The following is a 56379-nucleotide window of genomic DNA, read 5'->3' as shown; positions in this document are numbered from 1 at the left end:
TAGTATTTCCAGCGGCCGATGTTGTCGACGCCAGCGGTCAACGTCCACTCTGGCGCGAGCTTGTAGTTCATCTTGGCGTCGAAGACGAGATATTCGCTGTCGGCGCTGCCGTAATTATTGTGGTTGAAATCCACGTTGTTGAGCGTCACGAAGGCGGCCGACGCATAGCGCGCGCCAAAGGAGATCGACCAATCCGTCGTCGGGCTATAGCTCAGGACCGAGCGAATGCGGATGCGCGGCACGCGCGGATATTGCATGCCGTTCAGCAAGATGCCGCCCGCCGTGGGGAAAGGCGAGCCGACGGGCGAGCCGGTCAAGGCGAGAGCGCTCCCGTTCGAGAGGATCTTCGAATCGACGAAGGTCACGCTGCCGGAATAATCGAGGCCAGGAGTCAGAATATCCTTCATCACGATCGCGCCCTCGATTCCCCGGAAGCGCGCTTTGTCGAGATTGGCGTTTTGGGTGACGATCTGCCCCGTCGGCCCAATCGCCGATTGGCTGACGATGGCGTTCCAGCGGTCGTCCAGGAACAGGCTGATCCGCGGATTGAACAGGCCAATGACGCCGTTGAAGGCGTCGACCTTTCGGTATTCGCCGGTCAAATCCCACGAGGTCGAGACTTCCGGCTGCAGATTGGGGTTGTTCCTGACCACGCTGCTCGACGTCGCGAGCGACTGGAACAGCTCGTTGACGGTCGGGAAGCGATAGGCGCGCCCCATGGAGCCCCGCAAAGCAAATTCCGGCGTGACCTGATATTCGAGCGCCGCCTTCGGCGAGAAAGAATTTTTATAGGCGTCGGGGAATTGCCCGACTCTCGCCTGCGCCGGCACGACCGGCACGAGGCCGGAGGCCGGTCCGCTGCCCGTGGCCAGGCCGCCCGCGACATTCGAGCCGTTATAGGCATGCCAGAACTCGCCGCGGCCACCGCCGATGAGCTTCCAATCCGGCAGGAACTTCCAGGCGTCCTGGATATAAACCGCCTTGGTTTCGGTCTTGCCGTAGTTCACGCCGGTGAGGCCCATCGCATAATTATTGCCGGCGAAGGGCGTCAGGCTCGTCACCGTATTGAGCGAATAGACGTCGGCATGTCCGCCGAAGGAGACTTCGTGCTTTCCGAAGGCGTCCTGCACAGGCCGCCAGATGAAGCGCGCGTCGCCGGTGCGCCAATAGGTTCCCGTGTTTACGGTGTTCTGGCCGGTGGTGTTGATATTATAGGCGGTCGCGGCGCCGTTGGGGCGCAGGCCGTAGGACGTCGCGTTTTGCGAATAGTCGCGCAGGAAGTTGTAGGACGTCGCCGAGAGATCGAAATCGAACACGCCGCCCGTGTCGCGCTTGAGCGAGAGCGCCTGCATGAGATGCGTCGAGCCGCCCCAGCCTGGGTTCACGCCGCCCGGCTGGACGGCGAAGGGGCCGATGGCGATGAAGCTGCTCTGCGTATTGTAGATCGGAACGCCATTGCGATCGTAGATGAAGCTTTGGACGGTCGTCTTGTTTTCGAGGTTCCAGACGCCGAGCGTATAGGTCGCGCGCAGCAGCGGCGCGATGTCATAGGACATCTTTAGCTTCGCCATGTCCTGCTGCTGGAAATCGGCGCCGGCCGCGCCCGTGATGATGCGGGGAATGCCGTTCTGGTTGAAATCCTGATAGCCGCCGAAGAAGCGCGTGGCAGTTGCCGGGGCGGAGGGCGTGAGGAAATTGCCGGGGAAGGTTTGCGCCTGTCCCTGCGAGGTGAGGTGGTCGTAGGAGAAGAAATAGCGGAAGTCGCCGAAACGATCGCCGATGAGAAGATTTGCGTTGCCTGAACCGTCGAGCTCGCTGCGTCCATAGAGGCTGAAGGGCTGCAGCGCGCCGGTCGCCGAGGCGTGCAGCTCGAATTTATCCGGCATGCGCGTGGTGATCGCCAATACGCCGCCGATCGAATTGCCAGGATAGAGCGCCGAGAAGGGGCCATAGATCACGTCGACGCGGTCGATCTCGGCGGGCGAGACCATGCCCCAGCGCGGCGGGAAGTTGAAGCTGTTGCCGAGCAGATTGGAGAGCAGCACATTATCGGCGTAGACGAGCGTCTTGGCGCTTTCGATCGTGCCGGTCGTGCGGCCCGAGACGATGGCGTTGCGGTCGCCGATATAGCGCTCGCGGATGAGCAGCGAGGGCAGATATTTGAACGCCTCCGCCGAGGTCATGACATTGACCGTCTTCTCGATCTCCTGGCGCGTGCGCGACTCCACGACCGCCGGCACATTTTGCGGAATCGTGCGGCTGAAGGGGGCGGGCTTGGGCTCGGCGTAACGATCGAGCCCCGCCGAGGGCGCGACCACTGGGCCGGCGGCGGGGGCGGGCGGGCGCAAGGGACCACGCGGCGCGCTGGAGACGCTCGGCCGCGCCGGTCCGCGCCGCGCGCCGACGTCGATGGTGGGCAGGCTTTGCTGCGCCAGCGCATCGGCGGACACGAAGAAGAGAAGCGCGTTGATCGAGGCGGCGCCCAGAAGATGGTGACGGTTCATTGTGCAAATCCGGAGAGCTTCGCGCGCTCTCTCGCACGCCGGCTCCCCGCGTGGGGGGGCGTCGCGAGGGCGACAAGCGGAGCAAATCTTGTGGGAGAGCGGCAGGCGCCGCTCAACTGGACCAAGGAAAATGCGCGGGCAGGCAGCGAGGACGCGCCGCCGCTCACGCGCTCGGGAAAATTGCAGGCGGGCCCCGCGCGAGCCGGCCGCGCGCAAGGCGCGCCGGCGCGCCGGCGCTATCGGCGGCGACAAAGCGGGCGCTGTGAAAGATGCGGGGCTGGGCGGGAACGGAAGAGAAGGCCCCAACCGCAAGCGAGGGCGGCCCTGCGCAGAGAAGGCAGGACTCGCACATATGGTGATGCGCGTCGCGGCCTGTGTCGCCCGAGCCCGTCTCGCTGGCGTGCGACTGGCCGCAATGGGCCGAGATTTGCGGATCGAAGCCGCTGGGCGCCGCCCGCGCAGCGCCGAACCCGCCCGCCACGGCCTGTAGGACCATGACGAACGCGAGCAGCAAAGCGCGCAGCGATGACGGCCGCATCTTCGTTCCTCAAAAAATTTTATGGTAATTTAATCGCTTAGCTTGGCCTGTAAGCCAAGCGGGCGTTTTCCTGCCGCTGCAGGAATCCTCGCGACGTGTCGAATCCGCCACACCGGTCGGGCGCCCAAGAAAGAGGCGGCTGAGCCGGCCGAGGCGCCCGGAGAATGACGTTCCCCTTTCGAAGAAGCCGTTCTAAGCTCCGCAGCCATGTATACCGCCATAACGAGAGATATTCGGGTCACGGCGCTGCCGGATTTTCTGCCCGAGAATTCCGACCCCACCCAAGGCCGGTTCTTCTGGGCCTACACCATCGAGATCGCCAATCTCAGCCGCGACCGCGTGCAGCTCCTCTCGCGCCATTGGATCGTCATCGACGCCAATGGCCGACGCGAGGAGGTCCGCGGGCCCGGCGTCGTCGGCGAGCAGCCGGTGCTCGAGCCCGGCGAGACATTCCGATACGAGTCGGGCTGCCCGCTGGCCACGCCGTCGGGATTGATGCAAGGTAGTTATCGAATGGTCACGGATTCGGGCGAGACTTTCGACGTGGAGGTTCCGGCCTTCTCGCTCGACAGTCCTATGTCCAATCCTACGCTGAACTAGCTTGCCCCAGATCGCCTGATGGACGCTCTCGACCGCGCAATCGACATGACCGCAAGGCTCGTGGCTTTCGACACCGAAAGCTCGAAGTCGAACCTGCCGCTGATCGATTTTGTCGAGGCCTATTTACGCGAGCAGGGCGTGCCCTTCGCGCGCGCGCCCAACGCCGCTGGCGACAAGGCCGCCATCTTCGCCACCATCGGCCCCATGGCGCCGGGGGGCGTGCTGCTCTCGGGCCATACGGACGTCGTGCCCGTCGAAGGCCAGGAGTGGAGCTTCGACCCTTTCACGCTGCGGCACGACGGCGGGCGTCTCTATGGGCGCGGCGCGGTGGATATGAAGGGTTTCGGCGCCGTCGCCCTGGCGATGATCCCGGAGTTCAAGAAGGCGGCGCTGGCGCGCCCCATCCATATTCTCTTGAGCTACGACGAGGAGACGACCTGCCTCGGCCCGCTGGACATGATCGCGCGGCTCGGCGTCGATCTCCCGCGCCCCAACGCCGTCATCGTCGGCGAGCCGACCTCCATGGAGGTCGCCGACGCGCATAAGAGCGTCACGACTTTTACGACCCACGTGCGCGGTTTCGAGATCCACTCGGCCAATCTGCATCGGGGGGTGAGCGCCGTGCATATCGCCTGCCGGCTGGTGACGGAGCTGGAGCGAATCGCGGAGGAGCTGCGCGTCGAAGGCGACCCCTCGGGCCGTTTCGATCCACCCTACTCCACCATTCATGTCGGCTTCATCAAGGGCGGCACGGCCCGCAACATCGTCGCCAAGGATTGCGAATTCCACTGGGAGTTTCGCGGCCTGCCGGGCGCCGCGCCGACGCTGGCGCGCGATCGGCTCGAAGCCTATGCCGACGGCCTGCGCAAAACGGTTTTCGCGGCTTTCCCCCAATGCGGGATCGACACTGACACGCTGGTGAAAGTGCCTGGTCTCGCGCCGCAGCCGGGTTCGGCGGCCGAGACTCTGGCGCTGCGCCTCGCGCGCCGCAACAACACAATCGCCGTGCCCTATGCAACGGAGGCCGGCCATTTCCAGAAGGCGGGCGTCCCGACCGTCGTCTGCGGGCCCGGCCGCATCGATCAGGCCCACCAGCCCGACGAATATGTCGACATTTCCGAGCTGGCCGCCTGCGTCGACTTCATGCGCGCCCTGGCGCGGGAACTGGAAACGTAGTTTCCAAACAGTCAAAGACGAAAAGCGCGCGCGACCAAAGTCCCGGCCGCGCGCCCCAAAGCGTCGCAAACGACCTTTTAGCAGGCCCAAACCCAGCGGCCATACCACCAGCGCCAGCACGGACCGCGATAGCCGTAGCCGCCATAATAAGGCCGGCGCCAGCCATAGCCGCCGCCATGCCACCCATAGCCGCCGCCATGCCAGCCTGGGCCGCCATGCCAGCCGTGTCCTCCCCAGCCACCGCCGTGACCCCAGCCGCCGCCGTGGCCCCAACCACCGCCACCGTGGCCCCAGCCGCCGCCGTGACCCCAGCCGCCCGCGAACGCGGCATTTGGCGACGCGAGAAGGCCGGCCGCCACGACCAAACAGGATAACTTCTTGAGCATGGACGATTCTCCGAAGTCTTGTTTCCGCCTCAGGGAAGCATGTGGAGCGTCCGCTTCGGCGCCTGAACCATGGGTGAACGCGCGCCATGGCCCCGCTGTTCCGCTTGGCAAGCAAACAGCCCCGCGCCGCAGAACCGGCAATTGCCTCGCGAAGCGGCATCCGGCATTGCTTTCGTAAGTCGAGCGGCTATAGTCCGCGCCCGTTCAGACGCCCGCCCGACGCCTTCAAGACGCGCGTCGCGCCTACGATAGAGACGCTGCGATGAAACTGATCACGGACGCCATGGCGCAAACCGAACAGCCGGCGGCTCCCGCCCAAACGGCTCCCGCGCCGGCCGCCCCGACGCCCTCCCCCGCGCCCGCGACGCAGACGAGCGTCGGCGCTGCTGGCGGCGCCGACGCCAACCAGCCGCCGTCGATTCCCGATATGATGGCCCAGCTCGTTCCCATCTTCGTGGTGATGGGCATTGTCTATATTCTCGTCATCCGGCCGCGCGCGCGCCGCGAGAAGACGGAGCAGGAGTCGCTGCGCAATGTCCGCCGCGGCGACGTGATCGTCACGACCGGCGGCCTCGTCGGCAAAGTGACCAAAGCGATCGACGACAACGAGATCGAGCTCGAGATCGCCGCCAACACCCGCATCCGCCTCCTTCGTACGGCGATCACGAGCGTGCGCGCCAAGGGCGAGCCTGTGAAGGATACCCCGGCGCCGGCGCCCGCCAAGACGGCCAAGCCTGCTCCCGAGACCAAGGCCAAGCCGTAACACGCCTCCCCGCGCGCCGACCCTCTGACGAAATAGCGACACGATGCTGCGATTCTCGACCTGGAAATTCCTCGCCATCGTGGCGATGACTCTCGCCGCCGTCCTGGTGACGGTCCCGAGCATGTTGTCGCCATCGACTTACGAGGCGCTCGCGGCGCGGCTGCCGTCATGGCTCATGCCGCCGACCATCGTGCTCGGCCTCGATCTGCAGGGCGGCTCGCATGTGATGCTGGAGGTCGACCAATCCGACCTCCTGAGCACGCAGATCAAAAATCTGCGCGACGACGTGCGCCGCATTCTGCGCGAGGAGAAGGTGGCGATCACCGGCGGCATCGGCGCAACGGCGCGCGGCGTGCAGCTTCGCGTCCCGGACGCCGCCGATCGCGAGAAAATCCTGCCGCGTCTGCGCCAGTTGCGTAACAGCTTCAGCGCCAATGTCGGCGGCCAGTCGCCGCTCGACGTCGATGCGACGCCGGAAGGCCTCGTCCGCATCACCGTCACCGACACGGGCCTGCGCGACAAGTCGCGCAAGGCGGTCGAGCAGTCGATCGAAGTCATCCGCCGCCGCGTCGACGCGCTCGGCACGCGCGAGCCGTCGATCCAGCGTCAGGGCGACGATCGCGTTCTGGTGCAGGTGCCGGGCCTTCAAGACCCGCAAACACTCAAGGACATTCTCGGCCAGACCGCTAAACTCGAATTCCGCCTCGTCGCCGAGCCGGGCCAAAACCCGGCCGAGGTCGAGGAGCTGGAGCAGGTCGACGAGCAGGGCAAGCTGCCGATCGAAAAGCAGATCATGGTGCAGGGCGAGGATTTGACCGACGCCCAGCCCGGCTTCGACCAGCAGCGCAGCGGCGAGCCGGTGGTGAATTTCCGCTTCAACATTCGTGGCGCGCAGAAATTCGGCGACGTCACCTCCAAGAACGTCGGCCGCCTCTTCGCCATCGTGCTCGACAACAAAGTGATCTCGGCGCCGCGCATTCTGACGCCGATCACTGGCGGCTCCGGCCAGATTTCCGGCCGCTTCACCGTCGAGCAGGCGAACAATCTCGCGATTCTGTTGCGCGCCGGCGCCCTGCCCGCGAAGCTCAACATCGTCGAGGAGCGCACCGTCGGCCCCGGCCTCGGCCAGGACTCGATCGACGCCGGCAAGCGCGCCGCCTTCGTCGGCGCCGGTCTCGTCGTCTTCTACATGCTCATCACCTACGGCGTGTTCGGCGTCTTCGCCAATCTGGCGCTGTTCGTCCACATCGCTTTCATCTTCGCCGGCCTCGTGCTGCTCGGCTCGACGCTGACGCTGCCCGGCATCGCCGGCATCGTGCTGACGATCGGCATGGCGGTCGACTCCAACGTGCTGATCTATGAGCGCATTCGCGAAGAAAACCACGCCGGCCGCTCGATCCTGGCCTCGCTCGACGCGGGCTTCAACCGCGCCTTCGCGACCATCGTCGACTCCAACGTCACCATGGGCGTCGCGGCGCTGATCCTCTACTTCCTGGGCTCGGGCCCGGTGCGCGGCTTCGCCGTGTCGCTGGGGCTCGGCATTCTGACCACCATCGTCACCGCCGTGACCATGACCCGCATGATGATCGCGGTCTGGTATCACTATGCGCGCCCGACCAAGCTGCCGATCTAAGAGGCGAAAAGACCGATGAAACTCCTGCGCCTCGCTCCGGAGAATACGAAATTCCCCTTCATGCGCTTCCGGCGCGTGAGCTATCCCTTCTCGGCCGTATTGTCGCTGGTCGCCGTCGCGCTCTTCATCTTCAAGGGCATGAATTTCGGCATCGATTTCGCGGGCGGCACAGTCATCGAGCTGCGCGCCAAATCGGGCTTCGCGGAAGTCGCGACGCTGCGCGGCCTCGGCGAAAACCTGAAGCTCGGCGACATCGAAGTGCAGGCTTTCGGCAATCAGGCCGACGCCACGCTGCGTTTCGGCCTGCAGCCCGGCGGCGACAAGGCGCAGCAGGAAGCCGTCGAGAAGGTCCGCGGCGCGGTCGAGACTCAATATGACGTGCGCCGCGTCGAAGTGGTCGGCCCCCGCGTGTCGAACGAGCTGGTGCAGTCGGGCACGCTCGGCGTCGTGATTTCGATCCTCGCGGTGCTGACCTATCTCTGGTTCCGCTTCGAATGGCAGTTCGCCATCGGCGCCGTCATCGCGACGATGCACGACCTTCTACTCACGGTCGGCTTCTTCTCGATCACCCAGCTCGAATTCAACACCACCTCGATCGCCGCCATTCTCACGATCGTCGGCTATTCGCTGAACGAAACGGTCGTCGTGCTCGACCGTATCCGCGAGAATATGCGCAAGTATAAGAAACTGGCGACGGCGCAGATGGTCGATATGTCGATCAACGCCGTGCTGCCGCGCACGATCATGACCGCGACGACGGTCATGCTCGCCCTCATCGCGCTCGTCGTCTTCGGCGGCCAGGTCATCCGCTCCTTCTCGCTGGCGATGATCTGGGGCATTTTCGTCGCGACCTATTCGTCGATCTTCATCTGCTCGCCCATGCTGATCTATCTCGGCCTGCGTAACGAGGACGTCGCGCGCCCGGCCGAGGAAAAGGCGGAGGCCGAAGCGGGGACGGAAATCGAATATCACGGGTCGTCGGACGCCTACGCCGCCTCTATGTCGGACGACATCGGCGACACGCCCGTGCCCGTCGCGCCGAAGCGCCCCGCCACCAAGCCGAAGTCGAGCGCGCGCCGCCGCCCGAAGTAAGCGCTCACGCAAAAGGCGCGCATCATGACCGACCCGCAGGGCTATGTCCCGGGCCGCTACAAGATCGACGATTACGGCAATGGCGGCTTCCGCTTCGCCGACATGTCGCATCGCGGCTCGATCCTCGCCCTGCCCACCGGCATTCGCGCGATCACGCCAAGCGCCTGGAACGAGATCGACGCAGCCACGATCGATCTGGCGCTGTCCGATTCGGGCGAGCTCGACCTGTTCATCGTCGGCACGGGCAAGGATCTGATGCCGCTCGCCGCGGCGCTGCGCGCCAAATTGCGCGACGCCGGGATCGGCTGCGAAACGATGGCGACGGGCGCGGCCGTGCGCACCTACAACATGCTCATCGACGAAGGCCGCCAGGTCGGCGCGCTGCTGATTGCAGTGTGATGGGTAAGGCGCTCGGCTCGCTCCCCTGTAATCCAGAACAACCGCTCCTGAGCGCGCCTGAAGACGCGCGGTCCGGGCAGCGCCTCTGGACCGCGCGCCTTCAGGCGCGCAACAGCCCCTCATCATGACCGCCGCCCCCGACCACTACGCCCTCTGCGAGGCGGCGCTGCGCGAGCGCGACCGCGACCTCTGGCTCGCGAGCCTCTTCGCGCCGCCGGCTGCGCGCAAACATATCCACGCGATCTACGCCTATGCGCTCGAGGCCGCCGAGGTGCGCACGAAAGTCTCTCAGCCTCTGCTCGGGGAGATGCGGCTACGGTGGTGGACGGACGCGCTCTCCAACGAAGCTTCCGAGGGAACCCGCGCCCACCCCGTCGCCGACGCGCTGATCGACACGATCGAGCGCTTCGCTTTGCCGCGAGAAGAGTTGATCGCGCTCGCCGACGCCCATGTCGCCGATCTCTACGACGACCAAATGCCCGACATGGCGACCTTCGAAACCTATGCCCACGCGACCGCCGCCGGCCCCATCCGCTGGGCGGCGCGCATTCTCGGCGCGCCGGACTCTCCGGCTTTCAACGAGGCTGGCATGGCGCTGGGCATCGCCCGCGTGCTGCGCCTCCCCTCGGGCGCGCTACTCCCGGCCGATCTGCTGGCGCGCCATGGCGCCGACATTCACGCCAACACCCAAGCCCTGCGCGCGGCCCTTTCGGAGCTGCGCGACAAGGCGCAAACCCACTATGACGCGGCGCGCCGCGCAGCGGGCGCACTGCCCAAGGGCCGAGAGGCTTTGCTGGCGGCCGCGACGGTTCCGGCCTATCTGGCGCGGGTCGGCGCCGCGGATTACGATCCGCTCCGGGGAATGAGCGACATCTCGCCGCTGCGGCGGCAATGGCGGATTTGGCGCGCCTCTCGCGGCGTCGGCCTTTGACAAGCGCCGCGCGGCGCCGGAAAAAGAAGCATGAAACCCGACGTCTATGACGAAGATAGCCGACGCCTGCGCGTCGGCACGCTGATTTTCCTGCGCTGGATCGCCATTCTCGGCCAGAGCATCGCCTGTCTCTTCGTTTACTTGGTTCTCAACTTCGAATTTCCCGTCGGGCTGTGCTTCGTCTTCATCGTCGCCTCCGCGACGCTGAATTTCGGATTGCGTTTCGGGACCTCCGGCACGTTCCGCCTGAGCGATCTCGAAGCCGTAGTGCTGCTCTGCTACGACCTCGTGCAGCTCAGCTTCCTGCTCTATCTCACCGGCGGCGTGACCAACCCCTTCGTCATGCTGCTGCTCGCGCCCGTGACGATCTCGGCCGTCTCGCTGCCGCGCAATCTCACGCTTTTCCTCGGCATCGTCATGCTCGCCGCGGCGACCTTCCTCTGCGTCGAATTCGAGCCCTTGCCCTGGTACGAGGACGAGCAGCTCAAATTCCCGCTGCTCTACCGCGCCAGCATTTGGTCTTCGCTCGCGCTGTCGGCGGCCTTCATCGCGCTCTATGCCGCACGCGTCTCCGATGAAAGCCGGCTGCTCGCCACGGCGCTTGCAGCGACCGAATTGGTGCTGGAGCGCGAGCAGCATCTCTCCCAGCTCGACGGGCTCGCTGCGGCGGCCGCGCATGAGCTCGGCACGCCCCTCGCCACCATCACCCTCATCACACGCGAATTGCAGAAGTCCTCCGCCAATTGCCCGGCGGAAGGCTTGAAGGACGACCTCGATCTCCTCGCGCAGGAGGCGGCGCGTTGCCGCGAGATCCTCGGCAAGCTGGCCTCGCTCGGCGCCGATCAGGGAACGATGATGAACGTGCTCTCCATCGACACGCTCATCGAGGAGGTTGTCGAGCCGCAACGTGAATTCGGCGTGAAGCTCGAAATCTCGAAGCGCAGCAACGGCTCGACCCCCTCCCCGGCGCTGGCGCGCAATCCCGGCCTTCTCTACGGTCTCGGCAATCTGGTGGAAAACGCCATCGATTTCGCCCAGTCCCGCGTGCGAATCGACGCCTGGTGGTCGCGCGACCTTGTGACCATTTCCATCGAGGACGACGGCCCCGGATTTACGCCAGCCATTCTCGATCGCCTCGGCGATCCCTATCTGCGCGGCCGACCGACCGACCGCCGCACCAAAAACGACAGCCAGTCGGGCTTGGGGCTCGGCCTCTTTATCGCCAAAACGCTGCTCGAACGCTCCGGCGCGACAGTGGAGGCCTATAATGTTTCGCCGCCCCGCACCGGCGCCATCGTCAAGGTCACCTGGCCTCGCGCAGCGCTCGAAATACCGGCTGCAAAGCTGAAGTCGGCGGAGGCATAGAGCATCCGCCGCGCTCTTCGATGAAGAGGGCGCTCAGCCTGATTATTCGAAGATTGAAAATTCCCTGTCTTTTTGATTTTACGTGAGCTGCGGCAGAGTCGACGTCGTAAAATCCGTGTTGTAATCTTGACAAAAATCACTCTGGGGAGCTCGGGGCATGAATCGCGAGGACATCGGCGACACGGAACACGCCGTCACGGAGCCCCAAACCGATGCGCTCGTTCCCCCGCTGCCTGACGACCGGTCGCTGCTCGTCCTCGACGACGACAAGCCCTTCCTGCATCGTCTGGCCCGCGCCATGGAGGCGCGCGGCTTCATCGTCACCCAATGCGAAACGGTGGCGGAAGGACTCGCGGCGCTCGAAAACAGGCCGCCCGCCTTTGCGATCGTCGACATGCGGCTCGAAGACGGCAACGGTCTGGACGTTATCGAGAAGTTGAAGGAAGCGCGGCCCGACGCGCGCGGCATCATCCTGACCGGCTACGGCAATATCGCCACCGCCGTCACCGCGGTGAAGCTCGGCGCCTTCGATTATCTCGCCAAGCCCGCGGACGCCGACGAAATCTATCATGCGCTGATGGCCACCTCGATCGAGAAGCCCGACGCGCAGGAAAACCCCATGTCCGCCGACCGCGTGCGGTGGGAGCATATTCAGCGAGTCTTCGAATCCTGCGACCGCAATGTCTCGGAGACGGCCCGGCGCCTCAACATGCACCGCCGCACCTTGCAGCGCATCCTGGCCAAGCGCGCGCCGCGCTGAGGCGCTGTGGACCGCGCGCCTTCAGGCGCGCTCGGTTTGGCGACGCCTCCCGAGGCGGCCTCCTCCTTCGAGACGCGAGCTGCGCTCGCTCCTCAGGATGAGGCCTAAGTGTTTGGCGCAGATGCAGAAGCCCCTCATGCTGAGGAGCCTGCGCAGCAGGCGTCTCGAAGCACGAGGGGCGTTACGGCCACTTTGTCAGTAGTCTGCGCGCGCCTGAAGGCGCGCGATCCGGTTTCTGACTCACCCCTCCAGCCGCTCGTCTCCGAAGGCGAGCGCGCAATAGCGTTCCGCGGCCAAGGCGCCGAAGCGCACCAGCATCGCCTTTCGGCTCGCCGATGCGAGGCGCAGGCTCGGCGCTTCGCGGGCGAGCATGGCGCCATGCGCGTCGGCGACGATGAGGCCGGCGTCCTCAGGAAATAGTTCGACGTCGAGCGCCATGGGAATGGCGAAATAGAATCGGTCGCAATAGTCGCGGTAGCGCGTCCATTTCTGATCCGCCCGCAAATCCTCGAGCGAGGATTTCACCTCGACAATCCGCAATCCGCCGTCGGGCGCGAGCGCGACCAGATCGGCCCGCGTGCCATTGGGCAAGGGCAATTCAGCGATGACCGCGAAGCCGCAGGCGCGCAGGTAGCGCCGCGCGCCGCGCGTCACATGCCGGGTCGTCTCGGGGCGTCCGGCGTCCGCCGATGGAAGCAGATTGGAGTGCATCGTCTCTCCCACGCGAGCGTGATAATCTCCGTCCGCGACATGCGGCGCAAGCCGCGCCCCTCCAGCCGGCCGCTCATGACGAAAATCCTCGCCGCCCTCCTCATCGCTTTCGCCTGCGCTCCCGCCTCGGCCGCGGAGCGCGTGGTCAATATTTTCAATTGGAGCGATTACATCGACCCCGGCGTGCTCGAGGATTTTACACGCGAGACTGGCGTCAAGGTCGTCTACGACACCTACGATTCCAATGAAATTCTGGAGTCGCGCCTGCTTGCCGGCGCAACCGGCTATGACATCGTCGTGCCTTCCGCGACTTTTCTGCAACGCCAGATCAAAGCCGGCGTGCTGCAACCCATCGACCGCAAACGCCTCGCCAATGCGGTGAACATATGGAGCGAGATCGACGGCAGGCTGTCGAGCTACGATCCCGGCAGCGCCCATGCGATCAATTACATGTGGTACACGACCGGCGTCGCCTATAATGTCGCGAAGATCAGGGAGCGCATCGGCAAGCCGATCACGAGCTGGGAACAGGTGCTGCGCCCAGAGAATTTGAAAAAGCTCGCCGACTGCGGCGTCTATGTGCTGGATAGTCCCGAAGACATTTTCGCCATCACGCTCAATTTCCTGAAGCTCGATCCCAACTCCAAGAGCGAAGCTGATCTCAAGCGCGCGGCCGACCATCTCGTGGGGCTGCGGCGCTACATCAAGAAATTCCACTCCTCGGAATACATCAACGCGCTGGCCAATGGCGACATCTGCCTCGCCATTGGTTGGGCCGGCGATAGCCTGCAGGCGCGCAACCGCGCGCGCGAGGCGGGCTCGGATGTCGAGATCGCCTATGCGATCCCGAGCGAAGGCACGCTGATGTCGATGGATAATCTCGCCATGCCCATCGACGCGCCGCATGTCGCCGAGGCTTATATGTTCATCGATTATTTACTGCGGCCCGATGTCGCCGCGCGCAACACCAAGGCAACCAATTTCGCCAATGGCGTCGGCCCCTCCCGCGCCTTGATCGACAGTTCGATCGCGAATGACCCTTCGGTATATCCAAATGAGACGACCATGCGCCGCCTCTTCACCGTCACAACGCCGAACCAGCCGCAGCAAAAGTTTATCACGCGGCTTTGGACGATGGTGAAAACCGGGCGATAGGTTTACGACAGTCATTCCCGACGCCCGCAGAGCGGGCAATCTGGAATCCGGAGCAAAACCAGCGCTATATCGGCCAGCCGTCATTGCGAGGAGCGTAAGCGACGACGCAATCCAGGGCAGCTATCGCGGCTCTGGATTGCTTCGCTTCGCTCGCAATGACGGGAGGCTCTGGATTCTCGGTCGGGCCTGCGGCCCGCCGGGAATGACAAGCGCCCTATGACGCAGCCGCGAATTGCTCGAGAAGCGCGTCGCGCGCCTCCGCGATCCGGCGGTATTCCTCGGCGCTGCCGCCGGCGTCGGGATGCGCGGTCTTGGCCAGCCGCCGGAAGGCGGCGTTGATCTCCGACGGCGTGAGCGCGCCCTCAATTGGCAAATTCAGCGTCTCGCGGTGCTCTTCCTGATCCGACTCGGCGAAATGAAACTGAAACTGGAAGGCGCGGCGCTTCTCTCGCGCTTCGAGGCGCAGTTCGACCTGATCTTCCTGCCACCTCTGGCGCGACATGACGAGGCATTCGCCAAAGGCGATCCGCCCCTGCGCCTCGAGCTCGTCGAGGCTAAACGGGCCGACAACGCCGTAAGGCGGCGCAAGATAGGCGCGCCTGCCATCCTCGCGCGCCTCGATATGGCCGATCGTCACCATATCCAGGACGCCCAGCGAGCCGTTCCAGACGACCCATTGCTCTTTGTCCGTCATGCAGCGGACCTTCTCGCACAGGCCAGCGTCGCGCCCCCGCCTTATGCGTGCGAAAGGGTCTGCGAAGCCGGACAATCTGTGCGTCTATGCATGATCGGAGCCAAGGCGCGGAGAAAGGCCGGCAGGCTCCAGCGGTGAGGCTTATTGCTCGTTCAATATGCGTTTCAGAAGATCGATGACTTCCGCAAGGCTTTTGTCCTTGGAGACGAGCTCCTCGATCTTTCGGACAGCGTGCAGCACCGTCGTGTGATCGCGGCCGCCGAAACGTCGCCCGATTTCGGGCAAGGAGCGCAAGGTCAACACTTTCGACAGATACATGGCGATCTGACGAGGACGCACGACATTCGCCGTGCGGCGCGAGGACAGAATGTCGGAGCGAGAAATATTGTAGTGCGAGGCCACGAGCTTTTGGATGTCGTCGATCTTGACGCGTTTGGGCTCTTGCGTGCGCACCAGATCGCGGATCGCCGTTTCCGCCGTCTCGACGGTCAGCGGCGCGCCGTTGAGTGTGACATGCGCCAGAAGACGATTGACGGCGCCTTCCAGATCGCGGCCGTTGGTCACGATCGTGCGCGCGACATAATTGATGACGTCCGGCGGCACATGGAAGCCCGGCTGCATCTCTTGGGCGGCGGCGATGCGCGCGCCCAGGATTTTTGCGCGCAAGGATTCGTCCAAGGGGCCGATGTCGACACAAAGCCCGCCCTTGAAACGCGACAGCACGCGCTCGTCCAGCGTTTCGAGATCGGACGGCGGACGATCGGCGGCGACGACAACCTGACGCCCCGCGTCGATCAGCGCATTGAGCGTGTGGCAGAACTCCTGCTGAATCGATTTGCCTTGCAGGAACTGCACATCGTCGATGATGAGCATGTCGATGGCGCGCAGCCGCTCCTTGAAGGCGTGCGCCGTCTGCGTGGTCAGCGACGAAACGAAGCCGCTCATGAATCGTTCGGCGGTGAGATAGACCGCGCGACGTCGATTATCGTTCGTCGCATGGGCAAGCGCCTGCAGAAGATGCGTCTTGCCGAGCCCTACCGCCGCATGGGCGTAGAGCGGATTGAACATCGGCGTGTCGCCGGGCCGGGCGTCTGCGACGCGGCATGCGGCCGCGTAAGCGAGCTGGTTGGAAGGCCCGACGAGAAAGGTCGAAAAGGACAAGCGGCGATCCAGCGGCGACCCGACGACAGAGTCGTTCTCGCCGCGCGGCGCGACGGCGCGCGCCGGCCGCCGTTGCGCGGCGGAAGTCTCGACGGGCTCTGCGGCCACAATGTAAGGCGTCTGCGGCTTCTCCGCCAAATGCGGCGTCGACGCCTCGGACTCGCCGGCGCCATCGCGCGGCTTCGCCTTGCGCGCGGAGGAACGCACGTCGATCACGACATGCTCGATATTCTCGAACTCGTTCGACACGCGCGCTTTGATGCGCGACGCATAATGGGATTGCACCCAGCTCTTCAAAAATTTGGTGGGCACACTGAGATAGATGGTCCCGGCGTTCAGGCGATCGAGCTCCAGGCGCGTGAACCATGAGCTGTAAACGGCGTCGCCGAGCTCGGCGCGCAACCTTTGACGTACGCCTTCCCAGCGCTTTTGATCTTCCGGGCAAATCCCGTCGTGTTGCATGGCGCGATCCAGCATTCGTGACCTTTTTCGAGAATACGCGTTCCGTCGCGCCCGCAGCGCGCGGGCGACGTGAATTCGCTCAGATAGACGCAGATGGTTGCTAGAATAGTCTCAGTCGGCGACGCTCAGCAGGGCGGACCTAGCGCAAACCCTTCGCTACTCGCCTCGCGGCTTATACGATCGAGATAGACGCTGGGGACAAAATCAATTGAACGCCGTGAGAAGAATTCACGCACTCTACGCAGCACTCCAATCTCATTGGCCCGCCGCTGTCTTCTCATGACAAAACCCCCGGTTTCCAGAATCGCAGGATCCTGGATTTCTAACGCCCCCGCCTGACTGCTTTGAACTCAGCAGCCCCGCGAACTGATCTCGTGAATTTCAAATCGAACAGGAGGGAAAGCAATCGCTCGCCGGAAGCCTCGGCTTTTCGAGCAGGATCTCGACATATCGTCGCTCCCTTTGTGTGCTCAGCCTGTAGCTGATGGTGGGCGATAATCGCTTTCGTTCGACAAAAAAGAACCTACACGCGGCGCCTCATCCGCGCAATGATCGACATCAATGTGACGTCATCCTTTCGCCTCGCCTGTGGCGCCGATGCAAGACTTTACGGTGCAAAGTAGGCTGTAAACTTATGATTCAGCTCTGGGAATAAAAGGAAATCTGATTTTCCGCATTATGCACTTGGAATGCGCGTGAATTAACTGTCGTAAAGATGTCAAGTGGCCATCTGGATAGGCCTTTTTGACGACTTGGTCACAAGGGCTTGAATCCGAGGACTTTCATCTGCGCGCAACCGCTACGCGATATTTTTTGTGTGCGCGTCCGAATGGCGCAGGCAAAGTTTGCGCCACCAGAGGGCCTAAAATAAAAAAGCCCAGCAGAGCTGGGCCTTAAGAGTATCGCCGGTCACTCCGAAATCGGAGCAAGCTGCACGCAATAGGCGAGAAATCTCACCCCTTCGCTGCAAGCGCCTTCACGCTGGCGCTCAGGCGCGAGACTTTGCGCGAGGCGGTGTTCTTGTGAATGACGCCCTTCTGCGCGGCGCGCATCATCTCCGGCGCGGCGCTCTGCAGCGCAGCGGCGGCGAGCGACGCGTCGCCGGAAGCGATCGCCTCCTCGACCTTGCGCACGAAGGTGCGCATTCGGCTGCGACGCGCGCGATTGACGGCGGTGCGGCGCTCGATCTTGCGAACGGCTTTTTTGGCCGAAGCTGTATTGGCCATGTCTTATCTGTCCTCGAAGCTGTAACAGCGACTCATGGCCGCCCGAAAACATTGCGGCCGCGAAATCGCGGCCACGTCGCACGCCTTATAGGCTCGCCCCTTTTTTTCGTCAATGGCGATGCGCATTTGGACCGCGGGCCTTCCAACCCGCATTTTGAGCGAGCCTGAAGGCTCGCGGTCCGCCTCAGCGATTCTGGAAAGCGGGTTTCCGCTTCGCCACGAAAGCCGCCATGCCCTCTTTCTGATCCTGGGTCGCAAAGAGCGAATAAAACAGCCGGCGCTCATAGCGAACGCCCTCTGTGAGCGTGGTTTCGAAAGCGGCGTTCACCGCCTCCTTGGCCATCATCGCCGCCGGCAGCGACATGGCGGCGACTGCCGCCCCAGCCTTCAGCGCCTCGGCGACAAGGTCGGCGGCGGGGACGATTCGGGCGACGAGACCGCAGCGCTCGGCCTCCTCCGCCCCCATCATGCGGCCGGTCAGCACGAGGTCCATGGCTTTGGCCTTACCGATCGCCCGGGTCAGGCGCTGGGTGCCGCCCGCGCCGGGAATGACGCCGATCTTGATCTCCGGCTGTCCGAACTGCGCCGTATCGGCGGCTATGATAAAGTCGCACATCATGGCGAGCTCGCAGCCGCCGCCCAGCGCAAAACCGGCGACCGCCGCGATGATCGGCTTGCGGGCGCGCGCGACCGTGTCCCAGCGGCCGATGAAGTCGCTCAGATAAGCGTCGGCGAAGCTCTTGTCCTTCATCTCCTTGATGTCGGCGCCGGCGGCGAAGGCCTTCTCCGAGCCGGTGACCACCACGCAGCCGACGCCGTCGTCGGCCTCGAAGCCCGCCAAAGCGCAGTCGACCTCGCTGATCAGCAGCGCGTTGAGGGCGTTCAATGCCTGCGGCCGGTTGAGGCGGATGAGGCCCACACGGCCATGCGTTTCGACGTCGATCGTCTCGTAGCTGCTCATCTGGGCCTCCTTCTAAATATCGAAGTCAGTCGCGGGCTCTTTCTGGCCGAAGCCCAGCGCAATGGCGCGGGCGTAGAGATCCTCGAGGGTGATGTCGTCGAGCCGCGCCAGCGCCGCCTCTTCGGTCTCGGCGATCAGCGGCTCGAGCACGGCGACGAGCAGCGCGGGCGCCTGATCCTCTTCTTCCTCGGCGCGCAAGGCGACGCGCACGATCTCGCCGACGCAGAGTCGGCGCCGTTCGCGCGCCAGCTCATAGCCGCCAGCCGGGCCGCGCACACTCTTCAATATGCCGGCGCGCACCAGCGCCTGCAGCAGCGTCTCTAACCGGCGCGGCGGAAGATCGTGGCGCGCGGCAAGCTCTTTCGACGAGACGGGACGCCCGCGCGCATAAAGGGCGACGTCGAGCGCCGCCATCAAGGCGAATCGCGCCGGTCGCGGCAGCAGCCTCATTCCTCACCGCCCCCGTGCAGGCCCGTGGAGCCGAAACCGCCCGCCCCGCGCGCTGTTTCGTCGAGATCCTCGACCTCGGCCAGGATCGCGCGCGCGACCGGCGCGACGACGAGCTGAGCGATCCGCATGCCGCGGGTGATCTCGAAGGGCTGGCCGCCATGATTGATGAGCAGCGCCTTCACCTCGCCGCGATAGTCGCTGTCGATGGTGCCCGGCGCGTTGAGAACGGTCACGCCATATTCGACGGCGAGCCCCGAACGCGGCCGCAACTGCGCCTCATAGCCCCCAGGCAAGGCGATCTGGATTCCCGTCGGGATCAGATCGCGCGCGCCCGGCTCCAGAACGAGCTTCTGCCCGGCGGGCAGCGCCGCATAGAGATCGAGCCCGGCGGCCCCTTCGCTGGCATAGGCGGGGAGCGGCAGGCCCTCGCCATTGGTGAGGCGGCGGATGGAGACTTTCATTCAGCGGCCTCTTTTTCATTGAGAATTTCCGCGAGCCGCGCAACGAGCCGCTCGGCGACGGCCTCCTTGCGCAGGCGCGGCCAGCTTTCGACGCCGATCGGCGAGACGAGATGCGCCTCGTTCTCATCGCCGCCGAAGACGCCGGAGCCTTCCGACACGTCATTGGCGACGATCAGATCGCAGCCTTTGCGGGCAAGCTTTTCGCGGGCGTGAGCGATGACGTTGGTGGTCTCCGCCGCGAAGCCGACGACGAGCTGCGGCCGATTTTGCGCGCGCGCGACGCTCGCCAGAATGTCCGGGTTTTCGACCAGCGCAAAGCTCGGCGCCGCCGCGCCCTGCTCTTTCTTGATCTTCTGCGCCGACGCCTCGACGCGCCAATCGGCGACGGCGGCGGCGGCGACGAAAACATCGGCCGGCAGCGCCCGCTCGACAGCGGCAAGCATGTCGCGGGCGCTCTCGACGTGGATGACGTCGCAGCCAGGCGGATCGGGGAGCGTCACAGGCCCGCAGATCAGCGTCACCCGCGCGCCTGCACCTGCGGCGGCGGCGGCGATGGCGTGGCCCTGCTTGCCCGAGGAACGGTTGGCGATGTAGCGCACCGGGTCGATCGCTTCATGCGTCGGCCCGGAGGTGACGACGACGTGGCGGCCGGCCAGCGCGCCGGGCTCGACGGCGGGCAAGGACAGCCGCGTGTCGCTTTCCAGCGCTTGCTCTATCGCGGCGACAATCTCCAGCGGCTCGGCCATGCGGCCGGGGCCATATTCGCCGCAGGCCATCTCCCCGCTGTTAGGGCCGGCGAACAGTGCGCCGTCGCTCTTGAGCGTCGTGACATTGCGCCGGGTCGCGGGCGCGAGCCACATGCGCAGATTCATGGCGGGCGCGTAGAGCGCGCGCTTGTCGGTCGCAAGCAGGAGCGTCGTGGCGAGATCGTCGCAGAGGCCCTGCGCGGCGCGCGCGAGGAGATGCGCGGTCGCCGGCGCGACGACGATGAGGTCGGCGTCGCGGGAGAGCTGGATATGGCCCATCTCCTGCTCGTCGGTCGCCGAGAAGAGATCGTCGTAGACCTTTTCACCTGCAAGGCTGACAAAGGCGAGCGGCGTGACGAACTGCTTGGCGGCGGCGGTCATGACCACCCGCACCCGCGCCCCGCGCTCGCGCAGCCGACGCACGAGGTCGAGTGACTTATAGGCCGCGATCCCGCCCCCCACGACGAGCAAAACCCTCTTCCCCTCAAGGCTTTGCATGATCTCTGGACGCGGCAAGGCCAATACTCCCCGATGAACGCGCGCGGAGAATACAGATTTTGGGCGCAAGGCCAAAGCGGCCATGGTCGGCGCGCGTCTGAAATCCGACATTCGAACGAGCGTAACGATGAAGCGATCCAGAGCCATGGTGTGGCGCTGGATTGCTTCGCTTCGCGCGCAATGACGGCGGCTCGGCGACGCGTCCCTCCCATTGGTGTTATCTAACCACGAATGACGCGCGCCGATTCCCTGCCCGCGCCGCGCGTGCGGCGCCTCACGCTTGCCGATTACCGCTCCTATGCGCAGGCGCGCTGTGAGATCGACGCGCGGCTCGTGGCGCTTGTCGGCGAGAACGGCGCCGGCAAGACCAATGTGCTAGAGGCCCTTTCGCTCTTTTCGCCGGGCCGGGGCCTGCGCCGCGCCGAGCTGTCCGAATGCGCCCGGCGGGACGGCTCCGGCGGCTTCGCCGTGTCGATCGAGATCGAAGCGGACGGGATGACGGCGCAGCTCGGTCACGGGCTCTCGGCCGAGGGCGAGCGGCAATTCCGCATCGACCGCGCGCCGGTTTCCTCCGCCCGCGCCTTTGCCGACCATCTGCGCGTCTTGTGGCTGACGCCGGCGATGGACGGGCTGTTCAATGGCCCGGCAGGCGAGCGCCGGCGTTTTCTCGATCGCCTGGCGCTCGGCGTCGACGCCGATCACGGCGCGCGCGTCAACAAGCTGGAGCGCGCGCTGCGCAACCGCAACCGGCTGCTGGAGGAAGGCGTCTTAGACAAGCGCTGGCTCGACGCCGCCGAGCAGGAAATCGCCGCGCTCGGCGTCGCCGTGGCGGCGGCGCGGCGGGAGACCGTCTCGCGGCTTGCGTCGTTGATCGTCGCCAGCGAAAGCGTCTTCCCCTGGGCGGAGATTGCGATAGAGGGCGAGATCGAGAATATGCTCGCCGAGGCGCCGGCGCTCGCCGTGGAAGAGCGCTTCCGCGAGACGCTTCGAGACATGCGACGCCGCGACGCCGCCGCCGGCCGCACGCTCACCGGCCCGCAGACCAGCGATCTCGCCGTGCGCCATGGCCCGAAGAACGAAGCCGCGCGCGATTGCTCGACAGGCGAACAGAAGGCGCTGCTGATGGGCCTGACATTGGCCCACGCCCGCCTTGTCGGCGAAATGACGGGCAAGGCGCCGCTGTTGCTTCTGGATGAGGTCGCCGCGCATTTTGATCCGAGGCGGCGCGAGGCGTTGTTTACCGAGCTGGAGGCGCTGGGCGGTCAAATCTGGATGACGGGCGCCGACCCGCTGTTGTTCGCCTCGCTCGACGGTCGGGCTGAAATGTTGCTGGTGACGCCTGGACGCATAGAAAAAGCTTTCTGACGCATGTTATCCCTCGCGCGGATCTCGGAGCAGGCAATGGATTGGTATTGGTATGCGATCATCGCCGGCGTGGCGGCGCCCTGGCTCATTCTCGGCGCCGGCCTGCGCAACGCCTTCAAGGAAGGCGGCGTCGTCACTGGCGTTTCCGTCTGGTCGGGAATGGCCGTCTTCACGACGCTCATCGCGCTTTTGATTGGCTGGATCGCGCATAGGCTGATTGGGTAAGCGGAATGAACAAGCCAATTACGGGCGCGCAGTGGATCGAGCACGAATCGCGCGCGGCGATCCTCGCAGAGCTGCATGCGCGGCCTTTCTTGCCGCTGCAGGTCCCGCGCCGCGTCTATCATTTCGCCTTCGCGACCAATCGCGAGGAGGCCCTCGCGGACCGCGCGGCGGTCGAACAATTGGCGCGAACGCATCAGCTCGAACCGCCGGCGCCCGACGCGAAGTTCCATCATCTCGCGTTCAACGGCTGGCGATTGCGCTGGGAGCAGCACGCGGAATTCACGACCTATAGCTGGTCGACCAGCATAGGGGCGGAGAAGCCTTTCGATCACGCCGATCCTCTGACGCGCGGCGAGATCGCCTTTCGCCCGCCGGGGCCGCTGATCGTCGCCGCGCATCTATGCGTCATCGACGGGCAAACGCCGCTCGACGAGCTGGCCGCGCTTTTCAATTCGCAGAGCCTTTGCGTCATCGAAATCGGCAAGGCCGGCGGCGCCCAGGCGCTGACCGATTTCGCCGTCGACGCTTATGGCTTCACGCGCATGGCCATCCGCATACTGGAGGCGCCCCCGCTCGAAGCCGGGCGACTCGCGCAGCGTCTGCTCGAAGTCGAGACCTATCGCAGCATGGCGCTCCTCGGCCTTCCGCTGGCGCGCGCGGTTTCTCCCGAGCTGACTATGATGGAGGAGGAGCTTTCCGAAATCACCAATGCGCTGCGGCGCGATGAGTCGCGCAGCAATCACGATCTCCTCAAACGGCTTTCGGACCTTCTCGCCGCCAATGAGGCGCTTTCGACACGCACAACTTTCCGTTTCAGCGCCAGCCGCGCCTATCACGCGCTGGTGAAGAGCCGGCTGGAGTTGTTGCAGGAAGCCAAGGAAGGCCAATATCCGACCATTTCGAGCTTCCTCAACGCCCGGCTTGATCCCGCGATCGAAACCTGCAACGCCGTGCAGGCGCGACAGACGCGCTTTTCGACCGATGTCGCTCGCACGACCAATCTGATGCGCACCGGCATCACGCTGGAGATGGAGCGGCAAAACGGCGCTTTGCTCGACGATATGGTTCGTCGCACGCGCCTGCAGATGCGGCTCAACCGCATGGTGCAGGGCATTTCGGTCGCCGGCCTCGCCTACTATCTCGTAGGGCTGTTCGCTTTCATCGCCAAGGGGTTGAAGGAGGCGGGCGCATTGCCGGAGGCCATCTCCGCGGATATGGCCGGGGCGATCTTCGTGCCTTTCGCGCTGCTCATTTCCTGGGCCTTCATGGCGCGGGTGCGAGTCTTGTCGATCCGCGCAGCCAAGGAAGAGTTGGGCGATTAATAGGAGATCGGCTGGATTGGGTCGGCGTCATTCCCGACGCTCGCAAAGCGAGTGATCGAGAATCCAGAGCAACACGAGCTACGATGGCTCTGGATTCCCGATCGGGCTTTCAGCCCGCCGGGAATGACAAAATCCCAATGCGAGCTGTTGAAAAGGAAATTTTATACATCCTCAATCCACGTCGAGCGGCGCGACGCCCTTGGGCGCGCCATTCTCGCCGAGCGTGATCTTTTCGACCCGCGCCTCGGCCTCGGCGAGCAGCTTCTCGCAGCGCTCCTGCAGCGCCTTGCCGCGCGCATAAAGCCGCACCGACTCGTCGAGCGAGACGGAGCCCTTCTCCAGCTCTCCGACGATGCTCTCGAGCTCCTGCATGGCCTTTTCGAAAGGCATGGCGGAGACGTCTACGGCCGCTTCTTCTTTCTCGGTCTTCATGTCTTGCCTTGAATTAATGCGAACCTGAAGGCTCGCGGTCCGGACCGCGCGCCTTCAGGCGCGCCGCCCATCAATCATGGTCCGCCGGCTCAGCATGGCCAACGATGCGCAGGATTTGAGGATATTCCTCGCGCATCCGGCGCTCCAACCCATCGACCGCCTCATGCACCGTCTCGACCGGCACGCTGGCGTCGACGGCGCAGTGATAATTCACCACGAGTCCGCCGGAGGTCTCGCGCACGCGCACGTCGTGCACATTGGCGATATAACCGACTTGCTCGCTGTGGCGATCGAGCGCCGCCGCGATCTCCCGCGCAAGTTCATCCGGCGCATCGCGGCCGACGAGCACATGCGGCGCCAGGGGCTCGATATGGGTCTCGATTTCGACGTCTGCGCCGAATTCGTCGTGAATGGCGCTTTCGAAGTCCGTGGCGATGGCGTGGGCGCGCCCCATCGGCATGACCCCGTCGAGCTCTATGTCGAGGCCGATCGACAGGCGCTCGCCGATCTGTTGGGCGATGACGTGATGCGCGGTGATATGGCGACGTGCGGCGACGAGCATGATGCGCTCGACCACCGTCTCGTCGTCGAGCGCCCTTGCGTCGGCGGTGATGGTGACGCGCGCATGCGGGACGGCGGCGAGGATCGCCTCCGAGACCGCGGCCTTGATGCGCGCCGCCTGCTCGACGCGCAGCGTGCGCGCGACGCCGATCGTCGCGTCGCCGATGATCTCGGCGCCGGCGCTGCGCAGCCGCAATTCGTCGAGCGTGATCACGCCCGGCACGTTGAGAATCGCCCGCTCGATGTGCGGCGTCAGATCGCCCGGCGCCACGTCGACCAGAGTGTCGATCGTGCGCCGGCCGAGCCGATAGCCCGCGATGGCGATGAAGCCCGCCACGCCGAAGGAGGCGAGCGCGTCGCCCTGCGGAAAGCCGAAATGCGCCGCCGCCACGCCGATCAGCGCCAAAACGGAGGACACGAGATCGCTGGCGAAATGCAGGGCGTCGGCGGCGAGCGCGTCGCTGCGCTCCTCCCGCGCAATCTCGGCCAATTGCCGCGAGCGCACGAAATCGATCAGGATAGACGCCACGAGGACGCCATAAGCCGGCCAGCCGGCGTCGATCGTCACCTGCTCTCCGCCGAGGCGCCTGATCGCCTCGCCGACAACCACGAGCGCTAGGCCGAACAGCAGGCCGGTCTCGACAAGCGCCGCGAGCGCCTCATATTTTCCATGTCCGTAATGATGTTCCGCGTCCGCCGGCTTCTCCGCCTCGCGCACCGCAAAATAGGTCAGCGCCGTCGCGCCCGTGTCGACAAAGGCGTGGCCAGCCTCGGAGAGCAGCGCCAGCGAGCCGGACCAGAGGCCGGCGGCGAGCTTGGCCACGGCGAGTAGCGCGCTCGCGGCGATGGAGGCCTTGGCGGCTGCGATTTTCCGGCTGGCGCCGTGGGCGTCGAGCGCCCTCGTCTCAGTCATGGGAGGTTGCCTGCGAAGATTGACGCGCTTTGCCTAGCAAGAGGCGGCCCCGGCCGCAAACGCCGCTTGTGGATCGCCGCGGCGGAACGACTCACCCTCGGCCACGCACAAGCCGGCGCGCCGGTGCTAGGATGCGCCATCAACAGGAGTTCACGCATGAAGTTTCTGCATACGATGATCCGGGTGGGCGATCTCGACCGCTCGCTGCATTTTTTCTGCGACATTCTTGGCCTCGCGGAAGTGCGCCGCATGGAGAATGAAAAAGGCCGCTATACGCTCGTCTATCTGGCGGCGCCCACCGACCTCGAGGAGGCCAAGCGCAGCGGCGCCCCGACCATCGAGCTCACCTATAATTGGGACGAGCACGAATATGCTGGTGGGCGCAATTTCGGCCATCTCGCTTTCGCCGTCGACGACATCTACGAGGTCTGCGGGAGGCTTCAGAAAGCCGGCGTGACGATCAACCGGCCGCCGCGCGACGGCCATATGGCCTTCGTGCGCACGCCGGACGCGGTGTCGATTGAGCTGCTGCAAAAGGGCAAGCCTTTGGAGCCCAAGGAGCCTTGGGCCTCGGCGCAAAATATCGGCGTTTGGTGACGCCGCAGGCGGGATGGACTTTGGAATTGTTGTGCAGGCGCAGCAAAGATTTTTTCATTGCGCCATGAAACTATGACCAGAGTGGCGCGTTGGGACAATACGGAGGCGCGGCATGGGCGCGCTGCGCTTCCTCCACGCAAAAATTGCAACCGCTCGTCGTAGGCCCGTCACAGGACCCGTATATGAGCGGCGATACGCGGAGACGGAGCGCGCGAGGCGTGTTTCCGGCCGGAGGCGGAAGCGCCCGGGTCCGTTGTGGATCCGAGGTTTTCAGGATGAGCGGTTCAGCGACGGTTCAGTCGCCGCCGCTCAATTTTCAAGATGACGCCGCGCCCGAGGGGGTCGGTCGGCGTAGGAAGCGAAGAGGACGGGCTGAAAAAAGAAAGCAAAGCGGAGGACGATATGCTGGTTACGGATCTGATCCATTCCTGCTCGAACGAGATGGTCGCCCAGGCGGCCCTCAAATGCATCGGCGGCCGCTTCGCCGAGCGCGTCCGCGTTGCGGCGCAAGAGAAGGGAATGAGCGTCGGCAGATTCGTATCGATTATCGTTCGCGACTTCGCCCGCCGGGCGGATGACGGCGTCCGCGAGGCGCTGCGCGAACGGATCACGGGCGACGACCAGCCGTTGCTCAAGGGCCTGCGCGCGGTGCTCGAACCCGCGCTCGAAGAGGGAGCCCTCTTCGCCGATGAAGGCCTCGGACGGCCCTTCGCGGTCAACATGAGCTGCGCCGGCGCGCATCAGTATCAGTAACGGCCCAAAGGGCTTACGCATCGAAGCGACATCGCGCCGCGGTGTCGCTTTTTCTTTATCCGAGCTTGCGCGACGTCATCATGGCCCATTTCCTCGACCAGGCGCAGATCGCCGTCCTCCTCTCGACCTATGGCTATTGGGCGATCTTTTTCGTGGTTGCGTTGGAGAGCTCCGGCCTGCCTTTGCCGGGCGAGACCATGCTGGTCGGCGCCGCGATCTATGCGCGGCTCTCGGGGGCGCTCTCCATCGATTGGATTGTCGGGGCGGCCGCCGCCGGCGCCATCATGGGCGACAACGTCGGCTATTGGATCGGCCGTGAATTCGGCTACCGCTTCCTGGAGCGCCATGGCTGGCGCGTGGGGCTCGGGCCGGAAAAGCTGCGGCTCGGGCAATATCTCTTCTACAAATGGGGCGGCGCCATCGTCTTCTTCGGCCGCTTCATCGCGCTGCTGCGCATTCTCGCGGCGCTGCTCGCGGGGGCCAACCGCCTGCCGGCCGGCAAATTCTTTCTCTTCAACGCCGCGGGAGGCATTGTCTGGGCGCTTGTCTTTGGCCTCGGCGCCTATTGGCTGACGGCGGGCTTCGAGAGAATCGAGGGGCGGCTCGCCACGCTCGGCGTCGTCTGCGGACTGGTCGGGGTCTTTCTGCTGTGGCGCTACTATAAGGTCAATGAGGAGCGGCTGTTGCGCGACGCCGACGCCGTCCTCTCGCAACGCAAGCAATAAGACGAGATCCGCTCGACTGTTCGGCACATTCCCGACGCTCGCACAGTTCGGACACACAGGAAAACCACCGCCGTCATTGCGAGGAGGCTGAGCCGACGAAGCAATCCAGAGCCGCATCGCCGCCCTGGATTGCTTCGCTTCGCTCGCAATGACGGGCTCTGAGCAAAACCAGCGCTTTTGTGGCTCTGGATTCCGGTCGAGCTTTGAGCCCACCGGGAATAACACGCGCCGGAACTGGTAGAAGTCAGGAAAAGCGGGGGCCCCTCTTTGCCGTAGCGAGGGCGTGGGTGAGATCGCGGGCAAGCTCGGCCTTCTGATCCGGCCCCAGGAATGAGCCCACCTCGACCGTCTCGCCGCGAAACACCAAAGCGACGCTCTGCGTGCCGAATTCCTCGTGGACCTTCTGCTCCAGGCGCACCCAGGCGGGATTGAAGCGCCATTCCCGCCGCCAGCCCCCGGTGCCGACCTTGGCGAAGACCAGCTCGACCGGCGTGACGTCGAGCGTCTCATAGGCGCGCGCATCACGGAAACTGAGACGAAAGGCGATGAACAGCGCCAGCGCGTCGAGCCCCATGAAGCCTGCGACGGGCCAGGCTCCCATGAACAGAAATGGCAGCGCAAACAATCCCTGCGCGACGCAATAGGCGACGATGAAGAGATAGAAGGCGCGCGGCGTCATCGACCGATGCGGCGAGAGGCGCTTGGAATAAATCGGTTCGTCAAAGGGCTCAGCCATGGGCTCTACAGCGCTTCCGTCCCTGCGAACCAATAGATATAACGCTGTCATGGCGGGAAGAAACAGCGAAAACGCACAGACCAGGAAGCGCCTTGCTAAAGGGCCTCTTGCCCGCCGCCGCCTGCCCGCGGCGGAGGCGGCGCGGATCGAGGCCATTTTCGCGCGCCTCGCCGAGGCCAATCCAGAGCCCAAAGGCGAGCTTTTTTATACGAACCCCTTTACCCTGCTGGTCGCCGTGGTGCTCTCCGCGCAGGCGACCGACGCCGGCGTGAACAAAGCAACGCCGGCGCTTTTCGCCATCGCCGATACGCCGCAGAAAATGGTCGCGCTCGGCGAGGACCGCGTGCGCGAGGCGATCAAGACCATCGGCCTTTTCCGCACCAAGGCGAAGAACGTCGTGGCGCTCTCGCAATTGCTGATCGAGCGCCATGGGGGCGAGGTGCCGCAGGACCGCGATGCGCTGACGGCCCTGCCAGGCGTCGGCCGCAAGACGGCGAACGTCGTGCTGAACATCGCCTTCCACCAGCCGACCATCGCCGTGGACACGCATATCTTCCGCATCTCCAACCGCCTGCCCCTCGCCAAGGGCGCGACGCCGGAGGCAGTGGAGAAAGGGCTCGAGGCCGTCGTGCCGGAGAAATATCTCCTGCACGCGCATCACTGGCTAATCCTGCATGGCCGCTATGTGTGCAAGGCGCGAAAGCCCGAATGCGCGCGGTGCATTTTGTATGATTTGTGCAAGTTCAAGGAGAAGACGGCGTAAAGCTTCCCCGTCATTGCGAGGAGCGTAAGCGACGAAGCAATCCAGAGCCACATTACGGCCCTGGATTGCTTCGCTTCGCTCGCAATGACGGCGGTGGACGACCGTAACCGCTACCCCGCCCCTTCCAGCAACCGCATCGCCGCCGCGCGCGCTTCGTCGGTGATCGCCGCGCCGGACAGCATCCGCGCGATCTCCTCCCGCCGCTCGGCCTCGGCAAGCACGGCGACGCTCGTCGCCACCCGCTTCTCCTTGCCCTTGCTTGACGCGCCCTTGCTGATTCGCAAATGGCGGCTGGCGCGAGCGGCGACCTGGGGCGCATGCGTCACCGCGAGCACCTGGGCCTTGCCCGCGAGCCGCGCGAGTCGCTGGCCGATGGCGTCGGCTACGGCGCCGCCGACCCCGGTGTCGATCTCGTCGAACACCAGCGTCGGGGCGGAGCCACGATCGGCAAGCACGACCTTCAAGGCCAGCATGAAGCGCGCAAGCTCGCCGCCTGACGCCACCTTGGTCAGCGGCCCGGGACGCGAGCCGGGATTGGTTTGCACCCAGAATTCGACGCGGTCGATCCCCTCCGATCCGCCGTTCTCGGGCTCGCTCGTCACCTGCGTCGAAAAATGCGCGCCCTCCAGCTTCAAAGGCTTCAGCTCGGCGTCGACCAGCGCGTCGAGCTTTTTCGCCGCCTTCTGGCGGGCGGCGGAGAGCGCGCGCGCGGCCGCGTCATAGGCGGTCTTCGCCGTCTCCAGCTCCTGAGCGAGCTTGGTCAGCCGCGCTTCCGAGGCGTCGAGCGCCGCAATGTCTCCCGCAAATTTCTCGGCGAGCTTCGGCAGCTCCGGAATGCCCACCTGATATTTGCGCGCCGCCCCGCGCAGCGCGAAGAGCCGCTCCTCGACGCGCTCCAACTCCGCCGGATCGAAACGCGTTTCGGCGAGCGCCTGCTCCAGCGCCTGCTCAGCGAGCGACAAGGCGTCGACGGCCTGCGCCATCGCCTTGGCCGGCGGCTCCAATATTTGCGGCGCCTGCGTCAGCCGGCGTTCCAGCCGGCGCGCGGCGTGGCCGATTTCGACGGCCGGAGCCCGGTCATCCGCGAAAACGGCGAGCGCGTCGCGAATGTCGGTCGCGACCTTCTCGGCGCGCTGCATGAACAGCCGGCGTTCGGCGAGCGTCTCCTCCTCGCCCGGCTCGGGGGCGAGCTTGGTCAGCTCCTCATGGGCGTGGCGCAGATAATCGGCGTCGGCGCGGGCCTTGGCGATGCGCGCCTCCTCATCGGCCAGAGCGCGCCGCGCCGCCTGCCAGGCGCTGTGCCTGCCGCGCACCTCAGTGGCCTGACCGAGCAGCCCGCCATGGGCGTCAACCAGCGTGCGATGGGCGCTCGGATCGACAAGCGCGCGATCGTCGTGCTGGCAATGGATTTCCACCAGCTCGCGGCCGATGGCGCGAAGCGCCTGCGCCGTCGCCGGCTGATCATTGACGAAGGCGCGCGTGCGCCCATCCGCCGCCTGCACCCGGCGCAGCACCATTTCGTCTTCGCTGGCGAGGCCGAATTCGCGCGCGGCGAGATGCGCGGGATGATCCGGGGCAAGATCGAAGACGGCCGTCACCTGGCCTTGTTCGCTGCCCGCGCGCACGAGCGAGGCGTCGCCGCGCCCGCCGAGCGCCAGCACAAATGCGTCGAGCAGAATGGATTTGCCGGCGCCCGTCTCGCCGGTGAGCGTCGTCAGCCCCTGCCCGAAATCGAGATCGAGCGCGTCGATGAGCACGATATCGCGAATGGACAGGCGGGTGAGCATGACGCTGACTTTATCGCTCCGGCGCGCGAACCGCATGCAACAGCCCTGCCGCCCGATGGCGGAAGGGCGCGATTCGCCGACGCGCCAAGGTTGGCACGCCCTGCGACGAAATCAATCGGGGACCGCGCGCCTTTAGGCGCGCATTTTTAAGAGGCGAGCCTGAAGGCTCGCGGTCCAAATTGGTTAGATCGCGTGCAGCGTCTTGCCGACCTTGGAGAGCCAGGAATCGCTATATTCATGCGGCTCCAGACCGCCCGTTTTCAGCAAGGCGTGCGCGTCCTTGTACCATTGCGAATCCGGGTAGTTATGGCCAAGGATCGCCGCCGCCGTCTGCGCCTCATTGGTGACGCCCATAGCGAGATAGGCTTCCGTCAGGCGGTAGAGCGCTTCTTCCGTATGGCGAGTCGTCTGATATTTGCCGAGCACGTCGTGGAAACGGTTGATCGCCGCCGGGTAATTCTTACGCGTCAGATAGAAGCGACCGACCTGCATTTCCTTGGCGGCGAGCTGGTCGCGCGCCACGCCCATTTTGTATTTGGCGTCGGCGACATATTCGGACTTGGGGTATTTCTGGATCAGCTCGGAGAAAATCTGCAGCGCCTTTTCAGCCGAAGACTGGTCGCGCATCACGTCCGGCACCTGGTTATAGTAGCTCATGCCGGCGAGATAAAAGACATAAGGCGTGTCGGGCGAATTCGGATAAAGGCCGATGTAACGCTGCGCCGCCTGGACGGCTTCGTCATAAGCCGGCTTCTCATATTGCGTGAAGACGGTCATCAGCAGCGCCTTGCGCGACCATTCTGACGAGGGATAGTTTTTCTCCACCTCGCCGAATCTCTTCGCCGCCTTCTCGTAGTCCTTGGCCTTCAGCCTGGCGAGGCCCTGGTTGTAGAGGTCGTCGGCTGGAATGTCCGGGGTAATTTCCGTCTTATATTTCTCGCCGCCGCCCAAAAGGCCAAAGCCGCTCGTGATCGTATCCATGATGTCCGCACGCGCCGGCGCGACCGAAAGGGTCAGGGCCGCCAATGCTGCGAGCATGGCGGAAGAACGGAAAGAAGCAGCGAAAACCGACATATGAAGCGCCCCTTGCGGCAACGAGCGACGACCGCGCCGCGCTCTGAAACCTATTAGCCTAAACCGCCATGTCCCGCCACTCACGGCGTCGCTCCAGCGCACATCCCGCAAAAGTAGACAGGCTTTTGCAACGAGAATGCGCTCCAGGCTTTGGCGGGTTTTCCTCTCGCTCGCACCATTACGCGTGAGCGAGAGGAAAACGCACCAAGGCCGAGCCGTCCCGGCGCTGGCGGCGCGCGGCGACGGATTGTGCAGATATTAGGAAGGACTTTGTTCTGGCGAGATTATGGCGAAAGACGCCGCCGGCCGCTCCGCGACAACATGGCGCTCGACCAATTCCAGCGCGCCTTGGCGCATCGCCGTTTGCACCAGCGCCACATTCAGCGCATGCCCGCCTCTGAAGGAGCGGAACGCCCCCAGGATCGGCGCGCCGGCGAGCGCGAGGTCTCCCACGACGTCGAGCATTTTATGGCGAACGAATTCGTCGACGTAACGCAGCCCCTCGGAATTGAGCACGGTCTCGCCGTCGAGCACCACTGTATTTTCGAGCGAGGCGCCGAGCGCGAGGCCGCCGCGCCACAGTCGCTCGGCGTCGCGCAGGAAGCCGAAGCTGCGGGCGCCCGCGAGCTCGCGGCGGAAGGTTTCGGGCGTGAGTTTCAAAGCGCGGCGCTGCCGGCCGATGCGGCCCTCGAAAGCGATTTCGACGTCGAGGCTGAGCACGCCGTCCGCTGGCGTCAGCTCGGCCCAGCCGGCGCCGTCGGAGACGCGCACGGGCGCAGTGACGCGCAGAAAGCGGCGCGGCGCGGCCAGCTCGACCAGCCCCGCCTCGTCGAGCGCGGCGACAAAGGCGCGAGCGGAGCCGTCCATAGCCGGGACTTCCGCGCCCTCGATCTCGACAAGGGCGTTGTCGACGCCAAGGCCGGCGAGCGCCGCCAGCAGATGTTCGACGGTCGAGACGCGCGCGCCCTCGCCCGACAGCCGCGTGCGCAATTGCGTGGCGTCGACGCTGCGCCAGTCGGCAAGGATGTCGGCGCCTTCGACGCTGAAGACGATTCCGGAATCGGCGGCGGAAGGCGAGAGCGTGAGACGCGCTGGCGTGTCGCTATGGACGCCGCGGCCGCTGAGCGTGACGGAACGCGCAAGCGATGTCTGGGCGCGAGACTTCGGGCGAATGAGGGGATCCTCCCGGCGAAGGCTGGAACAGGCCCAAGTTAGAGCCACTTACTGGATAATTCTTATCCCAGGGGCGTGGCAAGGCTCCAGTAACGGTTTGCTACCGTTTGTTACAAGCCACGCGCAAAAAAGACAAAGGCCCGCGCTGGCGGGCCTTTGCGAAGCTGCAAAGCAGCTCAGTGGTTCGATTGCCGGCGCAGGAAAGCCGGGATTTCGAGATGGTCTTCCTCCACCGGACGCGGCGCGGGGGCGCGGCGGCCATGGGTGTCGAGCCCGGCGTGACCCGGCGCCTGCGGCGCAGGCGCCGCGGGGCGCTTGCCATATTCCGCATGCGCCGGAGAAGGCTGCGGCGCGCGGGGCGGCATTGGGGCCTGGGGATAAGGCGCGGCGGGAGCGGCCTGCATCGCGTCTTCCTGCCGGCTCGCGCCGAAGGAGGCGAGGCGCTCGAAGATCGATTTACGACGTGGGTCCTGCGACGCCTCGGCGTGGTGCTGACGAATCTGATCCTGCACCGGCCGCGGGAAATCCTCGAGCGACGGCATGCGCGGGGTGCGCGGCATCTCGGGCGCCGGCGGCACATAAGGCGCCGCGGCTGGCTCCGCAGCCATGCGTGGCGCGGGCTCCGGCATCGGCTCGACATAGGCCGGACGCGCGGCGACCGGCTCCAGATAGACGCCGTTCGTCGTCATATGGGCGGGCGCAGCCGGGGCCGGCTCGGCATAATAGACAGGAGCCGGCGCCGCTTCGCGCATCTCGGGCTGATAGGCGGGCGCGGGCGCGCGTTCCGGCATCGCGTAAATCTGGGCCGAAGGGGCGGCCTCGGCGACGGGCGCCGGTTGCGACTTGGCGTGCAACTGCTGGCGCAGCCGCTCGGCGGCCTCGGCCATCCGGCTCTGGCTCGTCGGATCCTCGGCCGTGATCGCAGCGAGATCGATGCCCGTCGCGACGACCGACACGCGGATGACGCCTTCGAGCGAGGAATCGAAAGTGGCGCCGAGGATGATGTTGGCGTCCTCGTCGACCTCCTGACGGATGCGGCTCGCCGCCTCGTCGACTTCATAAAGCGTGAGGTCGTGGCCGCCGGTGATCGAGATCAGCAGGCCGCGCGCGCCCTTCATCGACACTTCGTCGAGCAGCGGATTGGCGATCGCCGCTTCGGCCGCAAGATTGGCGCGGCGCTCGCCGGTCGCCTCGCCCGTGCCCATCATCGCCTTGCCCATGCCGCGCATGATCGAGCGCACATCGGCGAAGTCGAGATTGATGAGGCCTTCCTTGACCATGAGGTCAGTGACCGAGGCCACGCCCGAATAGAGCACCTGATCCGCCATGGCGAAGGCGTCGGCGAAGGTCGTCTTCTCCGTCGCGATGCGGAAGAGATTCTGGTTCGGGATGACGATCAGCGTGTCGACGCATTTCTGCAGCTCGCCAATGCCAGCGTCGGCGATGCGCAGGCGGCGCTGACCCTCGAAATGGAACGGCTTGGTCACGACGCCGACAGTGAGGATTCCCATCTCGCGCGCGATCTGCGCGATGACCGGCGCGGCGCCCGTGCCAGTGCCGCCGCCCATGCCGGCGGTGACGAAGCACATATGCGCGCCCTGCAGATGCTCGCGAATCTCCTCGCGGGCTTCCTCAGCGGCGGCGCGGCCGACTTCCGGCTGGGCGCCGGCGCCGAGACCTTCCGTCACCTGCAGGCCCATCTGAATCACGCGCTCGGCGGAAGAAGAGGCAAGCGCCTGAGCGTCGGTATTGGCGACCAGAAAATCGACGCCCGACAGGCCAGACGTGATCATGTTGTTGACGGCGTTGCAGCCGCCCCCGCCCACGCCGCAGACCATGATTCGGGGCTTGAGTTCCCTCAGTTCGGGCGCTTTGAGATTGATCGTCATTTGCCAGGCCTCTCGGAATTAACACAGCTCATCGGCGTCGGTTGTCCTTTCCTTGGACGCCCCGTCGCCGAACGCGTCGTCCTCGGTAACTTTACGCAGAGGCCCGTCTCGACAGGCCGAATCGCTTCGGTAGAGAGAATCACTTGCTGCGATTCTAGAAGCTTTCCTTTAACCATCTACCCACTCGCGACATGTAACCATCCGTACCCGTCGCAAACCTTTCGCCGCGGTGGGGCTCGAAATATTCGCGCCCCGCGACCTGCGGGTAGACGAGCAATCCCGCCGCCGCCGCGAATGCGGGGCTGCGCGCCGGATCGGGAAGCCCGTCGACTCCGATCGGGCGACCGATGCGCACTTGCCCGCCGAGAATCGACCGCGCGCACTCGGCCGCGCCGGTGAGCTGACAAGCGCCGCCGGTGAGCACGATGCGGCGGTTGGGGCCGGACGGATAGCCGGCGCGCGCGAGCCGGTCGCGCAGGAATTCGAACGTCTCCTCGATGCGGGGACGAATGATCCGCACGAGATGCGACTTGGGCGCATAGTGCTTGTGACGGCCGCTCTCGCCGACATGATCGAAGGACACCGTCTCGCGCTCGTCGGAGGAAGACGAGATCGCCGAGCCGTGGAAGGTCTTCAGGCGCTCGGCGTCGGCAAGGCGCGCGTCGAGGCCGCGGGCAATGTCCATGGTGACGTGATTGCCGCCGAGCGTCACGGCGTCGAGATGGGTCAGCTTTCCGCGGGCGAAAACCGCGAGCGAGGTCGAGCCGGCGCCCATGTCGATGAGGACGACGCCCATTTCCGCCTCGTCGGGCTCGAGCGCCGACAGGCCGGCTGCGTAAGGCGCAGCGGCCATGCCTTCCACGCCGAGATGGCCGCGCTCCGCCGCGAGGACGAGATTGCGAACCGCCGCCTGATCGCAGCTTGCCACATGGAGATCGACGCCGAGTTCGTCGCCGATCATATCCTTGGGCTCGCGAATGTCCGGCACGCCGTCGAGCGAGAAGCCAGTCGGGATCGAATGCACGGCGACGCGGCCGCGATGCAGATGATGCGCGGCGGAGGCTTCGAGCACGCGATGAATATCGCTTTCCGCGACCTCACGGCCGCCGATCGCGCGCTTCGCGGCGAAATGTTCGGATGCGAGACGGCCGCCCGACGCGGTGACGATCACATGATCGATTTGCGTTCCGGCCATGCGCTCGGCGGCGTCCACCGTCTGCCGGATGGCGCGCTCGGCCGCGTCCATGTCGATCACGAGGCCATGCTTCACGCCGAGCGAGCGCTGGTGGCCGATGCCGATGACGCGGATGCGATGCGTCCGCCAGTCGCGCGGCGCAACGTCGCCGACCGGCGTCAGGCGCGCGATCAGGCAAGCGATCTTCGACGTGCCGATGTCGAGCACGCCGAACGTCGCGGCGCGGCGCGGCGAGAGCGGCTTGAGACGGGGGGGAACAAGCTGGGACTTCATGACTCTACCCACCAGCCTTCTTGGTTTTATGGGGCAACGCCGCTTCTCGCGCCGCAGCGGCTTCCTCCGTCAGGCGCACCGTGACGCGGTCGGCCGCGCGCAAATCGATGGCCATGACGTCTTTGTCGAGAATGCGCGCCTCGCGCTGCAGGCGGATCAGGGCGCCGATGGCGCGGCCCGGATCGGCTTCCGGCAATTTCACGATCACGCCATTGGTCATCTCGATGTCCCAACGGCGGTTGGCGACGAGAACGCCGGCCTTCACGCGCTGCGCGAGATCGCCCATGCCCTCTCTGATCGCCAGGAATTCCGGCAGACGCTTCTGCGCGCCCTCGCCGACAACGAAGGGCAAGCCGAGGTAGCGCTCGTCGCGCAGCTCGTCGATCGCGACGCCGTCATCGGAAACAACCGAGATGCGGCCGTCGCGCTGCCAAAGCGCTTGCGGCCGGCGCTCCTCGATCGCGACGACGAGACGGTTGGGATAAAGCTTCATCACCCGCGCGGTCTTCACCAGCGGGATGGCCAGCAAGCGCTCGCGGACGGCGCCGGCGTCGAGAAAGAGCAGCGACTGGCGCGGCGTGACTCCCGCGGCGTCCAAAAGCTCATTTTCGGTCAGCCGCGACTGCCCGGTGATGGTCACCGCGGAAATATCGAAACCGAAAGCGCGGGCGGCAATGTCCCAGGGCTGGCCTTCGCGCCGGATCAGCGCGTCATAGCCGCCGTTCTGCAAGGCGCCGGCAAGGCCGACGCAACCAAAGAGAAGAAGCACGGCGGCCAGGCCGACGCCCGGGCGTGCAAGAAAGGCGTAGCGCTGCAGCGCGGACGGCCCATCGTCGCGGCGATGCGGCGGCTGGGGCGGAAGATCGGCGGTGGCGGCGGCGCTGGCGTAGGAGGCGCCCGCGACAGCCGCCTCGGGCTGGGCGAGCGAAAAATGTACAGGCGGGAGGGAAGTCGCGAGCGACTCCCTCAACGATCGCAGGATGCGTTCTCCACCATCCATTTCACAAGCTCGCCGAACGATAAACCTGCATAAGCCGCCATATCTGGCACGAGCGAGGTCTCCGTCATTCCCGGCTGCGTATTGACTTCCAACACGACAAGCTCGCCCGTTCCATCGGGGCGATCGTCATATCTGAAGTCCGCGCGGCTGACGCCGCGGCAACCGAGAGCCCGATGAGCCTCGATGGCTAAATGTTGAACCTCTTGGTAAATATTTTGTTTAAGATTCGCGGGAATAACGTGTTTTGAACCGCCTTTCGCGTATTTCGCGTGGTAGTCGTACCAGCCGCCGTCAGCGGCGAGAATCTCGATCACATCGAGCGCGCGGTCTCCCATCACGGCGCAGGTAAGTTCCCGCCCCGCCACGAATTGTTCGGCGAGCATCAGATCGCCATGCGCCCAATCTTCCCGCATCAGCTCCTGCGGCGGATGGGCCTGGTCCTCCCTGACGATGAAGACGCCGAAGGAGGAGCCCTCCGAGACGGGCTTCAGCACATAGGGCGGCGGCAGCACATGCGCCTTCGCCGCCTCCAGACGATGCACGACGCGGCCTTTGGGCACGGGAACGCCGGCGGCCGCCATCACGACCTTGGCCACGTCCTTCTTCATCGCGAGCGAGGAAGCGAGCACGCCCGAATGCGTATAGGGAATGCCCAGTAATTCGAGCACGCCCTGAATACAGCCGTCCTCGCCGAATTTTCCGTGCAGGGCGTTGAAGGCCACGTCTGGCTTGAGCGACGCCAGCACGCTCGCGACGTCATGGCCGACGTCGACCTGAGTCACGCGGTAGCCCTGCTCCTCCAGCGCTTTGGCGCAGGCCGCGCCTGAGCGCAAAGAGACTTCGCGTTCGGCGGAGAGTCCGCCCATCAGCACGGCGACGTGTTTGGTCATGTCGATCTCTTGATTGGCGCCAAGACAGAGCGGAAGAGAACGTCTCGCCTCTGGCGCGCGTTGATCGGGCCGCGCCCGAATCCCTTACCCGGCCGAAGCTATGCCGCCCCCGGAGACGGCGCAACGGCGTCCCGCCTCTTGCGGGTCCAGATTTCGATTTCCTCGGATTGCCCGGTTTTCTCATAGGCGTCGAGGACAGTGGCGCACTCCGGCTGCTTGATCGCCCACTCGCGCGTCTCTTTATCCTCGACGATGATGACGTCGGGCTTGCGCAGACGAACATCCTCGGCAAATCCGGCGAGATCGCGACGGCGATAGTCTTGCAGCAGCGCGCGCCGCGCCGGGTCGACGGCGCCCTTCGAGAGATAGGCGGCGAAGCTCGCGACCCATAGCGCATTGGGGCGGCCGACCCAGAGGCCGCCGAGCTGGCGCGTCACGGGATGGCCGAAGTCGAGCTGGCGCGCCAAGGCGATCACACGCGGATGCGACGGCGCAACACGTTCGATCGCCGCGCGCAGGCCGGGGTACTCCTCGGCGTTGACCCAAAGCATGTGAGCGCCGAACTCGAAGGGCGCGGCGATCAGCACAGGCAGGAAGACGAATTTGAAGAGCCGCCCTTCCCGCGCGGCCTTGGCGCGCGGATCGTCGCCGAGCGCGAACAGGCTCCAGGCGAGAAGCGCCAGCACGACGCCCGGATAGGCGTGATTCATCCAGCCTTTCCCCTGCAAGAAAAAGCTTGCGAGAAAGGCGGCCGAGGCGAAGGCGCAGACCCGCACGGCGGCGGGCGCCACGCCACGCGCCGAGGCGATCAAAAGCGCGCCGAGAAGCGCGAGGTTGACAGGCGCGAGCGAGCGGAAGGCGAGATTGGCCGTCGTTTCGCGCGACGGCTGATAAACATCCGCGATCACGGGCAGCGCGTAATGCGCGTAGCCCGGGAAAAACACGAGGGTCGCGACGCCATAGGCGACGCAGACGCCGACGGCGCTCGCCATTTCCGCCGTCAGCAGCAGGCGCGGCGAGCGTTCGCGAAACGCAAGGGCGAGCGCCGGCGCGATGATCGCGAGCGCGAAAAAGGGCTTGAAGCAGACCGCAAGCCCGCCGCCGAGACCTGCGAGGATGCGCAACGGCCGGGCGACGCGCCCGCCCTCGGCTGACGCCGCCAATGTCGCAAGCAAAGGCGCCAGCGCCAGAAGCGCCAGATGCTCGCGTTCCGCGAAAGCCAAAGCAGGCGCGACGAGCAGCAGGAAAACCGACAGGTTCGCGATAAGCCCCCATTCCTCGCGCGTGCGCGGGGCGCCGGATCGCAAGATCAAAGCGCTGAACGCAATCGCGAGGAAGGCCGCGAAGAACACGAGCCCGGCGACGACCGGCTCGACCGCAAGGCCCAGAGCGCGGGCCAGTCTGATCGCCGGCGCCAGAACGAGAAAGGACGCCGGGGGGTTTGGATCGGTGATGTCGACATAGGGAACAGCGCCGTCGACATATCGCTCGGCAAAAGTGATGAACCAGGACACGTCGCAATCGAGATGGCCGGCGATCTGCTGGCCGATTGCAATCAAGACCAGGGCAAGCGTCGTCCAGGGACTCGCAAGGATCGCCTCGAGCTTCGAGGCCGCGTCGGCGCCCGGCGTGTCCGCTTTCATCTAAGCGACGCCGATCCTTTTGATCTCCCAGTGCAGCTCCACGCCGCTCGTCTCCAAGACGCGGGCCCGCACCGTCTCGCCGAGATTTTCGATGTCGGCGGCGGTGGCGGCGCCGCGGTTGATGAGGAAATTGCAATGCATCTCGCTCACCTGCGCATCGCCCACGACGAGGCCGCGGCAGCCGGCGGCGTCGATCAATTGCCAGGCCTTGTGGCCTTCGGGATTCTTGAAGGTCGAGCCGCCGGTCTTTTCCTTGATGGGCTGCGAAGCCTCGCGCGCCTGCGTGATGCGATCCATCTCGGCGAGGATCGCCGTGCTGTCGCCGGGCCGGCCCTGAAACAGCGCCTGCGTGAAAATAACATCCGCCGGCGCCGAGCAGTGGCGGTAGCTGTAGCCCATATCGGCGTTGGCGAAGGCGCAGATGTTGCCCGCGCGATCGACGCCGCGCGCTTCGATGAGCGTATCTTTCGTCTCGCCGCCATGTGCGCCGGCGTTCATGCGCAGCGCGCCGCCGATGGCGCCAGGAATGCCGCGATAGAAAGCGAGACCATCAATGCCGGCGTCCGCAGCGGCGCGCGCGGCTTTCACATCCGGAACGGCGGCACCGATACGCAGACGCGCGTTTTCTTCGACGGCAATCTCGCCGAAGCCCTTCGCCGAGAGCCGGATAACCGCGCCCGCGACGCCGCCGTCGCGCACGATGAGATTGGAGCCGAGCCCGATGACGGTGACGGGGATGTCGCTTGGCAGACGTGAGAGGAAATAAGCGAGGTCCGCCTCATCCGCCGGCATGAAGAGAAGCTGCGCCGGTCCGCCGACGCGAAACCATGTGTAAGGCGCGAGCGGCTCATTGGCGGAGAGTTTGCCGCGCAACTCGGGCAGGAGGGGCGCGATGTCGGGGGTGAGATCGCGGAAGGTCATAGGCCCCCTCCCCACCCCTCCCCCGCTTCGCGGGAGAGGGAGCAGGCGCGGGTCTTCATCCACAATGCGGATCGCGAGCGTCCCCTCTCCCGCTTGCGGGGGAGGGACAGGGAGGGGGTAAACCGCCGCATCCTCACGCCTGCCCGCCCGCCGCAAGCTGCTCCGGCAGCGCATAGGCCCATTGCGTGATGTTCCCCGCGCCGAGACACACGACATAATCGCCCGGCGCCACGATCTCCCGCACCATGGCCGGCAGCACTTCCGGCGACGGCAGACTCACGGCGCGGCGATGGCCATGCGCGCGAATGGCGTTGACCAGCGCGTCGCGATCGACGCCCGCGATCGGCTGCTCGCCCGCCGCATAGACATCGGCCACGATAACAACATCCGCGTCGTTGAAGCAGGTGGCGAAGGCGTCGAAAAGCGATTGCAGGCGCGTATAGCGATGCGGCTGCATCACTGCGATGACCTTGCCCTTGGTGGACGCGCGCGCGGCGCGCAACACGGCGCCGATCTCGACCGGATGATGACCGTAATCGTCGAACACCTGCACGCCATTCCATTCGCCCGTGCGCGTGAAGCGGCGCTTGACCCCGCCGAAGCCCGCGAGCGCCTTGCGGATCTGATCCGGCGACAGGCCGAGCTGATAGGCGACAGTGATGGCCGCCGTCGCGTTCAGCGCATTGTGATGGCCCGGCATCGGCAGCAGCAGGTTTTCGAGGTAGGTGGCCTGCGCGGTCTTGCGGTCGCGCAACAGCACGTTGAAGCGCGACACGCCGCCTTCGAGATTGACGTCCAGCAGCCGGACGTCGGCCTGCGGATTTTCGCCATAGGTGAAGACGCGCCGATCCTCGATCTTGCCGACGAGCTCCTGCACGGTCGGATGATCGAGACACATCACCGCGAAACCGTAGAAAGGCAGGTTTTCGATAAAGGCGCGGAAGGCTTCCTTGATCGCGTCGAAAGTGTGGAAGTGATCGAGATGCTCGGGATCGATATTGGTGACGATCGCGACGTCGGCGGGGAGCTTCAAAAAGGTGCCGTCGCTCTCATCAGCCTCGACCACCATCCAATCGCCGGCGCCCAGTCGCGCATTGGTGCCATAGGCGTTGATGATGCCGCCATTGATGACGGTCGGATCGAGCCCGCCGGCGTCTAGCAGCGTTGCGACGAGAGACGTGGTCGTCGTCTTGCCATGCGTGCCGGCGATGGCGACGCATTGCTTGAGGCGCATCAGCTCCGCGAGCATTTCGGCGCGGCGCACCACAGGCAGGCGCTTCTCGCGCGCCGCTACCAGCTCGGGATTGTCGCGCTTGATCGCGGTCGAGACGACGACGACGGCGGCTTCGGCCAGATTCTTCGCGTCATGGCCGACGAAGACCCTGGCGCCCTTTTCGGCGAGACGCTTCACATTAGCGTTTTCGGCGGCGTCCGAGCCCTGCACCGTGTAGCCGAGATTGAGCAGCACTTCGGCGATGCCCGACATGCCGATGCCGCCGATGCCGACAAAGTGAATGGGGCCGAGATCGCGCGGCAGTTTCATTCCAATGTGTCTCCTTAAGGCGCGCGGCTTTGGGCCACGTTCAAAATCAGATCGGCCAGACGTTCGGCCGCGTCGGCGACGCCGACGCGCTTGGCGGCTTCAGCTTTTTGCGCGAGCGCCTGCGGGGCGTCGATGATCTCCGCGAGACGCGCAGTCAGGAAGGCCGGCGAGAAGTCGCTTTGCTTCACCGTCTCCGCCGCGCCGGCCTGTTCGATGACGGCGGCGTTTGCAGCCTGATCGCCGTCGAGCGATTGCGGCAGCGGCACCAGCAGCGACGGTCGGCCGATGACCGCAAGCTCGGAAACGGTCGACGCGCCCGCGCGCGCGATCACGAAATGCGCCTGCGCAATGCGCAGCGGCAGATCTTTGAAGAAGGGCGCGATCTCCACATCGACCTTGGCGCTCTCATAGATCGCCTCGACGCGGGGGATGTCCTCGGCGCGTGTCTGCTGCACGAGCCGGACGCGGGACCGCAAATGATCTGGCAGAGCGGCGATCGCCTCCGGCACAATATCCGCCATCACGCGCGCGCCCTGCGAGCCGCCGGTGACGAGAAGCCGGAAAGTTCCGTCTGCGAAATCGGGATAGGCGCGCTTCGCCGCCTCCAGCACCGCCGGCCGCACGGGATTGCCGGTGACGACGACCTTGCTTTGCAAAGCGGGCGGCACGGCGAGATTGGGAAGTCCCGCGGCGATCTTGTCGACATGGCCGGAGAGAAAGCGGTTGGCCTTCCCCATGATGGCGTTCGACTCGTGCAGCGCGGTGGGGATTTTCAGGAAAGACGCCGCGAGCAGCGGCGGCACGGTGGGATAGCCGCCAAAACCGATCACAGCGCGCGGGCGCAACCGGCTCATGACCTTCGCGGCCTGCGCTGTGCCATAAGCAAGCTGCGCAACGGCGCGCGCCTTCTCAAACAGCGAGCCGCCGCGCGGCGTCGCCGAGGGAATGCAATGCATCGCGCGCGCCGGAAAGCTCCCGCCATAAGCCAGCGCCCGCTCGTCGGTGACAAGCTCCACCGCAGCGCCGCGGGCTTCGAGCGCATGCGCCAGCGCCTCGGCCGGAAAGAGATGGCCGCCGGTGCCGCCGGCGGCGAGAAGAATGGGCCGATCGTTCATTGTCAGGCCGCCGCCGGCACAGGCCCGCTCGTCGCGGCGACCTCGGTCAGCACACGCGTGCGCGGGCGCTTGCGCGTGACGGCGAGCAGGAAGCCCATGCCGAGCGACAGCGAGATGAGCGACGAGCCGCCATAGGAAACGAAAGGCAGCGTCATGCCCTTGGCGGGCATGAGGTGGACGTTCACCGCCATATTGATGCAGCTTTGCAGGCCAAAGAGCATGACGAGCCCCGCCGTCGCAAAACGGCAGAAGGGGTCTTCATTGCGCGCGGCGGAGAAGAGCCCCCGCACCACGATGAAGGCGAAGACCATTGCCAGCACGATGCAGACGATGACGCCGAACTCCTCGCCGATGACCGCGAAGATGAAGTCGGTGTGCGAGTCGGGCAGGATGCGCTTGACCGTGCCTTCGCCCGGCCCCTTGCCGAACCAGGAACCCGCCTTGAAGCTTTCGAGCGCCGTCTCGGATTGGAAGTTCGTCGGCACGCCGGCGACGGGCGGCGGCGGCTCGAGAAAGGCGTCGACGCGCGCGCGCACATGTGGCGCAAATTTGTAGGCGAGCAGCGCGGCGGATGCGCCAAGGCCGCCAAGCCCGACGACCCAGATGAGATGCAGCCCCGCCATGAAGAAGAGTGCGGCCCAGACGACGGAGATCAGCATGGTCTGGCCGAAATCGGGCTGCAGAACGAGCGGCCCGATCGTCGCCGGGAAGAGAAGAAGCGCGAGCCAGTTGCCGGGAACGTCCTTGCGCCGCGCGCCTTCCGAAAAGGCCCAGGCGACGACGACGACAAAGGACGGCTTGAGGAACTCCGAAGGCTGAATGCCGAAGATCCAGCGCCGCGCGCCTTTCACTTCCTGGCCGAAGAACAGCGTCGCGACGACGAGCGCCAGCGACACGACGAAAACGACGAGCGCGGCGCGGCGCACGTGGCGCGGCGACAGGAAGGAGGCGCCGATCATCACCGCCAGCGCCGGCAGAAGATAGGCGACCTGGCGATTGACGAAATGGAAGGTCGAAAGATGCAGCCGCTCCGCGACCGGCGGGCTGCCCGCCATACCGAAGACGAGGCCCGCCACGATGAGAAGCGCGATGCCGGCGAGAAGCCAACGATCAATGGTCCATGCCCAATCGGAAATCGGGGTTCGCTCGGCGCGCGAAATCATGGGTGCTCTCCTCTGCGAGCGGCGATGACGGCGGGCAATCCGTTGACGAGGGCGCGGAACGCGTCGCCGCGCGCCTCGAAATTCTTGAATTGGTCGTACGAGGCGCAGGCGGGCGAGAGCAGCACGATCGGCTCCGCAGCATCGCCGTCGAGCGCATCGAAGGCCGCGCGCATGGTCGCGACGTCGAGCGTCTCGCAGCGCTCATAGGGCAGCGCCCCGTCGAGCGTGCGCGCGAAATCGTCGCTCGCATGGCCGATGAGATAAGCCTTGCGAATGCGCGGGAAGTAAGGCCGCAATGGCTCGATGCCGCCCTCCTTCGCCTTGCCGCCGATGATCCAGTAGATGTCGGCAAAGCTCGCGAGCGCTTTCTCGGCCGCGTCGGCGTTCGTCGCCTTGGAGTCGTTCACGAAGAGCGTGCGCTCGATGCGACCGACCTCCTCCATGCGATGCGGCAGGCCGGGGTAGCTCAGCAGGCCGCGGGCGATTTCCTCGTCCTCCAACCCGCATTCCCAGGCGGCCGCGGCGGCGAAAGCGGCATTCTGCGCATTATGCGCGCCGCGTAGCGCCCTTGCGCCTTGCAAAGAGCCGAGGAGCTCGACCTCTTCCGGCGGATGGCCTTGCTCGCGGAAATAGACGCCGCCGTCTTCGACATAAAATCCCCAATCCAGACGGCGCGCGGCGGAAACCGGCATGACGCGCTGCCCGGGTTTGGGATCGGCGGAGAGGCGCGCGCCGATGGCGTGCGTATAGGCGTCGTCGACGCCGACCAGCGCCACCTCGGCACCCGCGACGAGTCGCTCCTTCACCGCCGCGTAATTCTCCATCGCGCCGTGGCGGTCGATGTGATCGGGCGTCAGATTGATCAATATGCCGATCGTCGGATTGAGCGAGGGCGTGAGATCGATCTGGAAGGAAGAGCACTCGATCACATGAATGCGTTCGTCCGACGGCGGCTCGAGATCGAGGATCGGCACGCCGATATTGCCGCCGAGCTGTACGTCGCGGCCGGCTTCGCGCAGAATATGCGCAATGAGCGCCGTCGTCGTCGATTTGCCATTGGTGCCGGTGATGGCGATGAAAGGCGCCCCGCCAGCATGCGCGGCGCGTTCGCGGCAGAAAAGCTCGATGTCGCCGATGATCTCGACGCCGGCGGCGCGGGCGCGCGCGACCGTCCAATGCGGCTCCGGATGGGTCAGTGGCACGCCGGGAGCAAGAACCAGCGCGTCGAAAGACGACCAGTCGCTGTCCGACAAATCTTCGAGCGGCACGCCATTCCGTGCGGCGGCGAGCCGCCCCGCTTCGCCGTCGTCCCAGGCGCGCACATTGGCGCCGCCCGCCATCAAAGCTTTCGCGGTGGAGAGCCCCGAGCCGCCGAGGCCGAAGAGGGCGACAGTCTTGCCTCTGAATGTTCTGACCGGCGTCATGGTCACCTCAGCTTGAGGGTCGAAAGACCCATGAGCGCCAGAACGAAGGCGACGACCCAGAAGCGGATGACGATCTGCGGCTCCTTCCAGCCCTTCTTTTCAAAGTGATGATGGATCGGCGCCATCAGGAAGATGCGTTTGCCGGTCGCCTTGAAATAAGCGACCTGAATAATGACCGAGGCGCCTTCGAGCACGAAGAGTCCGCCGACGATGACGAGCACGAATTCCTGCTTCACCGCTACTGCGACTGCGCCGAGCAATCCGCCGAGCGCGAGCGAACCGGTGTCGCCCATGAAGATCTGCGCAGGCGGCGCGTTGAACCACAGGAATCCAAGCCCGGCGCCGATCAGCGCGGAGCAGACGATGGTGAGCTCGCCCGCGCCAGCGACGTAATTCACGCCGAGATAATTCGAGAAGATCGAGTTGCCGACGAGATAGGCGAAGATCGCGAATGTGCCGACCGCGATCATCGACGGCACGATGGCGAGGCCGTCGAGACCATCGGTGAGATTGACGCAATTGCCCGCGGCGACGATGACGAAGGCGCCGAAGACGATGAAGAACAGGCCCAGCGAGGCGACGTAGCCTTTCACCATCGGTATGGCGAGGTTAGACATGTTCTCGCCCCCCACTTTCATCATCAGATAGCAGGCGATGCCGGCGGCAAGGAATTCGAGCGCGAGGCGCGCCTTGCCTGAGAAACCGGCGTGCGATTGTTTCGTCACCTTCAGGTAATCGTCGTAAAAACCGATCGCGCCGAAGGAGGCCGTGACGAAGAGCACGATCCACACATAATAGTTGCGCAGATTGGCCCACAGCAGCGTCGCGGCGATGAGGCCGGAGAGGATCATCAGCCCGCCCATGGTGGGCGTGCCCTTTTTCGTCAGAAGATGCGACTCGGGCCCATCCTCGCGGATCGGCTGGCCCTTGCCCTGCTTGAGGCGCAGCGCCGCGATAATGTTCGGGCCGAAGAAGAAGACAAAGAACAGCGCCGTCGCCGCCGCCATGGCGGCCCGGAAGGTGATGTAGCGAAAGATGTTGAGCGGACTGTAGAGATAAGACAGATCCGCGAGCAGCGTCAGCATACAGTAGTCCTCAACTGGCCATCTCGGGCGCGAATTTCGCTTTCGCCGCAGCGACAATCTTCGACATGCGCGTCCCGTTGGAGCCCTTGATCATGACGACGTCCCCCGACCGAATTGCGGCGAGGACGGGCTCTTCGACCTCCAGCGCCGTGGCGCGATGGGCGGCGCGCACGGCCTCCGGCGCGGCGTAGAAGAGCTGCTGCATCAGCGGCCCGGCCGTGAACAGCAGATCAACCTTGGCGTGCGCGACATCCTCCGCCAGCGCCGCGTGCAGATTCCCGCCTTCTGGTCCAAGCTCCAGCATGTCGCCGAGCACCGCGATGCGGCGCCCGCCCGCTCTCGGCGCCGTCGCGGCAAGAAGCTCCAGCGCCGCGCGCATGGAGGTCGGATTGGCGTTGTAGCTCTCGTCGATGAGCGTAAAATCGCCCTCGTCGACGGGAAGCGTCTCACGCTGGCCGCGCCCCTTGGGTGGCGCGAAATCGACAAGCGCCGCGGCGGCCTCTTCGAGATCGAGATCGAAAGAAACGGCGATCAGCAGCGCGGCGAGCGAATTGAGCGCGATGTGCTTGCCCGGCGCGCCGATGAGGTAAGAAAGCCGCCGGCCGAGAATCTCGGCCTCTATCTCGCAGCCGCCATCGATCTGTTTATAAGAAAGCAGCCGCGCCTGCGCGCCTTCGGCCTCGCCGAAATCGAGAACATGCCCTGCATAAGGCGCAGCCGCCTCTGCGAGCCGCTCATATTCCGCGTCGTCGCGATTGATGATGGCGACGCCGCCTTCGAGGCCCCCGAAGATTTCCGCCTTGGCGTCGGCGATGGCCTCGAGAGACGCGAAATGCTCGAGATGCACGGGCGCGACGCGCGTCACCACAGCGACATGCGGGCGCACCTGCGCGGCGAGTCCGGCGATTTCGCCGGCGTGATTCATGCCGATCTCGAAAACGCCAAAGCGCGACGACGCCGGCATCCGCGCCAGCGACAGCGGCACGCCCCATTGATTATTGTAGGAGGCAATCGACGCGTGCGTGGCGCCAAAATGCGCCAGCATCAGCCGCGTCATGTCCTTCGTGGAGGTCTTGCCGACCGAGCCGGTGATGGCGGCGATGAAGGCGGCGGTGCGGTCGCGCGCGCGCATGCCGAGAAGCTCCAGCGAACGCTGCACGTCCTTGACGACGAAAAGGGGCCCGGCGCCTGCAAGCGCACGCGCATGTTCTTCGTCGATCACCGCCGCGGCGGCGCCCTTCTCGAAAGCCGCGTGGACGAATTCATGGCCGTCGCGCGCCTCGCCCTTGATGGCGACGAAGAGATCGCCGGGCTGCAGCGTGCGCGTGTCGATCGAGACGCCCGTCGCTTGGCGGGCGAGCGCGCCGCTGACGCGGGCCTGCAAGGCGCCGACGAGCGCCAGCCCCGACCATAGAGGTTCCTGCTTCATGAGCTGTGCTCCTGCAGCGCTTTCGTGACAGCTTCGTGGTCGGAAAAGGGCAATATGCGATTGCCGACGATCTGGCCAGTCTCGTGCCCCTTGCCGGCGACCACGAGCGCGTCGCCGGCGCAAAGGCCCGCGACGGCCTGGGATATGGCCTCCCCCCGGTCGGCGATCTCGATGATCTGCGCCGGACCGGCGCCTTTGGCGCCGTCGATGATGGCGGCGCGAATCAGCGCGGGGTCCTCGCTTCGGGGATTGTCGTCCGTGACGATCGCGACATCGGCGGCGCGCACGGCGATCTCGCCCATCAGCGCCCGCTTACCCTTGTCGCGATCGCCGCCGCAGCCGAAAATGACGATCAGCCGGCCTTTGGTCAGCGGCCGCAGCGTGGCGAGCACTTTTTCGAGCGCGTCGGGCTTATGGGCGTAATCGACGAAGACCGGCGCGCCATTGCGGGCGCCGACGAGTTCGAGGCGGCCGGGAGCGCCCTGGAGATGATCGAGCGCGGCGAAGACCCGCGCAGGATCGTCTCCGGACGCGATAGCGAGCCCCGCTGCGACCAGCGCGTTGGACGTCTGGAAGGCGCCGGCGAGCGGCAGTTCGATCTTATAGTCCTTCCCGGCATGGCTGATGTCGAGGCTCGTCGCCAGCGCGTGCGGACGCGCGTCTTTCAGCATGATGGCCTCGCCCTTGGCGCCGACGCCGAAGACGCTCAGCCCACGGGCGTTGCAAACCGCGGCGACGCGCGCCGCCACATCGCTATCGGCGTCGGTCACCGCCGTCTGGCCGGGCTGCAGCAGCGTATCGAAGAGGCGCATCTTCGCCGCGAAATAGTCTTCCATGTCGCGGTGGTGATCGAGATGGTCGCGCGAGAAGTTAGTGAAGCCCGCTGCAGCGAGCCGCACGCCGTCGAGGCGGCGCTGATCGATGCCGAGCGAGGAGGCTTCCATCGCGAGATGAGTCACGCCCCCCTCGGCGAGTTCAGCCAGCGTCTTGTGCAATTCGACAGGCCCGGGCGTCGTCAGCGCGCCATAATGGGCGCCCTTGGAATCGACCACCCCGACCGTGCCGAGCGAGGCCGCCTCATGGCCCATCGCCGCCCAGATCTGGCGCAGAAAGGCGACGACGGAGGTCTTGCCGCTCGTGCCGGTCACCGCGACGATTGTTTCCGGCTGGCGCGGATAGAAGCGCGCCGCCGCGCGCGCCACGGCCGCCCGCACATCTGGAACGACGACCAGCGGCAAGGCGCATTCGGCCGCGCGCTCAGCGACGACGACCGCCGCGCCACGCGCCTTGGCGTCCCCCACAAAAGCAAGACCATCCCCGGCATGGCCAGGGATGGCGAAAAAGGCAAAGCCCTCGCTGACGACGCGGCTGTCCGCCGACAGGCCCGCGATCTCGATGTTCCCGATGGAAGGGTCGAGGTCGCTCAACGCGAGGAGTTCAGAGAGACGCATCAGTGGCCACGGCCTCCGGCAGCAGGAACATTGGCCATGCCATAACCGAGTTTGGCGAGCAGCGGGAAGGGCATATGCGGCGGCTCGAAGCGCGGCGCGAGGCCGAGGATCGGGCCGGTGCGCTCGATGATCTCGCCGGTGACGAAGCCGGCGTTATAGGCGGCGGTGGCGTAGCCGCCGTCCTCGGGCCGACCCTGCGGCTCGTCCATGATGGTGAGGAAAAGATATTTGGGCTTGTCCGACGGCGCGACGGCCATGAAGGTCGTGAACAGGCGGGTCTTGCTGTAATGGCCGCCGACGACCTTTTCCGCCGTGCCGGTTTTGCCGCCGACGAAATAGCCGTCGACATTGACCCTTTTAGCTGTGCCGATCTCGGCGTTGAGGCGCATGAGATAGCGCATGGCCTCGCTCGTCTCGGGTTTCACCACTTGCACGGCGTTCTTCATCGCCTCTTCCTGCGAGCGCTTGAGGAAGGTCGGCGTGATGAGATAGCCGCCATTCATCAGCGCGCCAACCGCCATCATCGCCTGTAGCGGCGCGACGGCGAGACCATGGCCGAAGGCGATGGTCATAGTGTTCAGCTCGCTCCAGTTCTTCGGATAGATCGGCTCGGCGCTTTCGGGCAATTCCGTGCGCATGCGCGTGAGCTGGCCCATCTTGCGCAAATAGGCCTTGTGCTTCTCGACGCCCTGCCCCATCGCCATGCGCGCCGTGCCGATGTTCGAGGAATAAGTGAAAACCTCCGGCACTGTCAGCGCGCGGTTCTGCGCGTGATAATCGTGGATCTTGAAACGGCCGAAGGAAAGCGCGCCGCGCGCGTCGAGGCGCGAACCGAGATTCACTTTGCCCGAGTCGAGCGCCATCGAGATGGTCAGCGCCTTAAAGGTCGAGCCCATCTCATAGACGCCGACATTCATGCGGTTGATGTGGGTAAGGTCGAGCGCGTTGGCGTTTTCGTCGGTCGGATGGTTCGGATCGTAATCCGGCAGCGACGCGAGCGCGATCACCTCGCCTGTATTCACTTCCAATATGGCTGCGGCGCCGGCTTTCGCCTTGAAGCGCGTGACCCCTTTCTCCAGCTCGTCGCGCAGCGCATGGGTTGCGCGAATGTCGAGCGAGAGCGTGATCGGCTGAAGCTCGTCGGGCGTAGCGCCGAAGCCGAGATTATGCAGATCGGCGAGCCCTTGCCCGTCGATATATTTCTCGATTCCGGCAATGCCCTGATTGTCAATATTGGCGAAGCCGAGCACATGCGCGCCGATCGGTCCGTTCGGATAGACGCGCTTATTTTCGGCGATAAGGCCGACGCCCGGCAGGCCGAGATGAAACACTTCGTCGCGCTGATGCGGCGTGACTTCGCGTTTCACCCAGACAAAGCCCTTCTTCGAGGCGCCAAGACGCTCGCGCAATTCTTTTGACGGGACGTCGGGCAGAACGGCGGTGAGAAGCTCCGTCGCCTCGTCCTTGTCGATCAGGCGCTTTGGCTCCGCGAAAACCGACATCACCTTGACGTCGCTCGCCAGCACTTCGCCGTTGCGGTCGAGAATATCGGGACGCGAGGCGGAAACCGCTTCGGCGGCCGGATGACGGACCGTCTCCGGCTTGAAGCCGAGATAGACGAGCTTTGCGCAAATGACGCCGTAAAGGACGAGGAAGCCGAGTGCGGCGAGGCGCATGCGCGACGCGCTCGTCTGAAGGCTTGTCGAAAAGACCGCGCGGATCATGCCCGCATATTTCGACGGCTTCCTGGTCGGACGCGACGGCGGCGTTTCGAGCATGTCCGGCATGGGCTCGGGCGTGGGCTCCCAGTTGGGCTGACGCTCTGTCATGGCTTTTTGGGCTCGCGGCTCGGGCTCTGCGGATTGGCGCTCGGCGCCTTGTTGGTTGCGACTGTCTTGGGCGTCGCCGTCTTCGGCTTGGCGGCCTGCGGCTTGGGCGTCGTCGTCGGCGCGCTCGGCGCCGCCGAAGGCGTCGCGGGCGCGGAGAGGCCAATCTCGCTGAGCTTGGCCCCGATCGCGTCGCTATGGGTCTTCTGCGGCAAGGCCGTCGCCGGCACGAGCTGCGACACCTGAAGCGGCTTCAAGTCGGGCAAATATTTGTCGGCGAGCGGCTGCAGGCGCTCGGGGCGCGTCATATAGGCCCATTCCGCCCGCAAAACGGCGATCGCGTCGCGCTCGGCCTTGATCTCGAGCTTGGTCTTGGTGATCTGCTCCAGGCGATAGGCCGTCTGATATTTGATCGTATAGGCGTAGACCGCCGAGCTGATCAGCGCCGCCACCGCGAGAATGTTGAGAAGCCGGAGCATCAGACTTTTCCTTTCTCGCGCGTCGGCAGGCGCACGAGCCGCGTGAGCTTGTCGGCGAGCGGCAGCGGAGCCGAGGCGTTGCGCGTCGCGTGGCGCAGCTTGGCCGAGCGGGCGCGCGGATTGGCCTCGACTTCCGCGCGCGTCGGCGCGATCGGCTGGCGGCCCTCGCAGATAAAGCTTGTTTCCGGCGGCGCGGCTTCGCCGGGCAGGCGGCGCGAACCGGTCTCGCCGCGCCCCGAGCGCTCGGCGAGGAACTGCTTGACGATGCGGTCTTCAAGCGAATGGAAGGTCACGACGACGAGCCGCCCGCCGGGGCCAAGCGTGCGCTCCGCCGCCGCGAGGCCGTCGAGCAATTCGCCGAGCTCATCATTGACGGCAATGCGCAGCGCCTGGAAGCTCTTCGTCGCCGGGTGAATATCGCCCGGCCGCCCCGGCGCGACGCGTGCGATCATCTCGGCCAGCGCCTTGGTGGAAGTGAAAGGCGCGAGATTGCGGTCGTGGGCGATGGCGCGGGCGATGCGGCGCGAGGCGCGCTCCTCGCCGTAGTAATAGAGAATATCCGCGAGCGTCTCTTCGTCGGCCTCATTGACGATATCGGCGGCGGAGACGCCCCTGCCCTCCATGCGCATATCGAGCGGGCCGTCGCCGCGAAAGGAAAAGCCGCGCTCGGCCTGGTCGAACTGCATGGAGGAGACGCCGATGTCGAAGACGACGCCATCGAGGGGGACGAAGTCTTGCGCGCGCGCGACCTCTTCGAGATGCGAAAAGCGCGCCTCGACAAGCGTGAGCCGCCCCTGCGCCTGCGCCACGAGACCCGCGCCGCCGGCGATGGCGGTGGGATCGCGGTCGAGCGCCAGAACCTTCGTATCGGCGGCGGCAAGCAGTGCGCGCGTATATCCGCCGGCGCCGAAAGTGCCGTCGAGATAGCGCCCGCCGTCGCGCGGCCGCAGCGCGTCGATCACCTCATTGAGCAGCACGGGCACATGCCGGGCCGGAATTTCCCCGGCTGGCGGCTCATCCGCGCCGCGGTCCTTCCCCATCACGCTCGCCCTCGCATTCGCCATTGCCTTCGCCCCGACGCGGCGGACATGCGCGACCGGGCCCTCGAGAGGCTCACGCGCGGTCCGAAAGCGTCGCGGCGAAACGGGTTGGCGGGCCATGGTTCTTCAAAGCGTCGGCGGAGCGGCGGACAAGCCGCGGCGCCGCCTCCGGCGCCAAACAGCATTAAGCTTTGTTAGTATTAAGAGAGGGTTACCGGCCCCCGCGAGAATTCGCGTCAATTGCCCATCGTCGCGAGCGGAGCGAAGCAATCCGGAGCAGCTATTGCGGCCCTGGATTGCTTCGCTTCGCTCGCAATGACGGCCCGCCCAAAAAACCGGGCGCCAGTCGGCCTGTAAGCCGGGTTCTGTATGGCGTTGGCCGGTTTCCCGACCCCCGCGTGACGGCCATTCCTCTGGGACGGTCGTCGCCGACCGCCTCGAGCAACCAACCCGGGCGACGTCCCGGAGACGGGTCGAAAGCTTTGAGAGCCTTCAGTCGCCCCTATTCGGTTTTGCTCCCGGCGGGGCTTGCCATGCCCTGAAGCGTTGCCGCTCAGGCGGTGCGCTCTTACCGCACCCTTTCACCCTTACCGGGCGTGAAGCCCGGCGGTTTGCTTTCTGTGGCGCTTTCCCTGGGGTTGCCCCCGCCGGACGTTATCCGGCGCCGTGTCTCCGTGGAGCCCGGACTTTCCTCTGCATGACGCAGCGGCCGTCCGGCCGACTGGCTCGTTTTAGGGATAGGGACCGGGAGGCGGAAGGTCAAGGCGCGACGGCCTGCTCAACCGCGCAAGAGCGGCGTCGTCTCGTTCCATGCCGCCTGCCCCGCCTCTCGCGCCCGCGCGGAAACCAGCGCCCCGGCCGCAAGCCCGAAGGCGAACGCAATATAAGAACCGACCATCGACTTCTTCGAGAGCGCCAGCTCCCAACCCGGCGTGAAGCGATGCGGCGTCGCGCCATAATCGACGGCTGCCGCGATTCCCGACATACCGAAGGCGTCCCGCAGCAGCTCCCACATCGAGCGCGGCGGATTGCGCGCCAGCCAGGCCTCGAAAAACCCCGCCCATAGCACCGAAGAGAGGTGGTGGGTGGCGAAGCCCACCAGCGTATTGCGCGCGGTGGGTGCCTCGACTTTCGCCGCCGCGTCGCCCTGAACCCAATGGCTCGTGGCGTTCAAGGGCTGCAACGCCCCCTTCCCCTCGGCCTTGGCGAGCGCCGCCAGGGCCGCCGCCGAGACGAGCGCCGCGACAGTGCCCGTCGTCACCGCCGAAACGCCGAGCTGCGACCAATTGCTGTCCAGGACCTTCGTCATGCTGGCCTCCCGAGAACGTCTCCGGCAGGAGCAACCACAGGGAGCGGGCTTCGTTCCGCGGCTTCCGGCGGCGCATGAGATGCTTTAAGCCGTCGCCATGAGCGCGGCGCAGGATGAATCGAAAGGGGCCCAGACCGTCGACGTGCTGGCGCCGGTCGCCGTCGACACGCCCTATTCCTATCTCGCCCCGCCCGCTCTCGGTTTGCAACCGGGCGACAGCGTCAAAGTTCCGCTCGGCGCGCGCGAGGCCTATGGCGTGGTCTGGTCCGTGGACGACGCCGAAAGACCGCGCGGCAATCTCAAGACCGTCATCGCGCGTCTCGACCGCCCGCCGCTCTCGCAGAAGCTGCGCGACTTCATCGACTGGCTCGCGCGCTACACGCTGACGCCGCGCGGCATGGCGCTACGCCTTGCAACCCGCGCCGCGGAGGAAGCCGCGCCCGATACATTGCGCACGCTCTATCGCGCGGGCGGGAAAAAGCCTGAGCGCCTCACGCCCACACGCGCGCGCGTGTTGGAGGCGGCGCAAGGCGGCATGGCTTTCTCCAAGAAGGCGCTCGCCGAGGCCGCCGCCTGCTCGACGGGCGTGATCGACGGACTCGTCGACGAAGGCGCGTTAGAGACAATTGCAGCGCCGCCGGAGCCCGTCGCGCGCGCGCTCGACCCCGAATTCGCCGCGCCCATTCTGGAGCCCGCGCAACGCGAAGCGGCAGACGCATTGACCGACGCCGTGCATGCGCGCGCGTTCAAACCCTTTCTGCTCGAAGGCGTCACTGGCTCCGGCAAAACCGAAGTCTATTTCGAGGCGATCGCCGCCGCCTTGAAGGACGGCGGCCAAGCGCTCGTGATGATGCCGGAGATCGCGCTCACCGCGCAATTTCTGGAGCGCTTCGCATCGCGTTTCGGTGAAAAGCCGGCGGAATGGCACTCGGGCGTCTCCCAGCGCAAGCGCGCGCGCATCTGGCGCGCGGCGGCGACAGGGGAGTTGAGCGTCGTCGCGGGCGCGCGCTCGGCGTTGTTTCTCCCCTTCCGCGACCTTCGCCTCATCGTCGTCGATGAAGAACATGAAGGCGCCTATAAGCAGGACGACGGCGCCTCTTATCACGCGCGCGACATGGCGGTGGTGCGCGCGCGTATCGAGAACGCAGCGATCGTGCTCGCTTCCGCGACGCCCTCGATCGAAACGCGCGTCAATGCCGAGCGCGGACGCTACGGCCATTTGCGGCTACATGCGCGCGCCGGCTCCCGCACCATGCCGCTGCTCGAGCCGATCGACATGCGCGTGGAAGGCGCAGAACGTGGACGCTGGATTGCGCCGCGGCTTGCGCTAGCGATGGGCGAAACCATTGCGCGCGGCGAACAGGCGCTGCTCTTTCTCAACCGGCGCGGCTATGCGCCTTTGACGCTGTGTCGCGATTGCGGCCATCGCTTTCGCTGCACGCAATGCGACGCCTGGCTTGTCGAACATCGCTTCCGCCGCGCCCTCGTCTGCCATCACTGCGGCCATACCGAGCGGCGCCCGGATACTTGCCCGGAATGCGGGGCCGAAGATTCGCTGACGGCTTGCGGCCCCGGCGTCGAGCGCCTCGCCGAAGAAGCCGCGACG

The 56379-nt window shown here is 65.5% G+C and carries 52 protein-coding genes and 1 other RNA gene (2 of these 53 running past the window's edge); 18 read left to right on the top strand and 35 right to left on the bottom strand.

What is annotated here, in order from left to right; all coding sequences use genetic code 11:
• Together JJT62_RS09370 and JJT62_RS09365 are read right to left on the bottom strand one after the other, a co-directional pair.
• Positions 1–2504 carry the 5' portion of a TonB-dependent receptor gene (locus JJT62_RS09370; RefSeq protein ID WP_202072434.1) on the bottom strand. 133 nt of this gene lie to the left of the window's left edge, so 2504 of the gene's 2637 nt are visible here — the first part of the coding sequence; the start codon lies at positions 2502–2504; its stop codon lies beyond the left edge, outside the window.
• A 163-nt stretch (positions 2505–2667) separates the two neighbouring features.
• Positions 2668–3042, bottom strand: coding sequence for a DUF2946 family protein (locus JJT62_RS09365; RefSeq protein ID WP_202072433.1), 375 nt, complete (start codon positions 3040–3042; stop codon positions 2668–2670).
• 207 nt (positions 3043–3249) lie between these two features.
• Between JJT62_RS09365 and apaG the strand changes: the two genes are divergently transcribed.
• Both apaG and argE read left to right on the top strand, forming a co-directional pair.
• Positions 3250–3642, top strand: coding sequence for a Co2+/Mg2+ efflux protein ApaG (apaG, locus tag JJT62_RS09360; RefSeq protein ID WP_202072432.1), 393 nt, complete (start codon positions 3250–3252; stop codon positions 3640–3642).
• An 18-nt stretch (positions 3643–3660) separates the two neighbouring features.
• Complete coding sequence (gene argE, locus JJT62_RS09355; protein WP_202072431.1) at positions 3661–4818, top strand: acetylornithine deacetylase; 1158 nt, start codon at positions 3661–3663, stop codon at positions 4816–4818.
• Positions 4819–4895: 77 nt separating this feature from the next.
• Here the strand turns inward: argE and JJT62_RS09350 are convergent, their stop codons facing one another.
• Positions 4896–5204: a hypothetical protein gene (locus JJT62_RS09350; RefSeq protein ID WP_202072430.1), complete on the bottom strand. Its 309-nt coding sequence runs from the start codon at positions 5202–5204 to the stop codon at positions 4896–4898.
• Between the two features lie 262 nt (positions 5205–5466).
• Between JJT62_RS09350 and yajC the strand changes: the two genes are divergently transcribed.
• The 7 genes from yajC to JJT62_RS09315 all read left to right on the top strand — a co-directional run bounded on the left by yajC (position 5467) and on the right by JJT62_RS09315 (position 12147).
• Positions 5467–5967: a preprotein translocase subunit YajC gene (gene yajC, locus JJT62_RS09345; RefSeq protein ID WP_202072429.1), complete on the top strand. Its 501-nt coding sequence runs from the start codon at positions 5467–5469 to the stop codon at positions 5965–5967.
• 43 nt (positions 5968–6010) lie between these two features.
• On the top strand, positions 6011–7600 hold the full coding sequence (gene secD / locus JJT62_RS09340) for a protein translocase subunit SecD (protein WP_202072428.1): 1590 nt from the start codon (positions 6011–6013) through the stop codon (positions 7598–7600).
• A gap of 15 nt (positions 7601–7615) precedes the next feature.
• The gene (gene secF, locus JJT62_RS09335; RefSeq protein ID WP_202072427.1) at positions 7616–8692 is read left to right on the top strand and encodes a protein translocase subunit SecF; all 1077 of its coding nucleotides are present in this window, start codon (positions 7616–7618) and stop codon (positions 8690–8692) included.
• Positions 8693–8716: 24 nt separating this feature from the next.
• Entirely contained in the window at positions 8717–9091 is a 375-nt protein-coding gene (locus JJT62_RS09330) for an Mth938-like domain-containing protein (protein ID WP_202072426.1), read from the top strand.
• 124 nt (positions 9092–9215) lie between these two features.
• Positions 9216–10022, top strand: a complete 807-nt coding sequence (locus JJT62_RS09325) for a squalene/phytoene synthase family protein (RefSeq protein ID WP_202072425.1) — start codon at positions 9216–9218, stop codon at positions 10020–10022.
• A 30-nt stretch (positions 10023–10052) separates the two neighbouring features.
• The gene (locus JJT62_RS09320) at positions 10053–11387 is read left to right on the top strand and encodes an ActS/PrrB/RegB family redox-sensitive histidine kinase (RefSeq protein ID WP_202072424.1); all 1335 of its coding nucleotides are present in this window, start codon (positions 10053–10055) and stop codon (positions 11385–11387) included.
• A gap of 157 nt (positions 11388–11544) precedes the next feature.
• On the top strand, positions 11545–12147 hold the full coding sequence (locus tag JJT62_RS09315; protein WP_246744793.1) for an ActR/PrrA/RegA family redox response regulator transcription factor: 603 nt from the start codon (positions 11545–11547) through the stop codon (positions 12145–12147).
• Between the two features lie 240 nt (positions 12148–12387).
• Here JJT62_RS09315 and JJT62_RS09310 read toward each other — a convergent pair whose 3' ends face one another.
• Positions 12388–12858, bottom strand: coding sequence for an MmcB family DNA repair protein (locus tag JJT62_RS09310; protein ID WP_202072423.1), 471 nt, complete (start codon positions 12856–12858; stop codon positions 12388–12390).
• Between the two features lie 75 nt (positions 12859–12933).
• Here JJT62_RS09310 and JJT62_RS09305 point away from each other — a divergent pair, with 75 nt between their 5' ends.
• Complete coding sequence (locus JJT62_RS09305; protein ID WP_202072480.1) at positions 12934–14013, top strand: polyamine ABC transporter substrate-binding protein; 1080 nt, start codon at positions 12934–12936, stop codon at positions 14011–14013.
• 214 nt (positions 14014–14227) lie between these two features.
• Here JJT62_RS09305 and JJT62_RS09300 read toward each other — a convergent pair whose 3' ends face one another.
• From JJT62_RS09300 to coaBC, 7 genes are all read right to left on the bottom strand, one after another.
• Complete coding sequence (locus JJT62_RS09300; protein WP_202072422.1) at positions 14228–14707, bottom strand: J domain-containing protein; 480 nt, start codon at positions 14705–14707, stop codon at positions 14228–14230.
• A gap of 141 nt (positions 14708–14848) precedes the next feature.
• Complete coding sequence (dnaA, locus tag JJT62_RS09295) at positions 14849–16330, bottom strand: chromosomal replication initiator protein DnaA (RefSeq protein ID WP_246744792.1); 1482 nt, start codon at positions 16328–16330, stop codon at positions 14849–14851.
• A 953-nt stretch (positions 16331–17283) separates the two neighbouring features.
• Positions 17284–17556, bottom strand: coding sequence for a 30S ribosomal protein S20 (gene rpsT, locus JJT62_RS09290; RefSeq protein ID WP_165055313.1), 273 nt, complete (start codon positions 17554–17556; stop codon positions 17284–17286).
• Between the two features lie 184 nt (positions 17557–17740).
• Entirely contained in the window at positions 17741–18517 is a 777-nt protein-coding gene (locus JJT62_RS09285; RefSeq protein ID WP_202072420.1) for an enoyl-CoA hydratase, read from the bottom strand.
• Positions 18518–18529: 12 nt separating this feature from the next.
• Positions 18530–18967 (bottom strand): Rrf2 family transcriptional regulator, encoded by a 438-nt coding sequence (locus tag JJT62_RS09280; protein ID WP_202072419.1) that lies wholly within the window; start codon positions 18965–18967, stop codon positions 18530–18532.
• Positions 18964–19428, bottom strand: a complete 465-nt coding sequence (dut, locus tag JJT62_RS09275; RefSeq protein ID WP_202072418.1) for a dUTP diphosphatase — start codon at positions 19426–19428, stop codon at positions 18964–18966. The genes JJT62_RS09280 and dut overlap by 4 nt, the downstream gene beginning before the upstream one ends.
• The gene (gene coaBC / locus JJT62_RS09270) at positions 19425–20672 is read right to left on the bottom strand and encodes a bifunctional phosphopantothenoylcysteine decarboxylase/phosphopantothenate--cysteine ligase CoaBC (RefSeq protein WP_246744805.1); all 1248 of its coding nucleotides are present in this window, start codon (positions 20670–20672) and stop codon (positions 19425–19427) included. Before coaBC ends, dut begins: the two co-directional genes overlap by 4 nt.
• A 231-nt stretch (positions 20673–20903) precedes the next feature.
• Here coaBC and recF point away from each other — a divergent pair, with 231 nt between their 5' ends.
• The 3 genes from recF to JJT62_RS09255 are packed head-to-tail and all read left to right on the top strand — an operon-like array spanning position 20904 to position 23584.
• Complete coding sequence (gene recF / locus JJT62_RS09265) at positions 20904–22037, top strand: DNA replication/repair protein RecF (RefSeq protein ID WP_202072417.1); 1134 nt, start codon at positions 20904–20906, stop codon at positions 22035–22037.
• 36 nt (positions 22038–22073) lie between these two features.
• The gene (locus JJT62_RS09260; RefSeq protein WP_202072416.1) at positions 22074–22262 is read left to right on the top strand and encodes a hypothetical protein; all 189 of its coding nucleotides are present in this window, start codon (positions 22074–22076) and stop codon (positions 22260–22262) included.
• A 5-nt stretch (positions 22263–22267) separates the two neighbouring features.
• Complete coding sequence (locus JJT62_RS09255) at positions 22268–23584, top strand: DUF3422 family protein (protein WP_202072415.1); 1317 nt, start codon at positions 22268–22270, stop codon at positions 23582–23584.
• Positions 23585–23755: 171 nt separating this feature from the next.
• Here the strand turns inward: JJT62_RS09255 and JJT62_RS09250 are convergent, their stop codons facing one another.
• Both JJT62_RS09250 and JJT62_RS09245 read right to left on the bottom strand, forming a co-directional pair.
• Positions 23756–24016, bottom strand: a complete 261-nt coding sequence (locus JJT62_RS09250; RefSeq protein ID WP_202072414.1) for an exodeoxyribonuclease VII small subunit — start codon at positions 24014–24016, stop codon at positions 23756–23758.
• 70 nt (positions 24017–24086) lie between these two features.
• A complete protein-coding gene (locus JJT62_RS09245; protein ID WP_202072413.1) occupies positions 24087–25490 on the bottom strand; it encodes a cation diffusion facilitator family transporter in 1404 nt (467 codons plus the stop codon).
• Positions 25491–25646: 156 nt separating this feature from the next.
• Between JJT62_RS09245 and JJT62_RS09240 the strand changes: the two genes are divergently transcribed.
• The 3 genes from JJT62_RS09240 (at position 25647) to JJT62_RS09230 (ending at position 27565) form a co-directional block, all read left to right on the top strand.
• Positions 25647–26087: a VOC family protein gene (locus tag JJT62_RS09240; protein ID WP_202072412.1), complete on the top strand. Its 441-nt coding sequence runs from the start codon at positions 25647–25649 to the stop codon at positions 26085–26087.
• 402 nt (positions 26088–26489) lie between these two features.
• A complete protein-coding gene (locus tag JJT62_RS09235) occupies positions 26490–26840 on the top strand; it encodes a hypothetical protein (protein WP_202072411.1) in 351 nt (116 codons plus the stop codon).
• A gap of 80 nt (positions 26841–26920) precedes the next feature.
• On the top strand, positions 26921–27565 hold the full coding sequence (locus tag JJT62_RS09230; RefSeq protein ID WP_202072478.1) for a DedA family protein: 645 nt from the start codon (positions 26921–26923) through the stop codon (positions 27563–27565).
• 244 nt (positions 27566–27809) lie between these two features.
• On the opposite strand, the gene JJT62_RS09225 is transcribed toward JJT62_RS09230, so the two are convergent.
• Positions 27810–28301, bottom strand: coding sequence for a DUF2244 domain-containing protein (locus JJT62_RS09225; protein ID WP_202072410.1), 492 nt, complete (start codon positions 28299–28301; stop codon positions 27810–27812).
• A 49-nt stretch (positions 28302–28350) separates the two neighbouring features.
• On the opposite strand from JJT62_RS09225, the gene nth reads away from it, so the two are divergent.
• On the top strand, positions 28351–29064 hold the full coding sequence (nth, locus tag JJT62_RS09220; protein WP_202072409.1) for an endonuclease III: 714 nt from the start codon (positions 28351–28353) through the stop codon (positions 29062–29064).
• A gap of 110 nt (positions 29065–29174) precedes the next feature.
• Here nth and recN read toward each other — a convergent pair whose 3' ends face one another.
• From recN to JJT62_RS09115, 21 genes are all read right to left on the bottom strand, one after another.
• The gene (gene recN / locus JJT62_RS09215; protein ID WP_202072408.1) at positions 29175–30851 is read right to left on the bottom strand and encodes a DNA repair protein RecN; all 1677 of its coding nucleotides are present in this window, start codon (positions 30849–30851) and stop codon (positions 29175–29177) included.
• Positions 30852–31034: 183 nt separating this feature from the next.
• Complete coding sequence (locus JJT62_RS09210; protein ID WP_202072407.1) at positions 31035–31925, bottom strand: outer membrane protein assembly factor BamD; 891 nt, start codon at positions 31923–31925, stop codon at positions 31035–31037.
• A 258-nt stretch (positions 31926–32183) separates the two neighbouring features.
• Positions 32184–33146: a UDP-3-O-acyl-N-acetylglucosamine deacetylase gene (lpxC, locus tag JJT62_RS09205; RefSeq protein ID WP_370568508.1), complete on the bottom strand. Its 963-nt coding sequence runs from the start codon at positions 33144–33146 to the stop codon at positions 32184–32186.
• A gap of 128 nt (positions 33147–33274) precedes the next feature.
• On the bottom strand, positions 33275–34987 hold the full coding sequence (gene ftsZ, locus JJT62_RS09200) for a cell division protein FtsZ (RefSeq protein ID WP_202072406.1): 1713 nt from the start codon (positions 34985–34987) through the stop codon (positions 33275–33277).
• Between the two features lie 154 nt (positions 34988–35141).
• A complete protein-coding gene (gene ftsA / locus JJT62_RS09195) occupies positions 35142–36455 on the bottom strand; it encodes a cell division protein FtsA (protein WP_202072405.1) in 1314 nt (437 codons plus the stop codon).
• 4 nt (positions 36456–36459) lie between these two features.
• Positions 36460–37455, bottom strand: coding sequence for a cell division protein FtsQ/DivIB (locus JJT62_RS09190; RefSeq protein WP_202072404.1), 996 nt, complete (start codon positions 37453–37455; stop codon positions 36460–36462).
• Positions 37422–38345, bottom strand: a complete 924-nt coding sequence (locus JJT62_RS09185) for a D-alanine--D-alanine ligase (RefSeq protein WP_202072403.1) — start codon at positions 38343–38345, stop codon at positions 37422–37424. The genes JJT62_RS09190 and JJT62_RS09185 overlap by 34 nt, the downstream gene beginning before the upstream one ends.
• A gap of 98 nt (positions 38346–38443) precedes the next feature.
• Positions 38444–39988 carry a hypothetical protein gene (locus JJT62_RS09180; RefSeq protein WP_202072402.1) on the bottom strand — a complete coding sequence of 515 codons (1545 nt, stop codon included), beginning with the start codon at positions 39986–39988 and terminating at the stop codon, positions 38444–38446.
• Entirely contained in the window at positions 39989–40909 is a 921-nt protein-coding gene (gene murB / locus JJT62_RS09175) for a UDP-N-acetylmuramate dehydrogenase (RefSeq protein ID WP_202072401.1), read from the bottom strand.
• A 133-nt stretch (positions 40910–41042) separates the two neighbouring features.
• Entirely contained in the window at positions 41043–42452 is a 1410-nt protein-coding gene (murC, locus tag JJT62_RS09170) for a UDP-N-acetylmuramate--L-alanine ligase (protein ID WP_202072400.1), read from the bottom strand.
• Positions 42453–42466: 14 nt separating this feature from the next.
• Positions 42467–43567 carry an undecaprenyldiphospho-muramoylpentapeptide beta-N-acetylglucosaminyltransferase gene (gene murG / locus JJT62_RS09165; protein WP_202072399.1) on the bottom strand — a complete coding sequence of 367 codons (1101 nt, stop codon included), beginning with the start codon at positions 43565–43567 and terminating at the stop codon, positions 42467–42469.
• Between the two features lie 2 nt (positions 43568–43569).
• Positions 43570–44730 (bottom strand): FtsW/RodA/SpoVE family cell cycle protein, encoded by a 1161-nt coding sequence (locus tag JJT62_RS09160; protein WP_202072398.1) that lies wholly within the window; start codon positions 44728–44730, stop codon positions 43570–43572.
• Positions 44727–46154, bottom strand: coding sequence for a UDP-N-acetylmuramoyl-L-alanine--D-glutamate ligase (gene murD, locus JJT62_RS09155; protein ID WP_202072397.1), 1428 nt, complete (start codon positions 46152–46154; stop codon positions 44727–44729). Before murD ends, JJT62_RS09160 begins: the two co-directional genes overlap by 4 nt.
• 2 nt (positions 46155–46156) lie before the next feature.
• Positions 46157–47239, bottom strand: a complete 1083-nt coding sequence (gene mraY / locus JJT62_RS09150; protein WP_202072396.1) for a phospho-N-acetylmuramoyl-pentapeptide-transferase — start codon at positions 47237–47239, stop codon at positions 46157–46159.
• Between the two features lie 10 nt (positions 47240–47249).
• On the bottom strand, positions 47250–48668 hold the full coding sequence (locus JJT62_RS09145; protein WP_202072395.1) for a UDP-N-acetylmuramoylalanyl-D-glutamyl-2,6-diaminopimelate--D-alanyl-D-alanine ligase: 1419 nt from the start codon (positions 48666–48668) through the stop codon (positions 47250–47252).
• On the bottom strand, positions 48665–50119 hold the full coding sequence (locus tag JJT62_RS09140) for a UDP-N-acetylmuramoyl-L-alanyl-D-glutamate--2,6-diaminopimelate ligase (protein ID WP_202072394.1): 1455 nt from the start codon (positions 50117–50119) through the stop codon (positions 48665–48667). Before JJT62_RS09140 ends, JJT62_RS09145 begins: the two co-directional genes overlap by 4 nt.
• Positions 50119–51906: a peptidoglycan D,D-transpeptidase FtsI family protein gene (locus tag JJT62_RS09135; RefSeq protein ID WP_370568512.1), complete on the bottom strand. Its 1788-nt coding sequence runs from the start codon at positions 51904–51906 to the stop codon at positions 50119–50121. Before JJT62_RS09135 ends, JJT62_RS09140 begins: the two co-directional genes overlap by 1 nt.
• Before the next feature lie 38 nt (positions 51907–51944).
• On the bottom strand, positions 51945–52424 hold the full coding sequence (locus JJT62_RS09130; protein ID WP_202072393.1) for a hypothetical protein: 480 nt from the start codon (positions 52422–52424) through the stop codon (positions 51945–51947).
• Positions 52424–53464 (bottom strand): 16S rRNA (cytosine(1402)-N(4))-methyltransferase RsmH, encoded by a 1041-nt coding sequence (gene rsmH / locus JJT62_RS09125; RefSeq protein WP_202072475.1) that lies wholly within the window; start codon positions 53462–53464, stop codon positions 52424–52426. Before rsmH ends, JJT62_RS09130 begins: the two co-directional genes overlap by 1 nt.
• Positions 53465–53802: 338 nt before the next feature.
• Positions 53803–54189: RNase P RNA component class A (gene rnpB / locus JJT62_RS09120), an RNA gene on the bottom strand.
• A 53-nt stretch (positions 54190–54242) separates the two neighbouring features.
• Positions 54243–54773, bottom strand: coding sequence for a hypothetical protein (locus JJT62_RS09115; protein ID WP_246744791.1), 531 nt, complete (start codon positions 54771–54773; stop codon positions 54243–54245).
• Positions 54774–54870: 97 nt separating this feature from the next.
• Here JJT62_RS09115 and JJT62_RS09110 point away from each other — a divergent pair, with 97 nt between their 5' ends.
• Positions 54871–56379 carry the 5' portion of a primosomal protein N' gene (locus tag JJT62_RS09110; protein WP_202072392.1) on the top strand. It continues 735 nt past the right edge of the window, so only the first 1509 of its 2244 coding nucleotides appear in the window; the start codon lies at positions 54871–54873; its stop codon lies beyond the right edge, outside the window.

The sequence above is a fragment of the Methylocystis sp. Sn-Cys genome (genome assembly GCF_016745395.1).
Lineage (GTDB): Bacteria > Pseudomonadota > Alphaproteobacteria > Rhizobiales > Beijerinckiaceae > Methylocystis > Methylocystis iwaonis.
The sequence above is the reverse complement of the archived record's forward strand: the minus strand, read 5'-3'. Positions and strand labels throughout refer to the sequence as shown.

Coding starts and splice junctions, on each gene's coding strand:
- JJT62_RS09285 (WP_202072420.1), bottom strand. CDS start 18,517: ATGAGCAGCTACGAGACGATCGACGTCGAAACGCATGGCCGTGTGGGC.
- JJT62_RS09210 (WP_202072407.1), bottom strand. CDS start 31,925: ATGTCGGTTTTCGCTGCTTCTTTCCGTTCTTCCGCCATGCTCGCAGCA.
- murD (WP_202072397.1), bottom strand. CDS start 46,154: ATGACGCCGGTCAGAACATTCAGAGGCAAGACTGTCGCCCTCTTCGGC.
- JJT62_RS09350 (WP_202072430.1), bottom strand. CDS start 5,204: ATGCTCAAGAAGTTATCCTGTTTGGTCGTGGCGGCCGGCCTTCTCGCG.
- JJT62_RS09225 (WP_202072410.1), bottom strand. CDS start 28,301: ATGGCTGAGCCCTTTGACGAACCGATTTATTCCAAGCGCCTCTCGCCG.
- yajC (WP_202072429.1), top strand. CDS start 5,467: ATGAAACTGATCACGGACGCCATGGCGCAAACCGAACAGCCGGCGGCT.
- JJT62_RS09280 (WP_202072419.1), bottom strand. CDS start 18,967: ATGAGGCTGCTGCCGCGACCGGCGCGATTCGCCTTGATGGCGGCGCTC.
- secF (WP_202072427.1), top strand. CDS start 7,616: ATGAAACTCCTGCGCCTCGCTCCGGAGAATACGAAATTCCCCTTCATG.
- JJT62_RS09305 (WP_202072480.1), top strand. CDS start 12,934: ATGACGAAAATCCTCGCCGCCCTCCTCATCGCTTTCGCCTGCGCTCCC.
- JJT62_RS09180 (WP_202072402.1), bottom strand. CDS start 39,988: ATGAAAGCGGACACGCCGGGCGCCGACGCGGCCTCGAAGCTCGAGGCG.
- JJT62_RS09330 (WP_202072426.1), top strand. CDS start 8,717: ATGACCGACCCGCAGGGCTATGTCCCGGGCCGCTACAAGATCGACGAT.
- JJT62_RS09320 (WP_202072424.1), top strand. CDS start 10,053: ATGAAACCCGACGTCTATGACGAAGATAGCCGACGCCTGCGCGTCGGC.
- JJT62_RS09140 (WP_202072394.1), bottom strand. CDS start 50,119: ATGCGTCTCTCTGAACTCCTCGCGTTGAGCGACCTCGACCCTTCCATC.
- recF (WP_202072417.1), top strand. CDS start 20,904: ATGACGCGCGCCGATTCCCTGCCCGCGCCGCGCGTGCGGCGCCTCACG.
- JJT62_RS09235 (WP_202072411.1), top strand. CDS start 26,490: ATGCTGGTTACGGATCTGATCCATTCCTGCTCGAACGAGATGGTCGCC.
- JJT62_RS09115 (WP_246744791.1), bottom strand. CDS start 54,773: ATGACGAAGGTCCTGGACAGCAATTGGTCGCAGCTCGGCGTTTCGGCG.
- dnaA (WP_246744792.1), bottom strand. CDS start 16,330: ATGCAACACGACGGGATTTGCCCGGAAGATCAAAAGCGCTGGGAAGGC.
- JJT62_RS09245 (WP_202072413.1), bottom strand. CDS start 25,490: ATGACTGAGACGAGGGCGCTCGACGCCCACGGCGCCAGCCGGAAAATC.
- apaG (WP_202072432.1), top strand. CDS start 3,250: ATGTATACCGCCATAACGAGAGATATTCGGGTCACGGCGCTGCCGGAT.
- mraY (WP_202072396.1), bottom strand. CDS start 47,239: ATGCTGACGCTGCTCGCGGATCTGTCTTATCTCTACAGTCCGCTCAAC.
- JJT62_RS09190 (WP_202072404.1), bottom strand. CDS start 37,455: ATGGATGGTGGAGAACGCATCCTGCGATCGTTGAGGGAGTCGCTCGCG.
- JJT62_RS09325 (WP_202072425.1), top strand. CDS start 9,216: ATGACCGCCGCCCCCGACCACTACGCCCTCTGCGAGGCGGCGCTGCGC.
- rpsT (WP_165055313.1), bottom strand. CDS start 17,556: ATGGCCAATACAGCTTCGGCCAAAAAAGCCGTTCGCAAGATCGAGCGC.
- JJT62_RS09160 (WP_202072398.1), bottom strand. CDS start 44,730: ATGATTTCGCGCGCCGAGCGAACCCCGATTTCCGATTGGGCATGGACC.
- JJT62_RS09310 (WP_202072423.1), bottom strand. CDS start 12,858: ATGCACTCCAATCTGCTTCCATCGGCGGACGCCGGACGCCCCGAGACG.
- argE (WP_202072431.1), top strand. CDS start 3,661: ATGGACGCTCTCGACCGCGCAATCGACATGACCGCAAGGCTCGTGGCT.
- recN (WP_202072408.1), bottom strand. CDS start 30,851: ATGCTCACCCGCCTGTCCATTCGCGATATCGTGCTCATCGACGCGCTC.
- murB (WP_202072401.1), bottom strand. CDS start 40,909: ATGACCTTCCGCGATCTCACCCCCGACATCGCGCCCCTCCTGCCCGAG.
- JJT62_RS09250 (WP_202072414.1), bottom strand. CDS start 24,016: ATGAAGACCGAGAAAGAAGAAGCGGCCGTAGACGTCTCCGCCATGCCT.
- JJT62_RS09300 (WP_202072422.1), bottom strand. CDS start 14,707: ATGACGGACAAAGAGCAATGGGTCGTCTGGAACGGCTCGCTGGGCGTC.
- JJT62_RS09230 (WP_202072478.1), top strand. CDS start 26,921: ATGGCCCATTTCCTCGACCAGGCGCAGATCGCCGTCCTCCTCTCGACC.
- dut (WP_202072418.1), bottom strand. CDS start 19,428: ATGAAAGTCTCCATCCGCCGCCTCACCAATGGCGAGGGCCTGCCGCTC.
- JJT62_RS09145 (WP_202072395.1), bottom strand. CDS start 48,668: ATGAAGCAGGAACCTCTATGGTCGGGGCTGGCGCTCGTCGGCGCCTTG.
- JJT62_RS09365 (WP_202072433.1), bottom strand. CDS start 3,042: ATGCGGCCGTCATCGCTGCGCGCTTTGCTGCTCGCGTTCGTCATGGTC.
- JJT62_RS09240 (WP_202072412.1), top strand. CDS start 25,647: ATGAAGTTTCTGCATACGATGATCCGGGTGGGCGATCTCGACCGCTCG.
- rsmH (WP_202072475.1), bottom strand. CDS start 53,464: ATGGGGAAGGACCGCGGCGCGGATGAGCCGCCAGCCGGGGAAATTCCG.
- murG (WP_202072399.1), bottom strand. CDS start 43,567: ATGAACGATCGGCCCATTCTTCTCGCCGCCGGCGGCACCGGCGGCCAT.
- JJT62_RS09315 (WP_246744793.1), top strand. CDS start 11,545: ATGAATCGCGAGGACATCGGCGACACGGAACACGCCGTCACGGAGCCC.
- ftsZ (WP_202072406.1), bottom strand. CDS start 34,987: ATGACGATCAATCTCAAAGCGCCCGAACTGAGGGAACTCAAGCCCCGA.
- coaBC (WP_246744805.1), bottom strand. CDS start 20,672: ATGCAAAGCCTTGAGGGGAAGAGGGTTTTGCTCGTCGTGGGGGGCGGG.
- JJT62_RS09135 (WP_370568512.1), bottom strand. CDS start 51,906: ATGCCGGACATGCTCGAAACGCCGCCGTCGCGTCCGACCAGGAAGCCG.
- ftsA (WP_202072405.1), bottom strand. CDS start 36,455: ATGAAGTCCCAGCTTGTTCCCCCCCGTCTCAAGCCGCTCTCGCCGCGC.
- secD (WP_202072428.1), top strand. CDS start 6,011: ATGCTGCGATTCTCGACCTGGAAATTCCTCGCCATCGTGGCGATGACT.
- JJT62_RS09185 (WP_202072403.1), bottom strand. CDS start 38,345: ATGACCAAACACGTCGCCGTGCTGATGGGCGGACTCTCCGCCGAACGC.
- JJT62_RS09260 (WP_202072416.1), top strand. CDS start 22,074: ATGGATTGGTATTGGTATGCGATCATCGCCGGCGTGGCGGCGCCCTGG.
- murC (WP_202072400.1), bottom strand. CDS start 42,452: ATGAAACTGCCGCGCGATCTCGGCCCCATTCACTTTGTCGGCATCGGC.
- JJT62_RS09255 (WP_202072415.1), top strand. CDS start 22,268: ATGAACAAGCCAATTACGGGCGCGCAGTGGATCGAGCACGAATCGCGC.
- nth (WP_202072409.1), top strand. CDS start 28,351: ATGGCGGGAAGAAACAGCGAAAACGCACAGACCAGGAAGCGCCTTGCT.
- JJT62_RS09130 (WP_202072393.1), bottom strand. CDS start 52,424: ATGCTCCGGCTTCTCAACATTCTCGCGGTGGCGGCGCTGATCAGCTCG.